We start from the raw sequence: 54720 nt of genomic DNA, 5'->3' as shown, positions 1-54720 counted from the left end.
TGCGCGGCTGCGATGACCCAGGCGATGTCGATGGCGACCAGCACGATCGCCATGGTCAGCGTCAGCTCGACCCAGCCGACGACGCTCACCGAGGCCAGATCGATGATGGTCGGCAACAGCGCCAGATAGAACATCATGATCTTGGGATTGCCGAGCGTCACGGCCATGCCGGCGAAGAACAGCTTTGCCGGAGAATCCTCACGCGGCATCTCGCCGTCGCGCACCGCCACAGGGGCCGTCCACATCTTCCATGCAAGGTAAGCAAGATAGGCCACGCCCGCCCATTTCACGATGACGAAGGCGAGATGAAAGCTCTGCGCCACGACGGCGAGCCCGAACACCGCCAGCGACAGCCAGATCGCCTCGCCGATCCACATTGCGGCCAGGAAGGGCAGCACGTCGCGAAAACCCTTCGAGATCACCCGCGCGACAAGTGCCGCAACGCTGGGACCGGGCGAGCCGGCGGCGACCAGCAATGCGCCTGCGAAGATGAGAAGGGATGTAGGTTCCATGGATGATCCTCCGGGCAAGGCGTCGGAGAATATGCCGATTGCGGATGGGTGCAAGCGGATGCTGCCCGCTGGAGACCGGCACGCTCCTATGGCATCATAACTTAACCATCGTTGGGAAACGAAATGCACGAACGGACGCTCATACACGAGATATGGCTTGATCCGACGTCGGACGGCCAGTTTCTTCCCGGCTTATGCCAAGCTGGCCCAGTCGGTGATGATTTCAGACGACGGCTGGAACCGGAGGCGAAATTTGCCGGAACAATCGAAGGCTTTTCGCACTTCGATGTCATGTCCAAATATTACAAATCGAACGGGTGGGGAGAATACAGGACTGAATTCAAGAAGGATTACGAACCATTTCCCGAGGAATGGGTTCGAATTCAGCAGAGATTTCTTGCGTCTCAGACGCAGGATGTTCCCGGAGAGTAAACCCACCGGGAACATAATGAAGGAAGCTTAAGCAGCCCCTGCCGTCTTTGACGACTTCTCGAAGCGCTTGCGCTCGTTCGGGTCGAGATAGAGCTTGCGCAGGCGGATGGTCTTCGGCGTCACTTCGACCAGCTCGTCGTCCTGGATCCAGGCCAGAGCACGCTCCAGCGTCATGCGGATCGGCGGCGTCAGCTTGACGGCCTCATCCTTGCCGGCGGCGCGGATGTTGGTCAGCTTCTTGCCCTTCAGCACGTTGACCTCAAGGTCGTTGTCGCGGCTGTGGATGCCGATGATCATGCCCTGATAGACCTTGACGCCGGCTTCGATGACCATCGGGCCGCGATCCTCAAGGTTCCACATGGCAAACGCCACCGACTCGCCCTGATCGTTGGAGATCAGCACGCCGTTGGTGCGGCCGGGCAACTCGCCCTTGTAAGGCTCGTAAGCGTGGAACAGCCGGTTCATCACCGCCGTGCCGCGCGTGTCGGTGAGCAGTTCCGACTGGTAGCCGATCAGGCCGCGCGTCGGCGCGTGGAAGACGATGCGCTGGCGGTTGCCGCCGGAGGGGCGCAGTTCGACCATTTCGGCCTTGCGCTCCGACATCTTCTGAACGACGACGCCGGCATGTTCTTCATCGACGTCGATGACGACTTCTTCGACCGGCTCCAGCAATTCGCCGTTTTCGCCCGTCTGCATGACGACGCGCGGACGCGACACGGCAAGCTCAAAACCTTCGCGGCGCATCGTCTCGATCAGAACGGCCAGCTGCAATTCGCCGCGGCCGGAGACGAAATAGGAGTCCTTGTCCGCCGATTCCTCGATCTTGAGCGCGACATTGCCTTCCGCTTCGCGCAGGAGCCGGTCGCGGATGACGCGGCTGGTCACCTTGTCGCCTTCGGTGCCGGCAAGCGGGCTGTCATTGACGATGAACGACATGGTGACGGTCGGCGGATCGATCGGCTGGGCATGCAGCGGCTCGGTCACGGCCGGATCGCAGAATGTGTCGGCGACGGTGCCCTTGGACAGGCCGGCAATGGCTACGATGTCCCCTGCCTGCGCCTCGTCGATCGGCTGGCGCTCAAGCCCGCGAAAAGCAAGGATCTTCGAGACGCGCCCGGTCTCCACGACCGTCCCGTCATTGTGCAGCACCTTGACCGGCTGGTTCGACTTCAATGTACCAGACTCGATGCGCCCGGTGATGATGCGGCCGAGAAACGGATTGGCTTCGAGCAGCGTGCCGATCATGCGGAACGGGCCCGGGTGAACGGTCGGCGCGGGCACATGCTTGAGGATCAGGTCGAACAGCGGCGCCAGGCCCTGGTCTTTCGGTCCCTCCGGGTTTTCCGACACCCAGCCGTCGCGGCCCGAACCGTAGAGGATCGGGAAATCGAGCTGCTCGTCGGTGGCGTCGAGTGCGGCGAAGAGATCGAACACCTCATTGACGACCTCGACATGGCGCGCGTCGGGGCGGTCGATCTTGTTGATGACGACGATCGGCCTAAGGCCGACCTTCAGCGCCTTGCCGACGACGAACTTGGTCTGCGGCATCGGGCCTTCGGCAGCATCGACCAGAACGATGGCCGAATCCACCATCGACAGGATGCGTTCCACCTCGCCGCCGAAATCGGCGTGGCCCGGTGTATCGACGATGTTGACGCGCGTGTCCTTCCAGTCGACCGAGGTCGCCTTGGCAAGGATGGTGATGCCGCGTTCCTTTTCGAGATCGTTCGAATCCATCGCGCGTTCGGCAACGCGCTGGTTTTCTCGGAACGAGCCAGCCTGTTTGAGAAGCTGGTCGACAAGGGTTGTCTTCCCATGGTCGACGTGCGCGATGATCGCGATGTTGCGAAGTTTCATGTTTTCACTCGGGAGGGTTGCGGGCACAGCCTGGCGACGCGCCGCGTTTCATTTGCGCGCGCTCTTACATGGTTTTTCGCAATTGCGAAAGGGGGACGGCGCAGGGCAGCCATGCAAGGCGCCGTTTCGTGGCGTTTTCCAGCCCGGATAACCGCGAATTGACCGGAAGAGACGGCAGGCGCTTATTGACTGTGAAGCGCGCAGCCTTAAACCCTGTCTACGAGGTGAGGAGCGAAACGACAGCATATGGCCGCACCGCAATTATCGCAGGCCCCAGCAAGAAGACTGTTCTCCGACAGGAATTTGCGGACGGCGCGGCTCGTCTCCGGCATGGTGCTGATGACATTCGTCACCATGCACCTGCTCAACCATGCGCTGCTGCTGGTGTCGCTGTCGGCCGCCGAGACGATGCGGCCGTGGTTTCTGATGATCTGGCGCAATCCGCTGGGCACCGTCGCACTTTATGGCGCGGTGTCGGTCCATCTCGCGCTGGCGCTGCTGTCCCTCTACCGCAAGCGCGGGCTCATCATGCCGATGCGCGAGATATTCCAGATCGTTCTCGGCTTCGCCATTCCGCTGCTGATTGCCGAGCATGTCATCGGAACGCGGGTTTTCCACACGCTGACCGGCGTCGAGGACAGTTACCGCTATGTCCTGCGATCGCTCTGGGTTGCCTCTCCCGTAGGCGGGGTGAGGCAGTCCGTCGCCACGATCGTGATATGGATACATGGCTGCCTCGGCCTCTATTTCTGGCTGCGTTACCGCCATTGGTACCCGCGGGTCGCCCCTTGGCTGCTGATTATTGCAGTACTTGTTCCCGTTCTGGCGCTGCTCGGTTTCGTCGAGGGCGGCAGGACCATCGCTTCGATCGGGGCAACGCCGCCGCCAATCAACGCGCCGGTCATCGCCGCCGACAAGCAGATCAAGGAAATGCTGATCCGAAGCGTTTATCTCGGCTTCGGCGGCCTGCTCGCCGGCGTGTTCGCGCTGCGGGCGCTACGGGCCTACCGGGAAAGACGCAATCTCATAGAAGTCCGCTATTCCGACGGTCATGTCGTTCGCGTTGCCCGGGGATACAGCGTTCTGGAAGCAAGCCGTGTCGGCGGCATCCCGCATTATGCGGTCTGCGGTGGCAAGGGACGCTGCTCGACCTGCCGGATCAAGGTTTCCGAGGGTCTGGAAAATCTGCCGTCGCCCAATTCAGTCGAGCAGGCAACTCTCAAGCGGCTGGGGGCCGATCCGGATGTGCGGCTGGCCTGCCAGCTGCGCCCGACCGGAAATGTCAGCGTGACGCCGCTGCTGGTGCCCGACCGCAATCGCCTGCTCCTGCCCGGACAGCCGGTGATACCCGGCCGCGAAAGGGAGGTCGCGGTGCTGTTCTGCGATATCCGCAATTTCACCGGCCTTGCCGACCATCGCCTGCCCTTCGACATCGTCTTCCTGCTCAACCGCTATTTCGCCATGGTCGGAAAAGCCGTCGAACAGGCCGGCGGCAGGATGGACAAGTTCATCGGCGACGGCGCCATGGCCCTGTTCGGCGTCGACACCACCAATGTCGAGGCGTGCCGGCAGGCGCTTGCCGCCGCAGCTGCCATCATCAGGGACCTCGAGCAGCTCAATGACGATCTGGCCGGCGAGATAAGCTCACCGCTCCGGGTCGCGATCGGCATCCACGCCGGCCCCGCGATCGTCGGCGCGATGGGCTACCGCGATGTCATGGGCGTGACGGCGGTCGGCGACACCGTCAATATCGCCAGCCGGCTGGAACTGGCGGCCAAGGAGTTCAACGCCACGGTCGTCGTCTCCGAAACGGTCGTCCAACTGTCCGGGCTCGACCTGTCGGGCTTCGATATCCACGACATCGATATTCGCGGCCGCGCGTTGCCGCTCAAGGTGCGCGTCGTGCCGCGGGGCGCGACGCTTCCCATCGTTGCGCAGAAGCCTGCAGCCGACGCCGCGTAGTCACGAGATAGACGGCCGGGCGGGATACGCCCGGCCATCAGGAAGTTGCGAAATCAGGCCGCTCGAACCGGATCGAGCGTCATCTTGTAGAGTTCGTTGTCGTCCCGATCCATCAGCCGCACGGTCAGTTGCTCGCTGGCGCCGTCGATATCGACCAGTCCGAAGAACTGCAGACCAGCCGATGGCGGCAGGTTCTGGCCCTGCTCGGCGCTCGGTGCTTTGATGAATTTCAGCTCGGGGCCGAAAGTCATGTCGAGGTCGTTCGGCCCGAAAGTGCCGGAATGGAGCGGGCCGGAAACGAACTCCCAGAACGGGCTGAAGTCCTGGAACTGCGCCTTGTCCGGGTTGTAGTAGTGGGCGGCCGTATAGTGCACATCCGCGGTCAGCCACACCGTGTTGTCGATGCCGGCATTCTTGATGAAGCGCAGGAGATCGGCGATTTCCAGTTCGCGGCCCTTGGCCGGGCCGTTGTCACCATTGGAAACGGCTTCGGCGCCCTTCTTGTCCTTGCCATTGTCCCAGACGACCACGCCCAGCGGCATATCGGCGGCGATCACCTTCCAGGTCGCCTTCGAATTGGCCAGTTCACGCTTCAGCCAGCGGATCTGCTCTTCGCCAAGGATGCGGGCCTCCGGCGTCAGCGTATCCAGCATCGACTCGGCCTCGCCGTTCGGACCTCGATAGGAGCGCATGTCGAGGAAGAACACGTCGACCAGCGGCCCATAGGCTATCTTGCGATAGACACGGCCGGGTTCTGCCGGCGTGAAGCGGATCGGCGTCATCTCGTGGAAGGCGCGGCCGGCGCGGGCCGACAGCAGCGCGATCGACTTTTCCGTATAGCGGTCGTCCGCCATCAGGTTCTTCGAGCTTGACCAATTGTTGGTGACCTCGTGGTCGTCCCACTGGAAGAAGGTCGGGCAGATGGCGTTCAGCGCCAGAACGTTTTTATCGAGAAGGTTGTATTTCCACTGGCCGCGATATTCGTCCAGCGTCTCGGCGACCTTGCGCTTCTCGTCGATCAGCACCGTGTTCTTCCACTTGGTGCCGTCCTTGAGATCGACCTCGTCGGTCATCGCGCCGTCGGCATAGATGGTGTCGCCGGAATGCAGGAAGAAATCGGGCGTGTGCTTTGCCATGGTGGCGTAGGTCTTCATACCGGTCTCGTCGATGCCCCAGCCCTGGCCGGCGGTATCGCCCGACCAGGCAAAGCGGATGTTGCGCCTGGAGGCCGGTGCGGTGCGGAAGCGCCCGACGATCGGCTCGGACACGGTATTGATGTCGGCAAGGTCAGCCGCCGTCATACGATAGAATATGTCCTGATCGGAAGCGAGATCGGTAAGCAGCCGCTTCACCGTCAGATCGCCATCCGGCAGGGTGTTGAGCGGCGCAAGCCTGGTGGCATTGGCGAAATTTTCGGTCGAGGACACCTCGAACATCACGCGCGCCGGGCGATCGGTGCGCGTCCACACCATGCCGGAAGTCGCGTCGACATCGCCCGACTGGACGCCATGCGTGAAGCTCGGCCGTGCATTGGCGCGGGAATAGAAGGGCATGGCGAGGCCCGAGGCGCTGACGATGCCGGCGGCACCTGCCGACGCGACGAAGGCGCGCCGGGAAAGGCGAGCGAACTTGTTCATGGCTGTCTCCTGGATGGCGTGAACATTCGGGAGACAGCCATCGCCCCTGCATGTTGCAGGGCGATTGCGGTTTGATGAATTTTCGATGACGGTTCAGCGATTGTCCGCCGTCGAAAGTGCTGCTCAGATCAGCCCACGCTTCTCCATCATCGCGTCGGGCGTCGGCATCTTGCCGCGGAAGGCCGTGTAGAGCTCTTCAGGATCGGCCGAACCGCCGGCGGCGTAGATGTATTTGCGCAGCCGCTCGGCCATGGCCGGGTCGAAGGCATTGCCGGTTTCCTCGAATGCGGCGAAGGCGTCGGCATCGAGCACTTCCGACCACATGTAGGAATAATAGCCGGCCGAATAGCCCTCACCGGAAAACACGTGCTGGAAATGCGGCGTGCGGTGACGCATGACGATCGCATCAGGCATATGCAGCTTTTTCAGCGTCTCGGCCTCGAAGGCGAGCGGATTTTCCGGCGCATCGGGCCGCGCGTGATAAGCCATGTCGACGAGCGCCGAAGATGTGAACTCGACGGTGTTGAAGCCGGCCCCGAAGGTCCGTGCCGCCAGCATCTTGTCGAGCAGCGCCTTCGGCATCGGCTTGCCGGTCTTGTAGTGCAGCGCGTGTTTTTCCAGAACCTCCGGCACGGTCAGCCAGTGCTCATAAAGCTGCGACGGCAGTTCGACGAAATCGCGCGAAACCGAGGTTCCCGCGACCGACGGCCATGTCACGTCCGTCAGCATGCCATGCAGGGCGTGGCCGAATTCGTGGAACAGCGTCTTTGCCTCGTCGAGCGACAGAAGGGCGGGTTCGCCTTCCGCCGGCTTGGCGAAGTTCATGATGTTGTAGATGATCGGTGTCGAGCCCTTGCCGAGCTTGTAGCCCGATTGCAGCGCGCTCATCCACGCGCCCGAGCGCTTCGACGGGCGGGCGAAGTAGTCGGCCAGGAACAGGCCACGGAAACTGCCATTGGCGTTGCGCACTTCGAAGACACGCGCATCCGGATGCCAGGCCGGGATGCCCTGCCGTTCAACGAAAGTGACGCCGAACAGGCGTGTGGCCACATCGAAACAGGCCTCGATGACACGCTCAAGCTGCAGATATGGCTTCAGCTCGGCTTCGTCGAAGGCATATTTCTCGGCGCGCAGCTTCTCCTGATAGTGGCGCCAATCCCAGGCTGCCAGCTTCTCGTTGCTGCCCTCGGCAGCGGCGAGGCGCTGCAGATCGATCTCGTCTGCGGCAGCCTTTTCGCGAGCCTTGTCCCAAACCGGCTCCAGCAGCGACATGACTGCGGCCGGCGTCTTTGCCATCGTGTCATCGAGCTTCAGCGCCGCAAAGCTTTCATAGCCGACGAGCTTCGCCTTTTCGGCGCGCAGCTCCAGCGTCCTCTTCACCACCGCGCCATTGTCGGTCGCGCCGCCGTTCTGGCCGCGCATGGTGAAGGCACGGAACGCCTTTTCGCGCAGGTCGCGGCGCTGCGAGAATGTCGTGAAGGGCTCGTAGATCGAGCGCGACAGCGTAACCGCATAGCGCCCTTTCTGGCCGCGCGATTCGGCCGCCTGTGCCATGGCGCTTTTCACGAATTCGGGCAGGCCGGCGAGATCGCCCTCGTCAAGGAACAGCACCCAGTCGCGCTCGTCGGCCAGCACGTTCTGGCCGAATTTCGCACCGAGCGAGGCTAGCTCTTCATTGATCGAAGCAAGCCGCTTCTTGCCATCGGCATAGAGCTTGGCGCCGGCGCGGACAAAGCCTTTCCAGCTGCGCTCCAGCACCCGCAGCGTCTCGGGGTCCAGGTTGAGAGATGCACGGCGCTCATAGAGATCGTCGATGCGCGCAAACAGCTTCTCGTTCATCGAGATCGCCGAGAAATGCCGCGCCATCTTCGGCGAGATATCGCGTTCCAGCGCCTGGATGTCGTCATTGGTGTGAGCGCCGGCCCGGCACCAGAAGATCGAGGAGACGCGGTCGAGCGCATCGCCGGCAAGTTCCAGCGCCTTCAACGTATTGTCGACCGTCGGCCGGTCCTCGCTGTTTGCGATCACATCGATTTCTGCCGCATGAACTTTCAGCGCCGCATCGAAAACGGGTCCGAAATCGCCATCGCCGATACGAGAGAAGTCCGGCAGGCCGAGCGGCCCGTTCCAAAGCGTGAGGGCACTGTTCTCAAGATCGATGGCGGCGGCTTCGGAAGACATGGCTGCCCTTTCATAAGTTCAAAGAGATCGCGTCGATGAATATGGCGAACCCGACCGATGTAGGGCGGACCATCTTTTCGCGCAACTCTTGACGTGCCCTCGGCCACTTAATAAGACAAACTTATAATAAGGTGAGCTTAGCATATTCATGCCCTACAGACCCGATCCCGACAGCTTCGGCTTCCTCGTCACCGACGTGGCGAGACTGATCCGCTCCGAAATGGACCGGCGCATCGGTCTGGCAGGTCTCGGCCTCACCGCCAGCGAGGCGCGCACGCTGACGCATGCGGCCCGTGCCGGCGCCGTTCGCCAGAACGTGCTGGCCGAGCGCATGGGCGTCGAGGCCATGACCTTGAGCGGTGCACTCGATCGCCTGGAGGCGCGCGGCCTGGTCGAAAGGCGCCCCGATCCGACCGATCGCCGCGCCAAGCTCGTCCACCTCACGGAAAAGACCGACGAGATACTTTCCCGGATTGCACCGATAAGTGCCGGTATTCGCGCCGACGTTTCGCTCGGCATCGACCCGGACGACTGGAAGCGCCTGATCGATATGCTGAAGACCACGCGTGCCAATCTTCAGGCTATCAAATCCGAAGTGTCCGGCGAAGAGAGCGACGCGGCATGAACATGCAGCCTCCCCTCGCGTCTGCTCCGGTGATGAGCGAGCGTCGCACCGCGCTGATCGGCGCGCTGATGGTCGCCATAGGCCCGGTTTCGATGGCTCTGTTCACTCCTGCCATGCCAGAGATCGTCAATGCTTTTGGTACCACGGAAGCGGCGGTCAAGATGACGATGTCGCTCTATTTCGGTGGCTTCGCATTCGCTCAACTGGTTTGCGGTCCGCTGTCTGACGCTTTCGGTCGCCGCCCGGTTACCATTGCCTTCATGGCAATCTATCTCGCCGGCAGCATTTTCGCGCTTCTGTCCCCGACCATCGAACTGCTGATCGCCGCGCGCTTCCTGCAAGGCATCGGAGCGGCAGTCGGCGTTGCGGTGTCGCGCGCCTTGGTGCGCGATCTTTTCACCCATGAGCGCTCGGCGCGCATCATGAATCTCATTGGCATCATCCTGGCCATCGGACCCGCCTTCGCACCGACGCTCGGCGGCTTCACGATGGAGTTCTTCGGCTGGCACGCGATCTTTCTGCTGATGGTCGCGATGGGCATCGTCATCGTGCTCGTCACAATATTCGCCATGCGCGAAACGGTGATGCGAGACACATCGCGGCTTCGCCCTGTCCAGATCGTTCGCTCTTACGGCTCGCTTTTCAAGAACCAGTATTTCATGCTGTCGAGCCTCACCATCGCGGGAACCTCAGGCGCGCTCTATGCTCAGGCGACGATGCTGCCCTTCATCATGATGGAACGTGTCGGCCTCACGCCGACGGAGTTCGGTGTCGGCATGTTGATCCAGTCACTGAGCTATCTCTTCGGATCGCTCGTGCTGCGTGCTTTTCTTGGCCGCTTCGGCGCGTTCCGCATGGTGCCGATCGGCCTTGTCTTCGTCGGCGTTGCCAGCCTGGCGACCGCGTTGATCCTGCGCCTTATGGAACCGTCCTTCATGGATGTCATGGGGCCGGTTGGCCTCTATGCCTTCGGTATCGCCTTCGTCACGCCGGCGATGAGCACTGCCGCCATGGCGCCCTTCCCGCAGAATGCGGGTGCCGCCTCCGCCATGATGGGCTTCCTGCAGATGGGTTTCGGCCTGCTCGGTGGCGCCTGTGCCGCATTGATCGGCGACCCGGCAATTGCCATGGCCACGATCGTTCCCGTGATGGGCCTTACAGCAATCCTGTCATGGACTTTCTGGCAGCGTCTGCCGGAGCCCGCGCTTCTCGCCAAGCACCGCCACTAAGTCTCAGTAGGCTTCGCAATTCTCGGCAAGACGCATCTGGACATTTTTCGCAATGCGCTCACCTGAAATCGCGAATGTCTCACGCATGAGCACGTGATTGGCCGGGAAATCGTAGCAGGCGAGAACCGTCGTCACGCCGCCCTTGGTGCCTTCGACCCTGTGGCGGACCACGAGGCCGTGGGCAGCCTCCCGCCATTCGTCCAGCGAAGCGAGGAATTCGGGCTTGGACTGTACCACACCAAGGTCGAGCAGTTGCATCTCGGTATCTTCGGCAAGCAGGCTGGAAAGCGCATCCTCGTCAACAGCGACAAGCGCCGCGTACCAACGCTCCACCACCGCCTCATCGGCGAATACGGGAAGGCCGGGAAAAAGCAGGACCGTGGCCAGAAACGTTGCCGTCAGATGCTTGCCTGTCATCCTGTCCTCCGCTCTATCGCCCTGATGAGAGGTGGAAGGATCTCACTCGGCTTCCGGCCGCTCGAAATCGCCGGTTTCGCTGTTCATCACCCAGAGTTCGCCGGTGGAAATGTCGAACCAGGCGCCATGCAGCGTGAGCCTTCCCTTGCCCTCGAGGATTTTCACGCATGGGAAGGTCCGGAGATTGGCAATCGAATAGCGGATCGATATCCGTTCCAGCGAAGTTTGCCGCTCGGCCGCCGTCATCATCGTATTGCTCGAAACGGACTCCGCGGCGGGCGCCAGCAGGCTCATCCACCGTCCGATGAAATCGCCCGGCGAAAGCGGCAGCGCATCGGAATCGAGTGCCGCCTTGATGCCGCCGCAACGGCCGTGGCCCATGACCACGATGTTCTTGACCTTCAGCGCCTGCACCGCGAATTCCAGCGCTGCAGAGGTAGAATGATATTCGCCGTCAGGCGCATAGGGTGGCACCAGATTGGCGACGTTGCGCAGCACGAACAGTTCGCCCGGACCGGCATCGAAGATGATTTCAGGCGCCGAGCGCGAGTCGCAACAGGCAATGACGAGCGTTTCGGGCGTCTGGCCGTCGCGGGCAAGATCGCGATAACGGCTGGTCTCCGTCTGGAAGCGACCGCTCATGAAATTGCGGTAACCGGCGAGCAGCTTTTCGGGAAGATGCGTCATGCCAGACGCATTAGCGATAACGCGGGATGCGATCAACGTGAATCATCGCGTCATACCCAAATGGCCACAAGGATGCCGTGGTCGTCGTGACCGGGCGGATCAGGAAAGGAGATGGCTTCGCCGCGCGCAAAGCGTTCGGCAACCAGCATCACTGCGGCCGCATCGAGAAAATCGTCCTCGGCAGCGCCGCGCGGCGGTACTCGATCGAGAAAGGCGCGTGGCAGGTCGTGGCGAACCAGAAGCGTCTTGCGCTCTTCCATGCCTGCGGGATTGACGCGACCCTTGATCTTCTTGGGCAACGCCATCGCCTGCCGCCCGTTCAATTGCCAGAACGCCACCTCGGGATGAGACTCGACAATTCTGCTTCGTAACGCGGGCCGCGCGATCAGCAACCCGTCCAGCTCTCGTATCTTGGAGAAAATACCGAAGGCCTGGATGGAAACGCCGCGCGGCGGATCGGATGTTTCCCGCGCCACAGCGCTTGCCCGGGCGTGCGCCCCGTACCAGGCTTCAAGCGTGGTGAAATCGGCGGTGTCGGCATAGAGGGCAGCCCGCGACGGGATGGAAAATACGCTCGACTGCCGTTGGCCGAGCAGCGGCCGCACCAGCGTCTCCGGCCCACGTCCACCTCTGGCGGAAAAGGCCGGCAGGCCGATCGGCATATCGACCGCAATTGCAGCGTCAGCAGGAAACGCCTCAAGCAAATCCGTGAATGCCTTGAAGACAGCAGCCTCGGGCTCACCACTGGCGCGAAGCGAAACGGCTACCCAGCCGGCCTTGCAGCCATCGGCGCCGACAACCGTCCGGGCTGCAGGCGAGTTGCTCAAGCCCGGCGGCCCCTGCCGGGATGCATCAGATGGCGAAGCTGCACCATCGCCATGGGGTGCGACAGGCTCTGTGCGTCTGTCTCAAGCTGCAGCTCGTCGCCGCCGCGCTTGGCCGTCCGCGCCAGGATTTCGAACACTGCAGCCGTGGTCGATTGCAGCGCCTTTTCCACCGGCTGGCCGCCAAGCAGCCGCGCCAGGAAAACGGCAGCGGTGAGATCGCCGAGACCGTTGGGCGGCCGCTCGATAATGCGATGCTCTGCCAGCAGCGCAGCATTGGGCGTCAGCAGCAGATTGCCGGTGCTGCCGGCCATCATCGCCGGTGCCGAGGTCACCAGCATCATCTCGGGACCGACCTGCTGGGCTGCAGCCGTCACTGATTTGATGTCTTCCAGCTTGGTGCCGGTCAGCCATTCCAGCTCGTAGCGGTTGGGCGTCGCGATATCAGCGATCGGCAGCAGCACGTCGCGCAAGGCGATCGCCAGCGCCTCAGGCACGTAAAGCCCGCCGAGATCGCCCATCACCGGGTCGCAAATATAGGTCGCTTGCGGGTTTTTGGCGCGCACCGCCTCGACCAGCGAGGCTACAGCCTTCGCCTGCTCTGCATTGCCGAGATAACCTGACAGCACGCCGGTGACTTCGCCCAGCCACGGCGCGCGTTCCAGGTCCCTCATCAGCGCGGAAAACTGTTCCGGCTCCGGCACGATCCTTGTCGCGCGGCCATGGCCGGGATGCCAGGGCAGTATCACGGTCGGCACCGCCCATACGGGATAGCCAAGCGTTTCCAGCGCGAAGACGGCGGCGCGGTTTCCCACCGAACCGCGCACGACATGGCTGGAAATGACGATGACGGCGCGCGGCGCGTCGGCAGTTTCGGAATTCATGAAATCAAGCGCCCCGCACCAGAAACATTACCAGCCAGGCCAGAAGCCCGACGCAGATCACCAACCCGAGCACACGGCCGATGCGCGTGCCGAGATGGTCGACCCAATCCTTTTCATCGACGTCTGCAGCCGAGACGTGATCGCGGGCGCGTTTGACCGTACGCGAAACCAGCGACGAACCGCTGCTGTCGGCCTCGCGCGCAATACGATCGAGAATGCGCCGTGATTCGGCGCTACTGTCCTTGTCCCGGTCTGCCACGTTCCAAATCCTTGTTCCCGCAGAGTCTACCGCGTTCGCATGTCCAATCACAGTCCGGAAGCCGCCTGACATCACGGTTGTTAAGCACCTGGGTTCACAACCCGTTTCCTTATGCGGTGATTGTGATACTTCTTGCGCGTCCGATCATGATCCAGGGGATATTCCATGTTCGCCCAGCGCCTTATGCCATTTCCAACCATCCGCATGCTTCCCGCATTCCTGTTGATGGCGATCGCATTGCCGTTTCTGGCCGGCTGCGGCTACAACACCATCCCCACGAATGAGGAAAAGGCCAAGGCGGCCTGGAGCGAGGTGCTGAACCAGTACCAGCGCCGTGCCGACCTGATCCCGAATCTCGTCGAGACTGTGAAGGGCTATGCCTCTCATGAAAAGGACGTGCTCGAAGGCGTCGTCGAGGCGCGCGCCAAGGCAACGCAAATGACGCTGCCGCCCGAAGCGCTGAACGATCCGGCAAAATTCAAGGCCTTCCAGGACAGCCAATCCGGCCTGACCAGCGCCCTGTCGCGGCTGCTTGCCGTGGTCGAAAACTATCCCGACCTGAAGGCCAACCAGAACTTCCTCGCTTTGCAGGCACAGCTTGAAGGCACCGAGAACCGCATCGCGGTTGCCCGCCGCGACTACATCGAGGCCGTGCGTGTCTACAACACGACGCTGAAGACCTTCCCGTCCCTCATCTGGGCCAAGCTGTGGTTCACCAACAACCAGCCCTTCCAGAACTTCACCGTGCCGGACGACAAGATCGAAGTGCCGGCGGTCAAGTTCAACTGAGGCCAAGAGCGGCCGAGGCAGCCAGGACTGTGTATTCGTTTGATCCGAGGCAGCGATGATTGACGCCGGCGCCAAATGGCAACGCGCTCTTCCGGCTCGCATGGGCCGGCAGGCGCATTTCCTTGTCGGCCTGCTCTTTGCGCTTCTGGCTTTCTGTGCCGTTACCCAGGCCGCCGAGCTGCCGGCCCTGACGGGCCGCGTTGTCGACAGCGCCGGCATGATGAGCCCGGCTGAGCGCGTCGCCCTTGAACAGAAGCTTGCCGCCTTCGAGCAGAAGTCGTCCGACCAGATCGTCGTTGCCACCATTCCCAGCCTCAACGGCGAGGAGATCGAGCCCTACGCCAACCGGCTGTTCCGCGCCTGGGGGCTGGGCCAGGCCGGCGAAAACAACGGCGTGCTGCTGCTCGTCGCCCAGGCCGACCGCAAGATGCGCATCGAAGTCGGCTATGGACTTGAAGGCACGCTGACCGACCTGCACTCGAAACTCATCATCGAAAACACCATGGTTCCGGCCTTCCGCGCCGGAGATTTTTCCGGCGGTATTTCTGGCGCTGTCGACGACATCACCATGGTTCTCGAAGGCAACGCTGCCGAACTCGAAGCCCGCGCCAAGCGCAACCAGAGCGATGATTCCGAGCCGGTCGACATCGCGCTGGTGATTTTCCTGCTGATCTGGGGAACGTTGTTCTTCGGCGGCTTTGCCATAAACATCCTGCCGCCGATGCTCGGCACCAAGATCGGACCCGGCCGCTACAGATGGCTCGGCATGGATTTCAACTATGGCACCGGTTCGGGCAGGTCGTCGCGCGGCGGCTGGACTTCGGGCGGAGGAGGCTGGTCATCCGGTGGCGGTGGCGGCGGCTGGTCGTCGGGCGGCGGCGGTTTTTCCGGTGGCGGCGGCTCGTCCGGCGGCGGCGGATCGTCGGGGAGCTGGTAGATGCGGACGCCGGTACAAACCATGAGCCCCGAAGACCACGCCCGCATCGCCGAAGCGATTCGCGCCGCCGAAAAGGATACGGCCGGCGAAATCTACTGCGTCGTCGCACGCTCCAGCGACAGCTATTTCTTTCCGGCCGGCTTCATGATCCTCGCCACCATCCTGGTCCTCAGCCTCGCCGTTGCGTTCGGGCTCGAATATTGGTGGGTCAGCGTTCGCGCGCCGGTTTTCGTCGCGGCCCAATTGCTTGCAGCCGCAAGCGCGCTGATCCTGCTGTGGCTGGTGCCGTCGGCGCGGATTCTGCTGGTGCCGCGCGGCCTCCGCTACCGTCGCGCCCATGACAATGCCTCAAAGCAATTCCTTGCCCGCAATGTCCATCTGACCACAGAACGGACCGGCGTTCTGATCTTCGTTTCGCTGGCCGAGCGCTATGCCGCGGTCGTCGCCGACGCCGGCATCAACCAGCATGTGCCGCAGGAAGCATGGGACGACGTCATCCGCGAACTCACGGAGCATGCCAGGCAGGACAGGCTGCCCGATGGTTTCGTGCGGGCAATCGCAACGGTGGGCGGCATGCTGGCCACCCATTTCCCGATCAGCACCGACGACGTCAACGAACTCGACGACCACCTGGTCGAGATCTGAAAATCTGTCAGGAGCTTGTGAAAAGCGGGCCATCGGCGATCATCGCTTGCTTGCCATGACCACAGATCAGCGGCTATGGTTAACGAACCATGAAGACGCTGAGCATAGACATTCGGAAGGCCGAACCGCACGACGCAGATGACATCGCCGATGTCCATCATGCCGCGTGGAACGGCGCCTATGCCGGCATCATCCCGCACCGGGCCCTGAACGCGATGATCAACCGCCGCGGCAGCGCGTGGTGGGGCAATGCGATTCGCCGCGCCGCGACCGTTCTGGTGGTCGAGATCGGCGGCAAGGTTGCCGGCTATGCGACGGTCGGACGCAACCGCGCCCGCGACCTGCCGCAGCAGGGCGAGATCTACGAACTCTATCTGCGCCCCGAATATCAGGGCGTCGGCCTGGGCAGCCGGCTGTTTGCCGCGGCCCGTGAAAAACTCGCAGACCATGGCCTGAAGGGCATGGTGGTCTGGGCGCTGGAAGACAACGCCAACGCGGTGGCTTTCTATGCCGGCGCCGGCGGCCGCGATGTCGCCGAGGGCGTTGAAGTTTTCGACCAGAAGGCATTGCGCAAGGTCGCCTTCGTCTGGGACTGACCGGGTCCGAAAGATTCTGTCACACAAAGAGATGTTTGGCGCAGTTGCGCGCAGCGCGCCGGCCCGCTATTCGGTGCGCCGAAACGGAGATTTTCCCACCATGCGCATCGAAGCGATTTCCACGGGCAACAACCCACCTGAAGACGTCAACGTCATCATCGAGGTTCCGGTCGGCGGCGAGCCGATCAAATACGAGATGGACAAGGAATCCGGCACGCTGTTCGTCGACCGCTTCCTGCACACGCCGATGCGCTATCCCGGCAATTACGGCTTCGTCCCGCACACTCTGTCGGGCGACGGCGATCCGATCGACGTTCTGGTCTGCAACACGCGCGCTCTGTTTCCGGGCTGCGTCATCAATGTGCGCCCTATCGGCGTGCTGGTGATGGAAGACAATGCCGGCGAAGACGAGAAGATCATCGCGGTGCCGATGCCGAAACTGACGCGGCGCTACGAAAACGTATTCGAATACAACCAGCTGCCCGAGATCACGCTGCAGCAGGTCCAGCACTTCTTCGAGCACTACAAGGATCTGGAGCCCGGCAAGTGGGTCAAGATCGGCGGCTGGCACGATTCCGCCCGCGCCAAGCAGATGATCTCCGAAGCCGTCGAGCGCGGCAAGGCGTCGAAGGCCTAAGCCTAGTCGACATCGCTTGAAACCAGCCCGCGCCGATTCTATCGGGGCGGGCTTTTTCGTGGTGCGCCTGATCGACGGTGGCGGACGCAGTTACTGTTCCGGTTCCTCCTGCCGGGTGAATTCGGGCAGCGGCACCTCGCCGCTGACCTGAACCCGCTCGTCAGCACCGCAGGCGAAGTCGCGTGCCTGCTCGTCGGCAATCCTTCGCGCCATGTCGTTCGCGGTCGGATTGCCGCTCGCAACCACCAGCCCGACGGCGCAGCTCTTGCCGTCGGTCAACTGCGCCACCCGCGACACCACAAGCACCTCGATTTTCTTTTCCGGGTCTTCCGGATCGCTGACGAGGCGTCGATGGATCGCGGCAAAGGGGATCGCCGTGTCACCCTTGGTCTCGACACGCCATTCGATTTTCGGGCCGACCGAATTGAAGGCGGCGAAACTTTCCCACACCGGCGCCATGTCGCCGGGCGGCGGGAAACCGTAGAAAGCGGATTGGCGTGCATCGTCGTCATAGAGGAGCACCGGGAAGCCGCGGTAACCGGGACAGACGAAATTGGCCCATTGGCCATCGCCTTCGGCAGCCACGGCCACCGTCGCGCAGTCCTTGCCGATGTCGAGATCGGTATAGGCACTCGAAATCTCGTCGGCAAAGGCCGATTGGCAGAAGCCAGCAAGCATCAGGCCGAGAAGCAATGGTTTCAAGGCGAAATCCTCCGGTTGCAGCACGCGCGATGCTAACCCGAACCGCCCTGTCCCGCCAGTTCCTCCAGCCTGCGCACAAGCAGTGCCGGATCGCCCATCACACGAACCATTTTCAGCCGCGAGGTGCCGCCGGCAACGACCGAGACGTCGCCCCGCGCTACGCCGAGGACCGGGCCGAGAAGCTTTTCAAGCGCTGCATTGGCGGCACCCTTTTCCGGCACGGCGCGCACGCGGGCATTGAGATACGACCGTTCATCCGCGCCCGCCGCAACGCCCTCGATGGCATCCCGGGAAGAGCGCGGCGTCAGCCGGACAAAGACATCCACGCCATGCTCATGCGCCCGGAAGAAGCCGGCCATGAAATCCTACGAGAGCAGGATCGGCGCGATGGTGGTCAGAATGAACTGCCGCAGGAAAAAGATGAGCAGAAGGACGATGATCGGCGAGATATCGATGCCGCCGAGGTCCGGCAGGATGCGGCGTATGGGCGCCAGCACCGGCTCGGTAGCCTTGAACAGAAAGCTTCCGATCGCCCCGACGAACTGGTTGCGGGAATTGACCACGTTGAACGCATAGAGCCATGAGAAGATGGCCGAACCGATGAGGATCCACCAGTAGATGTCCAGCGCCAGGACCAGGGTCTGAATGAGGGCGAGCATGCCGTTCTCCATTGAAGTTCCGACATGTAACGACTGCACGCCGGTGCGGCAAGGCCCGGCGCTCTACGTCGCAGCCCGGCTATCCGCCCGCCGATGTGCTTGCTTGACATGGCGGGCTGCGAAACCATAAATATCGCCAGCCGTTGGACGGGGCTGTAGCTCAGCTGGGAGAGCGCGTCGTTCGCAATGACGAGGTCAGGAGTTCGATCCTCCTCAGCTCCACCAACGGGCAAATACTAAGGAGATGTAAATTCGTCCCCACGCGTTGCCCCTACATCTTCCAATATCCTCTAAACTGCCGCCACCGGTGTTTGCGTGGCCTTCAGTCGGAGCACCTGATCCACGTGGGCATCAAGAGCTCGGAGCCGTCGCAGACGAACCGGTTGCTGGCCGGTCCACGGCTCGGTTAGATGCTCGATAGCGGGACCATAAGGCCCATTGTAGACCACCTCCACCTGCTCCTGCTCGTATCGCAGCCAGAGGGCAATCAGCCAGTCAGCCCGCTCGTCCGAATGCGTGAAGACGAAGCTGTCGCCTCGTCCTGTCGCTTTGATTTGGACGGTACGGCCATCCTTAGTTCGCGCATCCACCCCCTTTAAACCACGCCTCTCGACGATGGCCAGATCGAATAACTCTGCTGCAATCGCTTCTCCAAGGTCGCCGACCAAGTTCCCATCGAGCGTGAACCGCAGCCCAGTTTGTCCGTAGCGCCTTCTCAAATCGTTGCGGGCGTGGATCAAGGGTCGCACTTCGACCGGCAAGCTATAGATCGACATGTCTCCTCCAAAGAGATGATTTGACCACCGTCCTGCAAGAACTCTTGCGTACCATGCGCGAGTAAGGCGCTCCCCTTGACGAGGAGCGCCGACGATAAGCCTGCGACGTTCGCCTACTGGTTCGGCACGCCCTTTTCCCAGCCATCCCAATCTTCGATGATCGAATGGGCGACCTTGGCGCCGACACGATAGGCATTGGCCGTGGCAGGACCGAAGCCGCCGGACTTGGCTGACAATGATTGTGCGGCGGTCTGGTTGGGCGCTTCGCGGTCGAAATTGGAAGCGGTTCGTAGCAGGGCTATGCGATCGAAGTTCAAAAGCCCGGCATCGGCGGCACGGCGCAAGGCGGTGAGCGAGGCATTGTCCTCCATCTGCGTCGTGCAATAGTTTGCCTTGCCATCCGTCATCATGGTGGACCACGCGCCCATTCCTTCGGCTATCTTCGAACCGTGCCAATAGGTGTCGATCGACACAGTGTCGCAAATGCTGACAGCCGGAGCCGCGTTGCCGGGCGCTGATGGGTAGGACGCCCTGTAGGCTTTCGCATCGTCGTTGTCGGCCAACTCAACGTCCTTGCTCAGTGCGAAAGCTTTCTGCAGCAATGCCTCATCGAGCTGATAGACCTCGGTGCCGGCGGCCCATTTCGGCTTTTCGCCCGGCTTGCTCGCGCCCAGCGCGACGATGCCGCTCGGCCAATCCGCCGCGATCTGGCGCGGGTCGATGTCGTGGCGAAGCCCGCCGTCGATGGCGTAGCGTGCCCAGTGGGCCGAGCCCAGCGTGCCTTCTTCCGGGTCGACGCCAGCGATGCCGGCGATCAGGATATAGGTCTGCTTGAGATCGAAAAGGTTGCTATAGACCAGCGCCGACACCGAGCTGGCGGCGTTGGCGTAGCCCATGGCCGTGGTCATCACGCAAAGGCCTTTCTCGTCGCAGGCCACCTCGGGATACTCCTTGGACAACCCCGGGACCGCTATTTTCCGGTCGAGCTTCTCGCCTTCCAGCCAGGGCTTCGTTTCGCCGCCGAACATGGTGATGACCAGAACCTTTGGCGTCATCGTCTCCGCCTGGGCCTGCGGCGTCGCGCTTAAAAGCGCGGCAACGGCAGCGAGCGATGAGGCGGCGGGTAACATTTTCAGCATTATGCGAGATTCCTTGGTGCGATGGAGAAGCGCTGCGTTCAGCACGGCAACCATGGGAGAAATTATTTTTCCGGGCAAGAAAACACTGAGCCGCGCTCCGATTGTCTGTGGATTGCCGGGTCAATTAAAGAGCGATGCAGAAGGCCGGGAAAAGGCCCTGGCCGCTAGAATCACAATCGAAAATCGCGCTCGCTAAAATTCAGCCGTTCGGACTGGTCGCGGTTCGAGGGAGTTAGATCACTCCAAGCTCCCTCGACACGGGTCGGACTTTATGAAGGCAACCAGGCGCTCCAGTTGCGGTCGGCCCGCTCGAATTCTGCCCGCAAAGCCCTGCGCATCGCGGCAACATCCGCGGCGGTCGCCTGAGCGGGCTGTCCGGCGACGGCAGGTGCCGCGCCAGGGCGAACCGGAGCCCCTGCCATCTGCCTCGCGGCCACCGGCAGTGCCGCAGCGCGAGGCCGGGCAGCGGCGCGCGCACGCGTCAGTGTTGTTGCGTCGATGGTCGCATTGCCCGCCCATATCTGCGCTGCCGTGCCGACTGCATAGAGAGCACCACCTAAACCGAGATCGCTTTGATAGACGCGGCCGGCGCGCTCCCAATGCATGGTGCCGGAGCGGGTCAGGTGGGCGGCAAGGCTGCGGGCCATCGACACACCGGCATCGCTCCAGTTCTGGAGATGTGGCCGATCGCCGGCCGGGCCGCGATAGGCGCCGACCTCATTGCTGGTCCCGACCGTACGCAAAGCATCCCAGAATTTCAGCTCCTGTTCGGCCGACACGCGGTGCATCTGGCCGAGCCAGTGGCCTTCGTTTTCCACCACGGTGCCATCGCTGCGCAGCCAGCGCAGGCCGGCAAAACCGATGTCGGCGGCCATGCCGAAATTATGATTGCTTTCGCCCGGACCCGCATTTGTCACACCGCGGCCGCTGGTGAACAGTTCATACTGCTCCTGGAAGCTGCGACGACCGCCTTGCGGGCAGACGCCGATCGCGATGCCGTGGACGGCGTGCATGCGGTTGATCAGCCTGTTGACCTTCACGCGAAACGCCGGTGCGAAAGTGTAGGTCGCGGCATTCGTTATCTTGGCGTCCCGCTGCTGGGCACTCGCTTCCAGATAGACGGTCCTGCCCGACGGCAGCACCCTCAAGCCCTGGAATGCCTGAGGCACCGCGTCCGCCAGACGCCGCCACGCCGCATCATTGGGCTGGATCACGCCTCTGACTGCCGCTGCCGGCGTCTGCGGCTCGACATTCTGGTCGATCTTGAACTGCCGGATCGCAGCAATGGTGCCGGCCCCGCAGGCGCCATCATAGGAGGTCAGGTATGGCCCTCTCCCGGCCGGCTGCTGGACCTTCATCAGCATGACCTGAATGAGTGCTACATCAGAACCGGTATTCGTGCCGCCGTCGCCGACGGACCCAGCAATTGCCTGCATTTTGAACCTCCTCGATCGGTCGAATTATTCGTGACAGGTGAAATCCAGCGTGGCGTCGGCAGAAGCCGTTGGAGCTTCCTGGGCCACCAATTCCGCTTTGAGTGCGATGGGCGTGCAGCCGGTATCGGCCAGCCAGAAGCCCACATAGGTGTCCTTGTTGCCCGCCGCCGTGGGTGGAACATCGACGGCGCTGTCCAGCAAGGCACCGCCTGATGGCGACGTTTCCGTCTGCCCTTCGCTCGCGAGCTCGACGGCGAGAAGCCTTACCTTGGCGCCAGCCGGCAGGGGCGGCTCGGCGGTGATGTGAACCGTGACGAATGTCGACGTGGAAGCGTTCTCCCCCATCACGACATTGCCGAGTTCGGGACCGTCCGGCCCCAGGACATTCTCGGACAATTGCCCCGTCGTGCTGCCGAAGAGCCGGGCCTCGATCGTCAGGCGCGGGGCTGCATCGTCGGCCCATGCCGCGGTTCCGACGAGAAGAGATGCCGCAAGGCCGGCGAAACAGCCCAACGAAAATTTCAGCATGAAAATTGTCTCCGAATCCTCGCCACGAAACGATAGTTTCCCTGGGCCGGAAAGGCCGGCAGGCATGCCCGTCCCGACATCAGCCGATGTCGGCCTGGCTCAGCCAAGCTGCCAGCGATCTCGCGTGCTTCTGAAGATTGATCGACATGTTCTGCCTCCTCCGGAACAAGATAGGTCTTGTTCTGCCAATGGCTGTGTCACCAGGCGGGGGCAGTCCTGGAGTCCTACAAAGCGCATACCAAAAACCGTCCGGCCCGACAATCGCACAAATTGCAACACAACATATCCATAGCCGGCGGTTGTATCGGAAACAGACGTTAACCGCCCCGGATCACATCCCCATGACAGTCAGCAGGACGCGCAGCGGGCCCTGGGAAAGCGCAGAAAAACGCCATTTGCAGGCCGTCATGGCGTGAATTTCAGCACACCCTAGAATTACAACCAGAAATCAAGTTATGATGACCTCGGTGCTTCTGAGTCCTATTGCACTCATCGAGGCACCGGGAGGACTGAGGCATGGCCGTAGTGCTTGTACTCGTTCTTGTTGTCGTAGGTTCGGTGGTGTTTCACCTCGTGAGCCCATGGTGGTGGACGCCCATCGCTTCAAACTGGAACTATATCGACAACACCATCATCATCACCTTCTGGATCACCGGCGTGGTCTTTGCCGCCGTCGTCCTGTTCATGGCCTATTGCGTCTGGCGCTTCCGCCACAAGGAAGGGCAGAAGGCGCATTACGAGCCCGAGAACAAGCGGCTCGAATGGTGGCTCACCGTCATCACCGGCTTCGGCGTCGCCGCAATGCTGGTGCCCGGCCTGTTCGTCTGGCACCGCTTCGTCACCGTTCCGGCAGACGCGACCGAGGTGGAAGTGCTCGGCCAGCAATGGCAATGGAGTTTCCGGCTGCCCGGCAAGGACGGCAAGCTCGGCCTCGCCGAGACGAGCCTTGTTACGTCCGATAATCCACTTGGGCTGAAGACCGACGATCCCAACGGCCAGGACGACGTGATCGTGCAGGCCGCCGACCTGCATCTGCCGATCGGCAAGCCGGTGAAGATGCTTTTGCGCTCGATCGACGTGCTGCACGATTTCTACGTGCCGGAGTTCCGCGCCAAGATGGACATGATCCCCGGCTCGGTCACCTATTTCTGGTTCACGCCGACCCGCACCGGAAGCTTCGAAGTGCTCTGCGCCGAGCTTTGCGGCCAGGGGCATCCCTTCATGCGCGGCGTCGTCATGGTCGACACCGAGGAAGATTATACGGCATGGCTCGGCCAGCAGCAGACGTTCGCGCAGCTGACGCCGCCGCAACAGACGAGTTCAGTGGAACCCGCCAGCCACTGATCGGGGAGGCTTCTAGGCGGATTGGGTGACGACGGCATTCGAACAACCGGATGCCGCCGAACAGGAACAAGGAGGTGTTCCTATGGTCGATGTCACGCCTGGCTCGGTCGGTCCAATACCGCCGGCCGAAGTCGCGGAGATGGAACTCTATCATCCGCACAGCTGGTGGACGAAATACGTCTTCTCGCAGGACGCCAAGGTCATTGCCATTCAGTATTCGTGCACGGCGCTGGCGATCGGCCTCGTCGCGCTCGTGCTGTCCTGGCTGATGCGGCTCCAGCTCGGCTTTCCCGGCACCTTCGACTTCATCACCCCCGAAGCCTACTACCAGTTCATCACCATGCACGGCATGATCATGGTGATCTATTTGCTCACCGCACTTTTTCTCGGCGGTTTCGGCAACTACCTGATCCCGCTGATGGTCGGCGCGCGCGACATGGTCTTCCCCTATGTCAACATGCTGAGCTACTGGATCTACCTGCTCGCCGTCCTGCTGCTGGTCGCGGGCTTCTTCGCCCCCGGCGGCCCGACCGGCGCCGGCTGGACGCTCTATCCGCCACAGGCCGTCATGGCCGGCACGCCCGGCGGCGAGGACTGGGGCATTATCGTGATGCTTTCCTCGCTCATCCTGTTCATCATCGGCTTCACCATGGGCGGCCTCAACTATGTCGTGACCGTCCTGCAGGGCCGCACGCGCGGCATGACGCTGATGCGCATGCCGCTGACCGTCTGGGGCATCTTCACCGCCACCGTGATGGCGCTGCTGGCCTTCCCGGCGCTATTCGTCGCTTGCGTCATGATGCTGCTCGACCGTGTTCTCGGCACCAGCTTCTTCATGCCGGCAATCGTCGAGATGGGCGAGCAGCTGCAGCACTCAGGCGGCAGCCCGATCCTGTTCCAGCATTTGTTCTGGTTCTTCGGCCACCCCGAAGTCTACATCGTCGCGCTACCGGCCTTCGGCATCGTCTCCGACCTGATCAGCACCCATGCCCGCAAGAACATTTTTGGCTACCGCATGATGGTCTGGGCCATCGTCGGCATCGGCGCGCTGAGCTTCGTGGTCTGGGCGCACCATATGTATGTCTCGGGCATGCACCCCTATTTCGGCTTCTTCTTCGCCACCACCACGCTGATCATCGCCATCCCCACGGCCATCAAGGTCTACAACTGGGTGCTGACGCTGTGGCGCGGCGATATCCACCTGACCATCCCGATGCTGTTTGCGCTGGGCTTCATCGTCACCTTCGTCAATGGCGGGCTGACCGGCCTGTTCCTGGGCAATGTCGTGGTCGACGTGCCTCTGTCGGACACCATGTTCGTGGTTGCCCATTTCCACATGGTCATGGGCGTGGCGCCAATCATGGTGATCTTCGGCGCGATCTATCACTGGTACCCGAAGGTCACCGGCCGCATGCTCAACCACGCCATGGGCATGTTCCATTTCTGGGTCACCTTCGTCGGCGCATACCTGATCTTCTTCCCCATGCACTATCTCGGCCTGATGGGCGTCCCGCGCCGCTACAACGAGCTGAGCGACATGGGGCTGATTGGCGAATCGGCGCACCAGCTGAATGCCTTCATCAGCATCATGGCCTTCATCGTCGGCTTCGCGCAGCTGGTGTTCCTGTTCAACCTGATCTGGAGTGTCCGCAACGGCAAGGAGGCCGGCGGCAACCCATGGCGGGCCACCACGCTCGAATGGCAGACGGCTCATACCCCGCCGACCCATGGCAATTTCGGCAAGGAACTGCCGGTGGTCTATCGCTGGGCCTATGATTACAGTGTGCCAGGGGCACCGCAGGACTTCATTCCGCAGAACGAGCCGGGTTCATTCGGCCCCTCAAGGGAGCCGGCATGAGCGTCATCCTGGTCTTCCTGGCCGTTATCGTCGGCATCTCCGGCTGGTGGCTGTCGCATCAGCGGCTGATGTCCAAGCCATGGCTTGAAGAGGGTTCGGTCAGCGCATTTCCCGGCACGGAATCCGGCTCGATGCCGGCGGCAAAGCTCGGCCTCGGCGTTTTCCTCGCTGTCGTCGGCGCATTGTTTTCGCTGTTCACCAGCGCCTATTTCATGCGCATGGGACTGTCCGACTGGCGGCCCATGCCGGTGCCGAAGCTGCTGTGGCTGAACACCGGCATGCTGGTGCTGAGCAGCGTGGCGCTGCAATGCGCGTTGATAGCCGCCCGCCGCAAGGACATAAGGATGGTTCGGCTAGGCCTCATCACGGGCGGCCTGACGGCATTTGCCTTCCTGATTGGCCAGTTTCAGGCGTGGCGCGATCTCGTCGCCGACGGCTACTATTTGTCGAGCAACCCGGCCAACAGTTTTTTCTACCTGATCACCGGCATGCATGGTTTGCATATCCTGGGTGGCCTGTTCGGATTGGGTCGCACGACCGCCAAGGCATGGAGCGACGCGCCGAACGACCGGCAGCGCCTGAGCCTGAGCGTCGAGCTGTGCGCCATGTACTGGCACTTCCTGCTGTTCGTCTGGCTCGCTATCTTCGTGCTTCTCGCGGGATGGGCCGCCAACTTCATCGACATTTGCCGCCAATTGCTGAGCTAGGGCCATGGCAGAAACAACAGTGACGCACATCGACACGACAAGGCAGCGGCCGGAAGGCTGGCAGGGCATCGCGGCCGACTGGGCTTCCGATCAGCGGGCGTTCAAGAACGTCTCCTGGGGGAAGGCCATGATGTGGATCTTCCTGCTCTCCGACACCTTCATCTTCGGCTGCTTCCTGCTCTCCTACATGACCGCGCGCATGTCCACGCGGGTGCCGTGGCCGAACCCGAGCGAAGTGTTCGCGCTGAACATCGGCGGCACCGAGGTTCCGCTGATCCTGATCGCGATCATGACTTTCGTGCTGATCTCATCCAGCGGCACCATGGCGATGGCGGTGAATTTCGGCTACCGCCACGACCGCCGCAAGACGGCGATCCTCATGCTCCTGACCGCAGCCCTTGGCGCTACCTTCGTCGGCATGCAGGCATTCGAATGGACCAAGCTGATCACCGAAGGCGTCCGTCCCTGGGGCAACCCGTGGGGGGCTGCGCAATTCGGCTCGACCTTCTTCATGATCACCGGCTTCCACGGCACCCACGTCACCATCGGCGTGATCTTCCTGATCATAACGGCGCGAAAGGTCTGGCGCGGCGACTACGACACCGCCCGAAAGGGCTTTTTCACCAGCCGCAAGGGCAACTACGAGAGCGTCGAGATCATGGGGCTCTACTGGCACTTCGTCGATCTGGTCTGGGTGTTCATCTTCGCATTTTTCTATCTCTGGTGAGGACGAGACATGGCTGAAGCAACCGCACACGGCCAAGGACAGCACGGGCTGCACGCCGTACACACGCATGACGCAACGGCAGTGCCGGCCGACGCGCATCAGGAACACCCGATCAAGCTCTATCTAGTGGTCTGGGCCTGGCTGTTCATCCTCAGCGCCTGCTCCTACATGGTCGATTATTTCGGCGTCCACGGCTATCTCAGATGGACGCTGATCCTGATCTTCATGATGCTGAAGGCCGGCCTCATCGTCGCCGTCTTCATGCACATGGCCTGGGAGCGCCTGGCTCTCGCCTACGCGATCATATTGCCGCCGGTGCTGGTGCTGGTGTTCACGCTGATGATGGTGTTCGAAGCCGACTACACGCTTTTCACCCGCTTGGTCTATTTCGGAAACAGCCCGTAGATCGTCGAGACGGCGGCCCCGCCATAGGCGAGGCCGCAAGCGCTTATCAGATCACCCGGCGAAGAAAGCAAAACGGATCACGAACAGTGCCGCGACGATCCAGGTTGCCGGGTGCACCTCGCCCGGGCGGCCGGACAGCGTCTTCAGCACGGCGTAGCTGATGAAGCCGAAGGCCAGACCGTTGGCGATCGAATAGGTAAAGGGCATCATCAGCGCGGTAAGGGCCGCCGGTGCTGCTTCCGTCACGTCTTCCCACTTGATCTCGACCAGCTCGCGCATCATCAGACAGGCGACGTAGAGAAGTGCGGGCGCCGTCGCATAGGCAGGCACCGAGCCGGCCAGCGGCGAGAAGAACAGCGCTGCCAGGAACAGCAGTGCAATAACCAGCGCCGTCAAGCCGGTGCGCCCGCCTGCCTGCACGCCGGAGGCGCTTTCGACATAGGCCGTGGTGCTCGACGTACCGAGCAGCGAGCCGGCGACGATGGCCGTGCTGTCGGCCAGAAGCGCCCGGCCAAGCCGGTTCGGCTTTCCCGGCTCGATCAGGCCGGCGCGCTTGGCAACGCCGATCAGCGTGCCAGTAGCGTCGAAGACTTCGACCAGCACGAAGACCAGGATGACATGTACCAGGCCGGTATGCAGCGCGCCCATGATGTCTAGTTGCAGGAAGGTCGGCAGCAGGCTGGGCGGCGCGGAAACCACGCCGTTGAACTGGCTGACGCCAAGCAGCATCGACAGCACGGTGACGACCAGAATGCCGATCAGGATCGCGCCGCGCACTTTCAGGGCGTCCAGCGCCGCGATGATGAAGAAGCCGAGAATGGCAAGCAGCGGCCCGGTCTTGGTGATGTCGCCAAGCGTCACGAAAGTCGCGTCGCTGGCCGCCACGATGCCGGAGTTCTTCAGCGCGATGATCGCCAGGAACAGGCCGATACCGGCAGCGATGGCGCTACGCATCGATTGCGGAATGCCGGCAATCAGCCAGCTTCGTATCCCGCTAACGGTCAGGAGCAGGAAGATGACGCCGGAGATGAACACCGCGCCCAGCGCCTGCTGCCAGGAAAAGCCCATGGCGCCGACGACGGTGAAGGCGAAGAAGGCGTTGAGCCCCATGCCCGGCGCCATGCCGATCGGCCATTTGGCGACAAACGCCATGACCAGCGTGCCAAGTGCTGCCGCAAGACAGGTCGCCACGAAAACGGCGTTGCGATCCATGCCCGTCGACGACAGGATCTCGGGATTGACGAAGATGATGTAGGACATCGTCAGGAACGTCGTGATGCCTGCGATCACTTCGGTCCGGACCGAAGTCCCGTTTTCCTTCAGGTTGAACAGTCTTTCCAGCACGCTTCCCTCCCAGGAATTTTGATCGGGCCAGCGAGAGTTTCAAAGGCGCAACAGGCGCCTTCTCGCTCCTCGACTTTCGCTGGTCCCTGTCGATCAGGCGCAAGGCACATGCCGTGCCTGCGCAAAACGACGGCACCTTCTGCCTGTTGGTTTGCCGGCACAAGGCCCGAATATCCCCGTCTGAAGCGAAGCTGTTTATGAAATTTGTTGAATGAAGACCTGGAAACCCGAGGGACAATTCGCGTGAAAGCGCAGGCAAAGGGAACTCATTGCGGGCTTGAGTCTTATTGACATGAATAAAGCCGGAAGCCCGCCATGTACAAGTTTTTCAACGTGCTGCTTACCTTTGCCGTACCGAACTGGATGCGAGATTGGCCTGCCGAGCCCGCCGATTTCTCGCCACTGAAAAGAGGCGCCAAGCGATGAGAATTCTTTTCCTGCTGCTCGCCGGCTACGCCGTTCATCGCATCATCGAGGAAAATCGGCCAACCGCACCCTTCCAGCGGCTTCGGCCACCAGGCCCTCCGCTGATGCCGGATTCAAGCTGGGGTTCCTAGTTTGAAACCGCTTCAGTTCGCTCTGTGTCTGGCGATCTGCGCGCTCGTCGGAACGGTCATCGGCATGATGATCGGCAAGCCGGAATCCGGTTTTGCCACTGGGTTGGCCGCAGGGGCGGCGATCGCCAGCGTCTTCATCATGCTCGATGACAAGACGACCTGACCTGCCAACAGGAATGCGCTTTTAGCTCAAGATAAAAAATACTGGGCCAGCCGTGAATATCGCGCATGCCGCTGGAAACTGGTCTATGGTGCGCTCCGCATAAAACGGCGCAAACACCATCTACGCGTGCGCCACTGGCCGAAATTCCTGATGACCTCGCAAGCAGATCCCGTCCCCTACCAACGTTACGCCGCCTTTCGCCACAGCGCCTTCCTGCGCTTCTGGGCGGCCCGTTTCCTCGCCACATTCGCCACCCAGATCATCTCCGTGGCGGTCGGCTGGCAGATCTATGACCTGACCCGCGATCCCTTCGATCTCGGCCTTGTCGGCGTCATCCAGTTTGCGCCATCCCTGCTTCTGGTGCTCGTCACCGGCGTCGTCGCCGACCGGTTCGGCCGCCGCCTGATCATGGGGCTTTCGGCCTTTCTGGAAGCGATATGCGCACTGGCCCTGCTGCTGCTCAGCTGGCACGGCCTTGTCAGCCCGGCGCCTGTATTCATGGTGCTTGCCGTGTTTGGCGTGGCCCGCGCCTTCTTCGGCCCCGCCTCCGCCTCGCTGGTCGCCAATCTCGTGCCGCAGGAGGATTTCGCCAACGCTGTAGCCTGGAACTCCTCGGCATGGCAGACGGCCACAATCGTCGGTCCGGTCGCCGGCGGCCTGCTCTACGGCCTGTCGGCCGAGGCCGCCTATGGCATAGCTGCCGTCTTCATGCTGGCCAGCGGCTTCCTGGTGCTCAGCATCCCCAAGCCGGCGCAAAGAACCGAAACAGACAGGCCGTCGCTCGAAACGCTCTTCGCCGGCTTCCGCTACATCTGGAGCGAAAAGGTCGTGCTCGGCGCGATCTCGCTCGATCTGTTCGCCGTGCTGCTTTCGGGCGCTGCGGCACTGCTGCCGGTCTATGCCCGCGACATTCTCGATCTCGGCCCCTGGGGCCTCGGCCTGCTGCGCGCAGCACCCGGCATCGGCGCGCTCAGCGTCGCCGTATGGCTCGCCGGCCATCCCATCCGCGACCACGCCGGCCTCCTGATGTTCATCTTTGTTGCGCTCTTCGGCGTCTTCACCGTCGTGTTCGGCCTGTCGACCATCACATGGCTGTCTATCGTGGCCTTGGCCATACTCGGCGCCACCGACATGATCAGCGTCTATGTCCGCGAAACGCTGATCCAGCTATGGACGCCCGACCATGTCCGCGGACGCGTCAACGCCGTCAACATGGTCTTCGTCGGCGCCTCCAACGAACTCGGCGAGTTCCGCGCCGGCACGATGGCCGCGCTCATCGGCACGGTGCCGGCAGTGGTGTTCGGCGGCGTCGGCGCAGTCGCGGTTGCCGGCATATGGGCGTTTCTGTTTCCAGAACTGCGCAAGATCCGCCATCTCGGTGGGAGGCATTGACGCGATCGATTAGCCCTGCACAGGCTTGCCGAAGATCGTCTGCAAAAATTCCATCAGCCATCGCTTGAGGTGCATGTCCCAGATCATCCGGCCACCGAGATGGTCGCGGCCGGGCTGGGCGCCGGGAAGCTCGAAACGATGCGCGCCGCGCACCACCCAGCGATGCATCATCACCCGGGTCAGTTCGGCATGAAACTGGATGCCCCAGGCGTTCTCGCCATAGCGGAAGGCCTGGTTTGGATAGGTCTCAGAGGTGGCAAGCAGAGTGGCGCCTGACGGCAGCGAAAAGCCCTCGCGATGGAACTGATAGACCATTTCCGGCCAGTGCATCAGGCTCTTGCCGGCTTCCGTTGCCTTCAGCGGATACCAGCCGATCTCGACCAGCCCCTCGCCGTGACCCTCGACCTTGCCGCCGAGGTGATTGACCAGCATCTGCGCGCCAAGGCAGATGCCGAGGAAGGGACGATTTTCCTTTAGCGGAACGGACAGCCAGTCGGTCTCGCGCCTGACGAAATCGTCCTCATCATTGGCGCTCATCGGCCCGCCGAAAACCACAGTGCCTGCGTGACCATCCAGCGTCTCAGGCAAGGCATCACCCAGCGGCGGCCGCCTTATGTCGAGGTCGAAACCGTTTTCCAGAAGAACATGACCGACACGTCCAGCGCTGGAACTTTCCTGATGCAGGACGACGAGTATCTGAGGCCGTTGGCGTGGCGGCATGAATCCGATCAAAACCCTCTATTCATCCGAAGAACCGCCTTTCGCATCCGGCATGCTGCGTGCAACCGCCTGCCGCATGGCGATGCGGTCGCGCCGATCGACTCCGATCAGTTCGGCGACACGCCAGAGCGTGTTGTCTTCCAGTTCATGAAGCTCACCGTCGGCATAGACGATCTCCCACATCAGCCGGATGAAATCGATCCGTGCCGGCTCATCGAGATGCCGCTTCAACACGCTGGTGAAGGCATAGAGGTCGACCGCTTCGTTGTCGGCCTTTTCGCCGGCCGCCACGAGCGCGGCAAGCTCACTGCCAGTCACGCCATAGGCTTCGGAAAGAAGTTGCTTGAGCCGCTCCCATTCCACGTCCTGGCGAACGCCGTCGGCATCCATGGCGTGATAGAGAAGGGCTGCCGCAGCCACGCGCGGATCGTCCTCGCGTGCAGCAGCGGCACCGGGCATACCGCCCGGCAGATCCTTCAGAAACGACAATACGCGCTCGAACATGCTGCTGTCCTTGGCCATGGGAGAAAGCTATCCTTCCTCCGCCGCGAATGTCCACTCACGGCAGGGACAACTTTCCGTAAAACTTGTTGGCACAGCCGGTTTTGACTGCGCTGATCAAGTGTATCGCGATTCAAGCCGTCACGGCGTGAACCGCGTCACACTCAGAACAAACGGAAACGACGCTGGGTTTGTTCCGCGGTCTCGTCCGGCTCGACACCGGGATCGTCCGGCAGGCGCGGCAGTTGCTCTTCGTCAAGCTCCTGCACGCCGTCGACATCAGGCGCAACTATGGCTGCGGAAGACTTGCCCAAATCGGCGCTCTTCTCGTCATGCACCCCAGCCAGTTTGGCCTTTCTCTCAGCCTTCGGCTTCGCCTCCACCGGAATACTGCCGTCAGGGGCATCCGCAGCGCTAGCCACCGGTTCCGGCACCAGATCGACGACATCTTCCACGTCGGAAACCGGCATTTCGGGTGCCGCGATCGACGGCCTCGCACCGACCGGCTCGTCCTGCTCGATCATCTGGCCGAGCCGTTCCATCGGCACGCGCCATTCGAAGGCGTCAAGCCTGCCAGTGACCGGCGAGGCCGGCGCCCAATGCTCCGAGACAAAACCGTCTGCTACCCAGGCAGGATCGCGCGGCGCGCGCACGGCCTTCGACAGAAGCTGACGCACCTTGCCCTGGTCGCCTGTCTCGGCTTCCTCGATATCGGCAAGCACTAGATAGGCGCCCTCGCGCGGCTGCATGCGGATCGCGGCCTCGGCTTCCTCACGCGCCAGCCGGTATTCACCGGCATCAAGTGCAGCACGCGCCACGGCGAGTGATGATTCGGGATGATTCTGCTTCAGCGATTGCAGTTTCTTCGCCCGCGCCAGCCGGTCGAGCACGGCGTCGCCCGGACGGGCATGAACGTAAAGCTCGGCGATTTCCGGATGCGGCTCGGCCTTCCAGGCGGTTTCGAGCAGCTTCGAACCCTTGCGGATATCGTCTTGCCGGAACAGCACCTTGGCGGCAACAAGCGCTGCCGGCGCGAAATCAGGTCGCAGGCGGTTGGCCTCGATTGCCGCAGCCTTGGCACCGGCCAGGTCCGTGTCGAGGATCGACATCGCCTTGGCCGTCAGCAGAACGGAGCGACGGCGATTGGCATCAGCCGGCTCGACCCGCCGTGTCGACTTCTGCGCATCGACAAGCTTCAGGGCATCGTCCCAGTCGCCGCGCTCGACCTTCTCCTCGATGGTCGAATCCGCCGCCCAGGTAAGCTGCGGCGCAATGTCGGCAGCCCGCCCGGCATAGTGCCGCGCCACCGCCTTGTCGCCGAGGCGCTCGGCCTCGAGATAGAGGCCGCGCAGGCCAAGCAGCCGCATCTCGGGATCGTCGAGCATTGCCTCGAACTTACCGCGCGCTGCCTCGTGATCGCCTTCCAGCAGCGAGGTCTGCGCATCCAGCAGATGGATCAGCGGCTCCTGGTCGGAGCGGATCAGCTTGGCTGCCTGCTTGTTCATCTTGCGCGCCAGCGCGCCGTCGCCGGCGCCCGCGGCAATCATGCCCGTCGACAGCGCCTGATAACCGCGATCCCGCTGGCGCACCCGGAAATAGCGCGCGATCGTATAGGGGCTGTTCCAGATCGATTTGGTCAGCCACCACAGGATCATCACCGCCGCGACGATCGCCGTCACCGCGACAGCCGCCACCATCAGGCTCACGCCGTACTGGTAGCCGTTGAAGGTGACGATCATGTCGCCGGGGCGATCGGCTAGCCAGGCAAAGCCCAACCCCAGCGCGAAAACGACGACGAGGAAAAAGAGGATACGGATCATCGGTCTGTTCCTGTCCTCACGCTTTCATCGCGCTGGCAACCGCCTGATCGACCAGTTTCTGTGCTTCTACCCGCGCACGCAGCTTTTCGGCAAAGGCGCTGCCAGCCGTCTTGGCGGCTTCCGGCAAAGTGTCATATTCGGCAAGCGCCTTGTCCAGCTCGCCTGACTTCAGCGCGAATTCCATGCGCGCCACCGTTTCCGGCACGCCCGTGCCCTCGACCGGGCCGACCGGCCGCACCGAGACCAGCGATTCGGCACTTGCCATGAGGCGCGAGGCAAAGCTTGCCTGCTCATCGATGGGCTTGGCCACCGCAAGCATCGCCTTCACGGCGGCTTCGGTTTCGCCGGTGATTTCGGTGCTCGACGGCACGCCCTTTTCGGCAAACGGACGCAGGCCGGCGATCTCGGGTGCATCAGGCGAGATAGCGGCGAACGTCTCGAGCTCGGCCTGGAACGGCGCGCCACGGTCCAGCGCCGCCTTCAGTGCGGTCGCGGCAATCGCCAGCGCCACCTTCGGCTGTCCCGCCTGCGCCTCGACCTTTCCGGAAAGGTCCGTCACCTTCTGTTCGACCGCGGACAGCCGGCCATCGCTGGCCGTCACCGCATCGCTGGCGGTCTTGGCCAGCGTCTCGACGCCGGCGACGCGCTCGCCGATGGCCGTCAGGTCGCTTGCCGCCGCCTGACTGCTGCCCTGCTCGCGCAGCGATGCGATCGACGCCTCGAGTTCCTTGATCCGGCCGTCCAGCGCCTGAACGGCACTATCGTCCCCGCCAGCCGCGGGTGCGGCCTGCTGCAGATTGGCAAGATCGGTCTTGGCCTGATTGACCGACTGGGTCAGCGCATCGACGCGGCCGGTCAGTTCGACATCCGGCCCGCCGGCATTGTCCTTCAGCGAGGCGATTTCCTGGCGAACCTGCGTTATCTCGGATTGGAGCGAGCCCACCGCAGCACTATCGGAGGCGGGCGATGGTAAAAGGCCGGCATATTGCAGCGCCCCCGCGCCCGCCAGCGCGATCAACCCGCCGACGATGCCAGCGGCCAGCGGCGGAAACCCGCTGCGGCGCTGTTCCGGCTGGGTATAGACCGGCTTTTCCGGCTGTGCGGGTTGTGAGGTCTCTTCCTTCATGTCGCTAGTGCCAGCCTCGGCCGGCTTCGGCTCCTGTGCCGAAAAATCATAGTCGAACCCCTCGCGCGCCGGCTTGGCCTCGGCCTGATCCTGCTCGGGTCCCAATGCGGAGCTGGCCGGAGCCTCGGCAGGCGTGTCGACCAGGGTGAAATTCTGCCCGTCGGGCTGAGTGGCTTCCGGCGTGTCGGCTTGTGCCTCGACCGCCGATTCGGCTGCCTGAGCCTCCGCCTCCTTGATGCGCGAAACGGCGCCCGGCTCCAGCTCGATCGTCATCGGTTCCCGATGCGTCTTCGAATGCCGGGTCTTCGGCGTCTTGACCATGAGAGAACTCCGCAATGATTGTCGTTATCAATAATCCCGCAACGCGGGAGGCAGCAAAAAGATCAGTACCACACCAGCATGACGTGAAAAGGGGCCGGGTGATGGCGCATTCAACGGGCGGCCTTCAGCAACGACAACAATGCATCCTCCGTCGGCTCGGCCGCCATCGAAATCCGGTCCTTTTCCGCCGTGTTCAGGGAAGCCGCGACACGATCGGACAGACAAAAATAGCGCGCCTTCTCGAAAAGGGAACGCACCCCGGGTTGCGCGGCGAGGCCGGAGAAGGCTTCCGCCACTTTCGCCGAATAAAGCAGAACCGCGTCGATTTGACCGCCTGCCAGCACCGAGGCGACAGCTTCCGCCGGATAGTCGATCCTGCGCGTGTCGTAGGTCTCCGTCACGAAAACCTGCAATTCCGATTCGGCTACGCGGCGTTCGAAAAGATCGAGCCGGACACGGCCCGTCAGATAGAGGATTTTGGAACCCGCCGGCAGTTCGGCCACGATCTTGTCCGCAAGGCCCGCCGCGTCGCCGGAACCTTCAATGACGCTGGCAAAACCGGCTTCCCGCGCGGCCTTCGCCGTTTTCCTGCCAACCGCGAACAAGCGCAGGCCTGCCAGAGATGCAATCAGATCGTCTGAAGCATGGCGTATCGCGTTGGCGCTGGTGACGGCAACCGCGTCGATATCGTGCGGGATCGCGTCATCGACCGGCAGAGCCAGCGTTTCCGATAGCGGCAGAACAACAGGCGAAAATCCCGCCTCTTCAAGCCGGCGTGCGGTGGCCGACGCGCCGGGTTCCGGCCGTGTCACCAGCACTCGGGGCCTCATTCAGCTCCAACCCTCGAAAAAGCGCGTTCCGGCGCGTGCTCGAACGTCTTCACCCGCGTCGAGGCCGATTTGCACCGCGTCCGCCACCTTGCCCTCACGCCGCACCTCATGCGACTCGGTTCCGTCGGGCGAAAGGATGACGCCGCTGAACAACAGGCGATCGCCCTCTATCACCGCATGGCCGGCGATTGGCGTGCGGCAGGAACCGTCGAGCACCGCGAGATAGGCCCGCTCGCAGGCCAGCGCATGGCCCGTCGGCGCATCATGAATGGCGGCAAGAAGCTTGCGCACCTCGGTATCGCTGGACCGATGTTCGATGCCAATCGCACCCTGACCCGGCGCGGGCGGGAATTCTTCGAGCGGCATCAGGTGGGTGATGACGCTTTCCAGACCAAGCCGCCGCAACCCTGCATTGGCGAGGATGGTGCCGGCGGCAATGCCTTCTTCCAGCTTGCGCAACCGAGTCTGCACATTGCCGCGAAACATCACCACGCTCAAGTCGGGCCGCATGCGCTTTATCAGCGCCTGCCGCCGCAGCGACGAGGAGCCGACGGTTGCGCCGTGCGGCAATTCCATGATCGACGGCGCGAGCTTGCCGATGAAGGCGTCGCGCGGGTCTTCACGCGGCAGGAAGGTCGAGACTTCCAGTCCGTCAGGCAGCACGGTCGCCATGTCCTTTGAGGAATGCACGGCGATGTCGATGCGCCCGTCATACAGCGCGTCCTCGAGTTCCTTGGTGAACAGCCCCTTGCCGCCGACTTCGGAAAGCGGCCGGTCCTGGATGCGGTCGCCGCTGGTCGAAAGCGGCACGATCTCGAAGGCGTCTTCGGGAAGGCTGTGCGCCGCAACCAGCCGCGCGCGCGTTTCCACGGCTTGCGCCAGCGCCAGCGGGCTGCCGCGAGTTCCGATTTTCAACGCTCTTGTTTGCATGACGCTCGGTCCGTGATACCCACCCGGCGAATGGGGTTTTCGCCCCGCATCTCCTATCGGGGAAATCACGGTCGGGCAATGCAACGAAATGACGCCATGATCCGCGTGCTCGGCATCGAAACGAGCTGCGACGAGACAGCGGCCAGCGTGGTCGGCCTGCGCGAGGGCGCGGCCCCCGAGATCCTGTCGAATGTCGTGCTCAGCCAGATCGAGGAGCACGCGGCCTTCGGCGGCGTCGTGCCGGAAATCGCCGCGCGCGCCCATGTCGAGGCACTGGACGGCATCATCGAGGCAGCCCTTGCCGATTCGGACGTGACGCTTTCGGAAATCGACGCCATCGCCGCCACCGCCGGCCCCGGCCTCGTCGGCGGGCTGATCGTCGGCCTGATGACGGCCAAGGCAATCGCTGCCGCCACCGGCAAGCCGCTGATCGCGGTCAATCATCTCGAAGGCCATGCGCTGACTGCGCGCCTCACCGACGGGCTCGACTTTCCCTATCTGCTGCTGCTCGTTTCCGGCGGCCACACCCAGATCGTGCTGGTGCGCGGCGTCGGCGACTATCAGCGCTGGGCGACGACCATAGACGACGCACTCGGCGAAGCCTTCGACAAGACCGCCAAGATGCTCGGCCTGCCCTATCCCGGCGGCCCGAATGTTGAAAAGACGGCGGCCAATGGTGATGCAAAGCGCTTTGCTTTCCCCCGACCGATGAAGGGCGAGACCCGCCCGGATTTCTCCTTCTCCGGTCTCAAGACCGCAGTGCGGCAGGCGGCAACGGCAATCGCCCCGCTCAGCGAGCAGGATGTCGCCGATATCTGCGCATCGTTCCAGGCAGCCGTTTCGGATGCGCTTGGCGACCGCGTCCGCCGCAGCCTCGTGCGCTTCCGCGAAGAATATCCTGACGTAAAGACGCCAGCGCTGGTCGTCGCCGGCGGTGTCGCAGCCAATCGCGAGATTCGCTCGACGCTTGAGACATTGTGCTCCGGGCACGGCTTCAGCTTCATCGCGCCGCCCCATGTGCTGTGTACCGACAATGCCGCGATGATCGCCTGGGCCGGCATCGAGCGCATCCGCGCCGGGCTGGTCGAGCCGGGCGCGATGGATTTCGTGCCGCGTTCGCGCTGGCCGCTCGACAGCATTTCCGCGCCCATGATCGGCTCGGGCCGGCGGGGAGCCAAGGCATGAGCAATTATCGCATCACAGTGCTGGGCGGCGGCGCCTGGGGCACAGCCCTTGCGCTGACCATGGCCCGCGCCGGCAATTCGGTGCGCCTCTGGGCGCGTGACGAGGCGATGGTGGCGGCGATCGGAAAGGGTGAGAACCCGCGCTATCTCCCAGGCATCCGCCTCGACCCGGCGCTGGAGGCGACCACTGACCTCAATGCCGCGCTGGAGGGCGTGGACTGCGTGCTCGTCGTCACCCCGGCGCAGGTGCTGCGCGCAGTGCTCGGCGAGGTGGGGACAAAAATCCCGGCGCATGTGCCGCTGGTTCTCTGCGCCAAGGGCATCGAAAGCACCACAGGCACACTTCTGTCGCAGATCGCCGGCGAAATCCTGCCGCAAAACCCGGTCGCTGCCCTGTCCGGCCCGAGCTTCGCCGCAGATGTCGCGCGCGGCCTGCCGACAGCCGTCGTGGTAGCGGCGCAGGACGAGGCGCGGGCCGCAGCGCTCGCATTGCGCTTTTCCACCGACAGCTTCCGCTGTTATTCGACCGGTGATCTTGTCGGCGTCGAGATCGGCGGCGCGCTGAAGAACGTGTTTGCCATTGCCGCAGGCGCCGTCACTGGCGCCGGTCTCGGCGCCAGCGCGCAGGCCGCCATGGTCACGCGCGGCTTCGTCGAACTGCGCCGCATCGGTGCCGCCTTCGGCGCCGAGCCCGAGACGCTGATGGGCCTTTCAGGCCTCGGCGACCTGCTTTTGTCCTCCGCATCGGCGCAGTCGCGCAATTTCGCCTATGGGCTGGCGCTGGGACGCAGCGAACCGCTCGGTGGCCGCCCGCTTGCCGAAGGCGTCGCCACCGCCGGTATCGCTGCCCGGATCGCGAGGGAGCGTGGCGTCGAAGCGCCTATCATCACCGCCGTCGCCGGCATCCTTGCCGGCGCCATCACCATCCAGGAAGCGGTCTCGGCGCTGATGTCGCGGCCGCTGCGCCATGAAGCCGAATAGAAACGGGAGCTGAAAACATGCTGTTTGCGTTCATCTGCAAGGACAAGCCGGGCCATCTGCAACTGCGCCTCGACACGCGCCCCGAGCACGTCGCTTTCCTCAATGGCCTCAACGACGCCGGCACGCTGAAATTCGCCGGCCCGTTCCTCGACGATGACGGCAAACCCTGCGGCAGCCTCGTCGTTGTCGAAGCTACCGACAAGGCGGCGGCAACGGAGATTTCGGGCAACGATCCTTTCGCCAAAGCCGGCCTGTTCGAAAGCGTCGAGGTACAGCCCTGGAACTGGGTCTTCAACAACCCGGCGAGCGCCTGAACCACAAGAGGCGGTGAGCGCCTGAGGCGCGAACAGGGAACAAAAGACAAGAGGCGGTGAGTGCCTAAGGCACGACAGGGGAGTCAAAAGATGAATTACTGGCTGTTCAAATCCGAGCCGTTCAAATTCTCCTTCGACATGCTGAAGGCGAAGGGCAAGGAAGGCACGCAATGGGACGGCGTGCGCAATTATCTGGCCCGCAACAACATGCGCGCCATGCAGATCGGCGATCTCGGCTTCTTCTACCATTCCAACGAGGGGCTGGAGGTTGTCGGCATCGCCGAGGTCTGCGCGCTGGCTCATCACGACACCACGACCGAAGACCCGCGCTGGGAATGCGTCGACATCCGCGCCGTGCGCGATGTGCCCAAGCCGGTGACGCTGGTCGATGTGAAGGCCAATCCCAAGCTTGAGAAAATGGCGCTCGTCACCTCCATGCGACTGTCGGTGCAGCCGGTGACAGCTGACGAATGGCGCGAAGTCTGCCGCATGGCCGGCCTTGACCCCGCACCGTGACGTCAACGGAGGCCGAAACCTTCATCCGCGCCAACACGGCGCTGATGGCCCCGCCGCATGTGCCGGAGGTTCTGCTTCATCTTGCCGACGAGGCGCATGACCTCTGGCTGAAGACGGAAGAGGAACTCGCCGAGATCGGCCTGCCGCCGCCCTTCTGGGCCTTCGCCTGGGCCGGCGGGCAAGGGCTGGCGCGCTATATTCTCGACCATCCCGAGACGGTACGCGGAAAACGCGTGCTCGATTTCGCCTCCGGCTCCGGTCTCGTCGCCATCGCGGCCATGAAAGCCGGCGCGAGCGCCGTAAACGCCGCCGACATCGACCCTTTCTGCGAAACCGCCATCAGGCTCAATACGCAAGCCAATGGCGTTTCCGCCGCATTTTCAGGCAAGGACCTCGTCAATGAGGATGACGGCTGGGACGTCATCCTCGCCGGCGACGTCTTCTACGAAAAACCCTTCGCCGACCGGCTGATCCCATGGTTCTCGCAACTCAGCCGGCGCGGGGCTGAAATCCTCATCGGCGATCCCGGCCGAGCCTATCTGCCGAAGGAGCGCATGCAGGCGCTTGCTATCTATCAGGTGCCGGTCACGCGCGCTCTGGAAGACGCCGAGGTCAAGCGCACCACGGTCTGGCGCTACGCTTGACGGCGTTTGCACTCGGGCGTTCAATCCGCGCAATCATCGGCTGGTGGGGCGTACAGCTTCCGGCGTGAGCGGCGTGTTGGCGGCCTCCTCAAGCACCCATTCGCGAAAAGTCCTGATCAGCGGGTCGTCCGCCGCTTCCAGAGGCGTGACGATATAGTAGGCAAACTGCGGCGGCCCATCGATCGACAGCGCGAAGGGTTTTACCAGCCGGCCGGCTGCGAGATCATCCGCTACCATCCAGGCATCGCCGAGCGCGATGCCGTGACCGTCGATTGCCGCCTGTATAGCCGGCCCCGTTTCGGCGAAATGCAGGCCCGGGCTGTCATCGAAATCCTGGATGCCGGCAGCCAGCATCCACATGCGCCAGTCCGGCCAGGTGACGCCGAGACCGCTCCATGAAACGTGGATCAGCCGGCATTTCAACAGGTCGCGCGGCTCCGTCAGAGGCCCCTTGGCTTCAAGCAGGGCCGGGCTGCACACCGGGATGATCGAATGCTCGAACATCCGATCGGCCCGTGCGCCGGGATACTGGCCGCGCCCCCAGCGAAAGGCGACGTCGATGTCGTCCCGGGTGAAATCGCGCAGGCTCGTCGAAACGTCGAGCCTTATGTCGACATCGGGCCATTGCTGCATGAACTTTTCCAGGCGCGGCACCAGCCATTTGGCGGCGATCGATGTCGATGCGCTGACCCGCAGCCGCATATTCGACCGTATCTTCTGCACGCGCACCGCCGCGCGCGTCAGGCCGGTAAGCGCTTCGGTGACGGCTGTGTGGAGGATCTCGCCAGCCTGCGTCAGCTCCATCATCCGGCTTGTGCGCAGGAACAGGGCAATGCCCAGCTGTTCCTCGAATTCCTTGATCTGATGGCTGACCGCAGCCGGCGTCAGCCCCAGCTCGGCCGCGGCCCTGCTGAAATTGAGATGCCGGCCGGCCGCCTCCAGCGTTTTCAGCGCACGTATTCCCGGGAGATGACCAGCCATGATCGATCTTCAAATGAAATTATCAGATACGGTGAAAACTACTCGTTTTCGCAATTTTTTCAATTCGCTATCATAGCAAAATCGAAAAGAGTTCAAATCCTTCTTGAAGGGATAGTACCATGGCCTACTGTGTTGACGATACGGGTTTCACGCGCTCGGCCCGGCCGACCGCGTTGCTCCGCACCAATATCGGTGCCGTGCTTCGCAAATGGCTGACCCGCCGCCAAGCTTTCAACGACCTGAAGCTGCTTACGCCTCGTCACCTTCAGGATATCGGCGTCGACCGGCATGACATTGCCGCGACCATCGACCGCGAACTGAGCCGGCTGCCGCGCGACGAGTTCCGCTCACGCGGGTGGTAGATTTGTACAGCGCACTGGGATTCACGCCATGGCGGCCTGCGAATGGCGGCTCGTCCTGACGTGAATCTCGATGCGGCTAGCGCACCACTTTCAGCACGATCCGATCCGACAGATACGGCAGCAGCCGTGCCATCACCTTTGCCGTCACCGCCACGCAGCCCTGCGTCGGCGTGAAACCCGGCCGCGCCAGATGGAAAAAGATGGCGCTGCCACGCCCGCGCAGGCGCGGCGAAATATTCCAGTCGAGCACCAGGCAGGCATCGTAGAGCCTGTCGTCGCGCAGCATATGCTCGTGGCTGGCCGCGTAAGGCAGCCTGACGGGCCGATTGTAGTTGCGGTCCTCCGGCACCTCGCACCAGCCAAGCGCCGAATCGATCGGCGTCATCTTCAGCCGCGTAAGCCGCCCCTGAAAATGATCCTTCCGGAAATAGCCTGACAGGATGCGCATCGCCGCCAGCGGCGTCCCGCCATCGCCCTCGCGCTTGCTGGCGGTTATGCCGCCGCGCCCCAACGCACAGGAAAACACCGTGCCGCCGGCATTCAACAACCCTTGCGAAGGGTGCCCGGGGCGTGCGCGAACCACCAAGGTTTTGATCCCATGTCGGTTTTTTGCGCCTGCCCCATTGCGCTCACGTTTTTTGGAGTATGATCGCATCGGTAAGCAAATCACCGTGACTGCCTGTTCTGGGGATCAGGTTCCGCATAAACGATCACTGGTCAACAGAATTATACATTTCAAAACAACGGATTGATCCATGACCTCCCGTACCATCCTGATTGTCGACGATGACGAAGACCTGCGCACGACCCTTGTCGAGCAACTTTCGCTCTACGAGGAATTCGACGTGCTGCAGGAAGCCACTGCCGCCAAGGGCGTATCGGTTGCACGCGGCGGCCTGATCGATCTCCTGATCATGGATGTCGGCCTGCCCGACATGGATGGCCGCGAGGCCGTCAAGCTGCTGCGCAAGGGCGGCTACAAGGCGCCGATCATCATGCTGACCGGGCACGACACCGATTCCGACACGATCCTCGGGCTCGAAGCCGGCGCCAACGACTATGTGACGAAGCCCTTCCGCTTCGCCGTCCTGCTCGCCCGCATCCGCGCGCAGCTGCGCCAGCATGAGCAAAGTGAGGACGCAACCTTTTCGGTTGGTCCCTATACGTTCAAACCCAGCCAGAAACTGCTTCTCGACCAGCGCGGCGCCAAGGTGCGCCTGACCGAAAAGGAGGCGTCCATCATCAAATATCTCTACCGTGCAGACCAGAAAGTCGTTACCCGCGACGTCCTCCTGGAGGAGGTCTGGGGCTATAATTCGGGTGTCACCACGCACACGCTGGAAACCCATGTCTATCGCCTGCGCCAGAAGATAGAGCGCGATCCTTCCAATGCTGAAATTCTTGTGACAGAAAGCGGCGGATACAAGCTGGTTCCCTGACCGGTTTGCGGTCGGGGGGCCGCACGAACGGGAGGACTGACCAGGCCAGGAATTCGGGGACGCAATGGCGCTGGATGATGACATCCGCATTCTGTCCGGCGTGGGGCTTTTCGAGGGCTTCAGCCAGGAACAGTTGCGCCTGCTCGCCTTCGGGGCAGAACCGATGCGGCTGCCGGCGGAACGCAAGCTGTTTCTGGAGGAGGACGAGGCCGATTCGGCCTATATCGTCGTCAAGGGCAGCATCGTCCTGTTTCGCGAAGACGATCCCAAGCGCACGCCGATCGCGGTCGCCAAGCCGGGCTCCATACTCGGCGAGCTGGCACTGATCGCCGACACCAGGCGCCTGACCAGTGCGGCCGCAGCCACCGATTCGGAAGTGCTTCGGCTGAACCGCAAGATGTTCCACCGCATCCTCGGGGAATATCCCGACCTCGCCGTCGCGCTTCATCAGCGCATCGTCGACGAGCTTCAGGCCCTCATCCGCCGCATCGAGGAAGTAGCACCTCGGCTCCTGCCCTAGGGCGAAACGCAAGAGCGGGTCGAGATATCCCTAGTCGAGATCGAATCGCGCAATAACCGGCACATGGTCCGAAGGACGGTCCCAGCCGCGCGCGTCGCGCAGGATCTCGTAGCCGCCGAAGCTCGGAACCAGATTGGACGAAGACCAGACATGGTCGAGACGGCGGCCGCGGTCGGAGGTTTCCCAGTCCTGGGCGCGGTAGCTCCACCACGTGTAAATCTTCTGCTCGTCAGGCACGTTGAGCCGCATCAGGTCGACCCAGTCGCCGGCCTTGCGCATCGCCTCGAAATTTTCCGTCTCGACCGGCGTGTGGCTGACTACTTTCAGCAGTTGCTTGTGCGACCAGACATCGTGCTCCAGCGGCGCGATGTTGAGATCGCCAACCAGCACAGACGCCGAATTGTCGTCATGGTCGGCGCGGATGGCATTCATCTCGGCGACGAAGTCGAGCTTGTGGCGGAATTTCGGATTGATCTCAGGATCGGGCTCGTCGCCGCCGGCCGGAACGTAGAAATTATGCACCGTAAGCTGCTTGCCGCCGGCATTCACCCGCACCGAAAGATGCCGGCAATCGCCCTTCTGGCAGAACTCGCGCTTCTCGACGATTTCGAGCGGCCGCCGCGCCACCGTCGCGACGCCGTGATAGCCCTTCTGGCCGCTGATCGCGATATGCTCGTAGCCGAGCTTGCGGAAGGCCGCCGACGGAAACTGGTCGTCCGGGCACTTCGTTTCCTGCAGGCACAGCACGTCGGGTGCGTTTTCAAGGAGGAGGCGCTCCACCAGCGGCATGCGCAGCCGCACGGAATTGATGTTCCAGGTGGCAATCGAGAAAGGCATTGGGGAAATCCGGCACTTGCGAAAAAGAAGCCCGGAAAGTGGCAGCGCAAGGCATCAATTACAAGGTCGAGCGCAGCCTCAACTCAGGCTGCGAACCCTGTCCACAGTTAAAGCGCAGGCAGCGCCTAGCCTAACGGTTGTTTTTCTTCTTGTTGACGTCGAGATTGCGCTTGTAGTCGATCTTGAACAGGTCCTGATCGAACTTCACGCCCTGCTTGACGTTGAAAATCATCACCGTCGTGTCCTTGCCCTGCGCGTCCTTGATCGTCCATTGGCGCAGCTCGTAGGATTTCGGATCGAACATCATGGTGATGGTCGAGTTGCCGAACACCGATTTGTCGGCAAGCTGGATCGTGGTGAGGTCGTCCTCTTCCTTGACGCTCCTGACCTTGTTGCCGGAGAGATCGATGCGCTCGTCGAGTAAAAGCTTCAGCGGCGTCTTCGACAGCGGGTAAAGATCGACCGTGTTCATCTTCCTGTTGTCGAGCACGACCGACTGGCCGTCCGAGACCACCTGGAAGCGCGAAGCACCGTCATAGTCGAAGCGGATCTTGCCCGGACGCTCGATAAAGAACTTGCCGCCGGTCTGCTCGCCACGCGGGCCGAACTGCACGAACTCGCCGGTCATGGTGCGGACACTGGCAAAATGATCGGCGATCTTCTGCGCGGCGTCCGTCGGGGCTGCCTGTGCCGCCGCAACCATGTCGAAGCCCGGCATCACCTGGAGCCCGACCACGCCGAAAGCCGCAACCGCCAGGCCAAGGAAGCCCCGGCGGGCCATTTGCAGTCGTGGGGTCGGGGTCGAAGCGTTTTTGTTCATGCGGGTCATCACTCTCGAATGCGTCAAATGAGCTTTGATCTATAGGCCTTTACTTGGGCTGAAGTTTGTCGCCGGCAAGGGGCAAACCATCACGCCTGCGTCATTTTAGACCCCTTTTTACGCTCACACCCAGGGAGTGTTGAGATTCAAATCAGGACGAGTCGAAAATGGTGGTTTTCGGGGTCGCCACAGGCGACGAGCGGAATGGACATTTGGGTCCACGAGCACCGGAAGCGCAGAAAATTACCATTTGCAGGCCGTCATGGTTTGAATATCGGCACTCCCTAGAACTTGTCGTCTTCGGTCGGCACCAGAATCTCGCGCTTACCGGCGTGGTTCGCCGGTCCGACAATGCCTTCCTGCTCCATCTTCTCGATGATCGAGGCGGCGCGGTTGTAGCCGATGCCGAGGCGGCGCTGGATGTAGCTGGTCGAGGCCTTGCCGTCGCGCAGCACGACCGCGACAGCCTGATCGTAAGGATCGTCGGAATCCTCGAAATTGCCGCCGCCACCGCCGCCCTTACCGGACGGCGCGTCGTCGTCATCCTCGCCGTCGTCCTCGGTGATGGCGTCGAGATATTCCGGCACGCCCTGCAGCTTGAGATGGCCGACGATCTTCTCGACCTCGTCGTCCGAGACGAACGGTCCGTGGACGCGCTGGATGCGCCCGCCGCCGGCCATGTAGAGCATGTCGCCCATGCCGAGCAGCTGCTCGGCGCCCTGCTCGCCCAGAATGGTGCGGCTGTCGATCTTCGACGTCACCTGGAAGGAGATACGGGTCGGGAAGTTGGCCTTGATCGTGCCGGTGATGACGTCGACCGAAGGACGCTGCGTCGCCATGATGACGTGGATGCCGGCGGCACGCGCCATCTGCGCCAGACGCTGCACCGCGCCTTCGATATCCTTGCCGGCGACCATCATCAGGTCGGCCATCTCGTCGATGATGACGACGATATAGGGCAGCGGCTCGAGGTCGAGGTTCTCCGTCTCGTAGATGGCCTCGCCGGTCTGACGGTCGAAGCCGGTCTGCACCGTGCGCGAAATGCGCTCGCCCTTCTTCTCCGCCTGCGCAACGCGGGCGTTGAAGCCGTCGATATTGCGCACGCCGACCTTGGACATCTTGCGGTAGCGGTCTTCCATCTCCCGCACCGTCCATTTGAGCGCCACGACCGCCTTCTTCGGGTCGGTCACGACAGGCGTCAGCAGATGCGGGATACCGTCATAAACCGACAGTTCGAGCATCTTCGGATCGATCATGATCAGACGGCATTCCTGCGGCGTCATGCGGTAGAGCAGCGACAGGATCATCGTGTTGATGGCGACAGACTTGCCCGAGCCGGTGGTGCCGGCGACGAGAACGTGCGGCATCTTGGCGATATCGACGATGACGGCTTCGCCGTTGATGGTCTTGCCGAGCGCCAGCGCCAGCTTGGCCTTGGTCGTCTCGAAATCGCGGCTCGCCATGATTTCGCGCAGATAGACGGTCTCGCGCTTGGCATTGGGCAATTCGATGCCGATGGCGTTGCGGCCGGGAACCACTGCGACGCGGGCAGCGATCGCGCTCATCGAGCGGGCGATGTCGTCGGCAAGGCCGATGACGCGCGACGACTTGATGCCGGGTGCAGGCTCCAGCTCATAGAGCGTGACGACCGGGCCGGGCCTCACATGGATGATCTCGCCCTTGACGCCAAAATCTTCCAGCACGCCTTCGAGCAGGCGCGCATTCTGCTCCAGCGCATCCTTCGACAGAGTGGCGTCGCGCACGACATTCTTCGGCTCGGTCAGGAAGTGCAGCGACGGCATTTCGAAGCTGTTCGAACCGATCAGCGACGTCTGCGCCTCACGCTGCACCCTTGCACCGGGGACGGGGCGCGGCGCAGGCGCTTCAACACGGGCCGATGGTGCAGGTGTCCGGAAATTCTGGACCTGGGCTGCAGGCGAACGCGGCTCTGCCGTCTCGCCCGGCATGAAGTCGAGATCGTCTTCCGCTTCGACATCGTCGTCGAGTTCGTTGTGCGGAACGCGTCCGTCGGACACCATGGCGGCGAAGAATTCCGGTTCGACCCGCGCCCTGCCCTTGGCGCTGACCTTCGCCTCGGCCTGCTCGGCGAATTCGACGCGCTCGGCAGCACGGCGCCAGGCGCTTTCGGGGCGCACCTCGACGTCGCGATATTCGTCATGTTCCTTGCGGCGCGCAGCCCGGCGGCGCAGGAAGGCGCGGAACGACAGCCACCAATGGGTGATCGCGCCCAGCGCCAATATGCCTTCGTCCTCGTCGTCATCATCGAAGGACGACGACAGATCCTGCTCGCGCATGTCCTTTTCGTCGGGATCGACAACGGCAAAGCCGTTGGGGCGCGAAATCAGTCCCGAGCCGAAGGCGAAGAGCCACAACGCCGGTCCTGCCAGAACCACGGCGATCAGGCTTGCCACCCAGCCGGTCGGATAACCGCCGGTGACCATGCCCGGAACCTTCAGCACCATGTCGCCGAAGACGCCGCCAAGCCCGGTCGGCAATGGCCATGTCGCGGGTGGCGTGGTGCAGCCGGCAATGGCTGCAAACAAAAGCGAAGCGCCGAACCAGGCCAGCGCACGACGCGGCATGCGGTCGACACCGCGCGCGGTCGCCAGGAAAAAGCCCCAGATCACCGCCGGAACGAGGGCAGCGACCGAGGACAATCCATAGAACTGCATCGCCAGATCGGAAAACACCGCGCCCGGATAACCCATCGCGTTGGTGATCGGGTTGTCGGTGGCATGGCTGAAGCTCGGATCGGCGACATTCCACGTGCCAAGGCTGGCCAGCGCGAAGGCAACCGCTGCGAAGCACGCAAGGCCGGTTATGCGACCCACCTGCCGGCGGGCAAACGCCTGCAGGCCGTGTCCCGAATCGGTCAGCGCGAGTTGTGTGGCTGAGCGCATGCCTCTTTCCCCGTCCAAAAATGGTGTTGCCTTGGCACGAACGCGCCTTGGGCAGAGTCGGGGATCAGATTATCGGGGGGAAGGTTAAGGCCGCATTAACCATGCAGCACTTCGCAGAAAATGAAACAGCCCTCGCCTACCGTTTTTCGGCGGCGTCCTTTTCGGCGTCGCGAAAAAAGTCCATCGCCGTCATGAAGCGCTCAAGGTCGCCGCCGAGATGGAACTTCGCCGCGACCCGGCCGAGCGGGATGAAAACCCGGAAGAAATGAAGCAGCCTCGAAAGCGCGTCCAGCGTAAGCTTCGGGACAGAGGCCTTGTAGGCCTGCAGCGCCAGCGTCGGCGTCTCCGCTTGCCGGGCACGATAAGTGATCTGGAAAAAGAGCAGCCAGACGTCGCGCGCCTGCGCGTCAGCCAATGGCATCGCTGCTTCCGGTTCCTCCTCAAAGTCGAGAAAGCCGAATCGTCCGTCGTCGTCGACGACGAAATCGCGCGGATGTGGACGGCCGTGGCAAAGGCCGGCCGCATGCACCTCGCCCAGAGCCTTGGCTGCATCTATCAGGAGACCGTCATGGGCAGTCAGGTCTCCGGCCTTTCGAAGCGTCAGCATTTGCGACTGCAACGTCTCGCCCATGTCAGACAGGGCCAGAACATCGCCACGTTGATAGAAGACTTCCGGCGCCCGAAAGCCGGCAGCGCGAAATGCATCTATCTTGCGCCGTTCGCGCGTCGCCTTGCCTTCCGGCGTCGCGGCTGGCGTGGCTCTCAGGAAGTGTGGATACATCAGCGGCGAGACCAGCGCATGCAGGCGCTTGCCCCAGGCCGTTGGTTCGGCACCGAGATGCTTGAACCAGACACGCTGGCCCCTGACCGCCGTGACATGAAGCCTCGGAGGCTTCGGTGCCTCGGCGATGCGCGCAACTGCGCTGATCATCGCCGGATCGGCCTGCATCATCATGTCCGGTGAATGCTTCGACAATATGGGGCCTGCCTTGCCGCAACTGATTTGTGTCGTCAGCCGCTCAAGATAGGCAGCTTTCATTAGCTGTCTATATAACGGAGTGATTTTTTTCGTGAAGTGAACGTCTGAAAACCACCCCCTGTTGCAGTTCGGGCGCACTCGGCGATCACGTTTGCTGGCGGCCAAAAAAAGAGGCCCGGACGAACCGGGCCTCAAAGGCGTGACCAGCTCCTTCAAACCGGTCACGACGGGATTTTCGAGCAACTCCAGGAAAAATGTGAACGGTTTTCCGTTCGGAATTGCGTAAAGGCCAGTCCCGGCGACGGCATGCGCCGCCGGGTTGGAAGCTTACGAGTGGTAGGCCACTTCGCCGTGCGAGGTGAGGTCGAGGCCCTGCGATTCGGCTTCGACGGTCGGACGCAGCCCGACGATCACATCGACGATCTTGTAGAGGATGGCAGAGCCGACACCACACCAGACGATGGTGACGAGGACAGCCTTGATCTGCACCCAGACCTGCGCGCCCATGGTCACGCCGTCGGCATAGCCGATGCCACCCAGCGCCGACGAGGCGAAGATGCCGGTGCCGATGGCGCCGACGATGCCGCCAATGCCGTGCACGCCGAACACGTCGAGCGAGTCGTCATAGCCGGCCTTGATCTTCACGACGGTGACGAAATAGTAGCAGATGATGCTGGCGATGGCGCCGAGCACGATCGCGCCGATCGGGCCGACGATGCCGGCGGCGGGCGTGACGGCAACCAGGCCGGCGATCATGCCGGAGGCAGCACCAAGCATCGAGGCCTTCTTGCGGGCCAGCGATTCCACCGCCACCCAGGCGATGATTGCGCCGGCGGTTGCAGTGAAGGTGTTGATCATCGCAAGGGCTGCACCACCGGTGGCTTCAAGGTTGGAGCCGGCGTTGAAGCCGAACCAGCCTACCCACAGGATCGAGGCACCGACCATGGTCAGCGTCATCGAGTGCGGAGCCATGTTGTCGCGGCCGTAGCCGTTACGCTTGCCGACCAGAATCGCACCGACCAATGCGGCGATACCGGCATTGATGTGAACGACCGTGCCGCCGGCGAAGTCGAGAGCGCCCCAGTTGAAGATCATGCCGCTCGAATCCCAGACCATATGGGCGATCGGGAAGTAGACGAAGGTGACCCACAGCGCCACGAACAGGATCACGGCCGAGAACTTGATGCGTTCGGCAAACGCGCCAACGATCAGGGCCGGCGTGATGCAGGCGAAGGTCATCTGGAAGCAGATGAAGACCAGCTCGGGGATGACGACGCCATCCGAGAAGGTCGCCGCCGTGCTCTCAGGCGTGACGCCCGACAGGAACAGCTTGCCGAGACCGCCCCAATACGGGCTGGTGCCGCCACCGAAGGCGAAGGAGTAGCCGTAGACGACCCAGATGATGATGACGACAGCGACGATCATCGTGCACTGCATGAGAACGGAAAGCATGTTCTTGGTGCGCACGAGGCCGCCATAGAACAGGGCCAGGCCCGGCAGGGCCATGAACAGGACGAGGATGGTCGAGATCATCATCCAGGTCGTGTCGCCCTTGTCGGGCACGGGAACGGCGGGCGCAGCAGCCGCAGCAGCATCTACGGCAGCCGGCGCGGTTTCCTGGGCGAAGGCTGCGAGCGTGCCAAGTGCGCCGAGGGCAAGCGTGCCCAGAAGCGCGGTTTCGGCCGCCTTCTTCAAGGTGGTGGGAATATTCATTGAAATCTCCATGAGAATACGATTGGCCCGCTCAAAGCGCGTCGGTGTCGGTTTCGCCGGTGCGGATGCGTACCGCCTGGTCGATGCCGAAGACGAAAATCTTTCCGTCGCCGATCTGCCCGGTCTTTGCCGCGCTCGAAATCGCCTCGACGGCCTTCTCGACCATGTCGGCGGCCACGGCCACTTCGATCTTCACTTTCGGCAGGAAGCTGACCGCGTATTCGGCTCCGCGATAGATTTCCGTATGCCCCTTCTGACGCCCGTAGCCTTTGACTTCGGTGACGGTCAGGCCCTGGATGCCGACGGCGGTGAGCGCTTCGCGCACCTCGTCGAGCTTGAACGGCTTGATGATTGCCATCACGATTTTCATAAGGTTTTTACCCCTTGCTTATGCGGGAACCCGCGATTGCATGACTTCGCCGGGTTGCCGAGAGCAGCCGGAGAGTGATCAGGGTAAATCAAGCTCCGTGCCAGTTCGCAGAACCGTCACTAAAGCGTTGTAAATCAATGGGTTTATGTTGCAGTGCAGTATGGGCGACCGCCTGAACGACCATTCAACTGCCTATAAATTGGGCAATTTTTAGATTTTGCACATTCCGCAGGCTATCGTCTCACGCGGATAAGGCCTTCCTGCGCCACCGAGGCGATCAGCGTACCGTCCTGTCCATAAAGTGTACCGCGGGTGAAGCCCCGGGCACCGATCGTCGAGGGGCTGTCCTGCGTATAGAGCAGCCACCCGTCGAGTGGATGCTGCCTGTGGAACCACATGGCGTGGTCGAGGCTCGCCGCCTGGATGTCGCGATCGAAGACAGCGCGTCCATGGGCGAAGGTGGAGGTGTCGAGCAACGTCATATCCGACAGATAGGCAAGCACCGCGGCCTGCGTGGCGCGATCAGCAGGCACGGGTCCAGTGGTGCGGATCCAGATGTTCTGCTCCGGGTCCAGCTTTTCGCGGCTGGTATAGTGCTTCAGCATCACCGGCTTCATTTCCACCGGCCTGTCGCGCTCCCAATAGCGGCGAATGCCCTCCGGCACCGTATCGCCGAACTCCTTGATCAGGTCGTTCTGGGTGCCGAGCGTGTCGGGAGCCGGCACGCCGAGCGGCATCGGCACCTGATGCTCCAACCCCGGCTCGTCAAGCTGGAACGAGGCTTCCAGCGAAAAGATGGCATGGCCGTGCTGGATGGCGACGACGCGCCGCGTGGTGAAACTCTTGCCGTCGCGGATGCGGTCGACTTCATAAATGATCGGAACCTGCGTATCGCCTGGACGCATGAAATAACCGTGCAGCGAATGCACATGCCGGTCGGGCGCGACCGTGCGCTGCGCCGCGACCAGCGCCTGCGCGATGGTCTGCCCGCCGAACACGCGCTGCCAGTCGAGTTTGGGGCTGCGACCACGATACAGGTTGTGTTCGAGCTTCTCGAGGTCGAGAATGGCAAGAAGTTCCTGCATGGCAGCCGACATTGTTTCGAACCCTTTTCGAAGCGAAGGAATTGGCACGGTTTCCAACAGGAACATTCGCCGAAGTCAAGGCGAAGCGAAAGTGACGGAGGATAGAGCGATGGCTGGAAACGCAGGCACAAACCGCAAGGAACTGACGGTCGACGTGCTGATTGCGGGTGCGGGCTATGTCGGCCTTGCGGCTGCCGTCTCGATGAAGCAGGCGCGCCCCAATCTCGCCATCGCCGTGGTCGACGCCGCACCCGAAGGCGTTTGGCAGCGCGACACCCGCGCCTCGGCAATCGCCGCCGCGGCCTGCCGCATGCTCGGCCGCCTCGGCTGCTGGGACGAGATCCTGCCGCAGGCACAGCCGATCACCGACATGATCGTCACCGATTCGCGCACTGCTGATCCCGTTCGCCCGGTCTACCTGACCTTCGACGGCGAAGTCGCGCCCGGTGAGCCTTTCGCCCACATGGTCGCCAACAAGGTGCTGAACGGCGCGCTGCGCCGCCGCGCCGGCGAGCTGGGCATCGACATCATCGAAGGCGTCGCCGTCAGCTCCTTCGAGGCCGGTGTTGCCGGCATCGCCATCCATCTTGCCGACGGCACCTCGCTGGGCGCGCGCCTGCTGGTTGCCGCCGACGGCGTCAATTCGCGCCTGCGCGACATGGCCGGCATCAAGACGGTGAAATGGGAATACGGCCAGTCCGGCATCGTCTGCACCATCGCCCATGAGCGCCCGCACAATGGCCGCGCCGAGGAACATTTCCTGCCGGCCGGCCCCTTCGCCATCCTGCCGCTGACCGGCAACCGCTCTTCGATCGTCTGGACCGAGCGCACCGCCGATGCCGAACGGCTGGTCGCCAGCGACGAACTCGTCTTCGAAAGCGAGCTGGAACAGCGCTTCGGCCTGAAGCTCGGCGAGTTGCGCGTAGAGGGCAAGCCGCGCGCCTGGCCGCTCGGCCTCACCCTTGCCCGCGCCTTCGTCGCACCACGCTTCGCGCTCGCAGGCGATGCTGCCCACGGCATCCACCCCATCGCCGGCCAGGGCCTCAATCTCGGCTTCAAGGATTCGGCAGCCCTTGCCGAAACCATTGTCGAGGCCGATCGGCTCGGCCAGGATATCGGCGCGCTTGACGTGCTCCAGCGCTACGAGCGTTGGCGCCGTTTCGACACGGTGCAGATGGGCGTCACCACCGACGTGCTGAACCGACTATTCTCCAATGATTTCGGCCCGCTGCGCGCAGCCCGCGACATCGGCCTCGGCCTCGTCGATCGCATGCCGCGCATGAAATCGTTCTTCATACGGCAGGCATCGGGCCTGACCGGCGACACGCCCCGGCTGCTAAGAGGCGAGTCGATCTGAAAGCAATTCCAGGAAAAGTGTGCAGCGGTTTTCCGTCCGGAATTGCGTCCAAGGACCGATCAGTGGATCTCGAAGCCGAGCTTCTGGCGCAGGCGTCGCACGCGCTGATCATGGGCCAACGAGCGCTCGCCTGACGCCCGCGCGACACCGTCGACCATCGCGACCAGTTGTTCGCGCTCATCCACGTCGAGACGTTCGCGCAAGAACGGCGCAAGCTTGTCAATGACGAGATTTGCGCCATCGATCTGCGAAGCGGCCCATTTGCCGTAGATGACGGCCTCATCGGTTTTCTTCGCATCGGCAATGCCGGAAACGGCCTCCCGGATTGCGGTTTCATGCTCCGGCGTCAACGGCGTATCTTCCGACACGACCGCCGTGATCAGCGTCGCCGCCGCCACGACGGGATCGTCGATCGCCGTGAGCGGCGAAAGCCCTGCCTGCTTGCGCAGCTTCTTGCGTCGCACCGAGCCCCGCACGCGGCCAACTGCGTCGGCAACTTCGCTTGCCGCCTCGCTCATATATTTGGGGGCTGTCCTAGGAGATTTGTTCTCTTAGGATGGCATGATGCGGTTAAAGCACTCGAAACTCACGATAATTCAGAC

General features: G+C 62.6%; 60 protein-coding genes and 1 tRNA gene (1 of these 61 only partly in view). 28 read left to right on the top strand and 33 right to left on the bottom strand.

The window, feature by feature from the left end:
• Positions 1 to 512 carry the 5' portion of a LysE family translocator gene (locus WBQ96_RS10030; RefSeq protein ID WP_336550194.1) on the bottom strand. The gene continues 100 nt to the left of window position 1, outside the view, so only the first 512 of its 612 coding nucleotides appear in the window; it begins with the start codon at positions 510 to 512; its stop codon lies off the left edge, out of view.
• 123 nt (positions 513 to 635) lie between these two features.
• Between WBQ96_RS10030 and WBQ96_RS10025 the strand changes: the two genes are divergently transcribed.
• Positions 636 to 944, top strand: coding sequence for a hypothetical protein (locus WBQ96_RS10025; protein ID WP_336550195.1), 309 nt, complete (start codon positions 636 to 638; stop codon positions 942 to 944).
• Positions 945 to 971: 27 nt separating this feature from the next.
• Here the strand turns inward: WBQ96_RS10025 and typA are convergent, their stop codons facing one another.
• Entirely contained in the window at positions 972 to 2801 is a 1830-nt protein-coding gene (gene typA / locus WBQ96_RS10020; RefSeq protein WP_165118132.1) for a translational GTPase TypA, read from the bottom strand.
• 246 nt (positions 2802 to 3047) lie between these two features.
• Between typA and WBQ96_RS10015 the strand changes: the two genes are divergently transcribed.
• A complete protein-coding gene (locus WBQ96_RS10015; RefSeq protein WP_336550198.1) occupies positions 3048 to 4763 on the top strand; it encodes an adenylate/guanylate cyclase domain-containing protein in 1716 nt (571 codons plus the stop codon).
• Positions 4764 to 4816: 53 nt separating this feature from the next.
• Here the strand turns inward: WBQ96_RS10015 and WBQ96_RS10010 are convergent, their stop codons facing one another.
• A complete protein-coding gene (locus tag WBQ96_RS10010) occupies positions 4817 to 6400 on the bottom strand; it encodes an alkaline phosphatase D family protein (protein WP_336550200.1) in 1584 nt (527 codons plus the stop codon).
• A gap of 123 nt (positions 6401 to 6523) precedes the next feature.
• Entirely contained in the window at positions 6524 to 8581 is a 2058-nt protein-coding gene (locus WBQ96_RS10005) for a M3 family metallopeptidase (protein ID WP_336550201.1), read from the bottom strand.
• Positions 8582 to 8729: 148 nt separating this feature from the next.
• Here WBQ96_RS10005 and WBQ96_RS10000 point away from each other — a divergent pair, with 148 nt between their 5' ends.
• Together WBQ96_RS10000 and WBQ96_RS09995 are read left to right on the top strand one after the other, a co-directional pair.
• Entirely contained in the window at positions 8730 to 9206 is a 477-nt protein-coding gene (locus tag WBQ96_RS10000; protein WP_336550203.1) for a MarR family winged helix-turn-helix transcriptional regulator, read from the top strand.
• On the top strand, positions 9203 to 10435 hold the full coding sequence (locus WBQ96_RS09995) for a multidrug effflux MFS transporter (protein WP_336550204.1): 1233 nt from the start codon (positions 9203 to 9205) through the stop codon (positions 10433 to 10435). The genes WBQ96_RS10000 and WBQ96_RS09995 overlap by 4 nt, the downstream gene beginning before the upstream one ends.
• 3 nt (positions 10436 to 10438) lie before the next feature.
• Here WBQ96_RS09995 and WBQ96_RS09990 read toward each other — a convergent pair whose 3' ends face one another.
• The 5 genes from WBQ96_RS09990 to WBQ96_RS09970 are packed head-to-tail and all read right to left on the bottom strand — an operon-like array spanning position 10439 to position 13506.
• Positions 10439 to 10852, bottom strand: a complete 414-nt coding sequence (locus WBQ96_RS09990) for a nuclear transport factor 2 family protein (protein ID WP_336550205.1) — start codon at positions 10850 to 10852, stop codon at positions 10439 to 10441.
• Between the two features lie 42 nt (positions 10853 to 10894).
• The gene (locus WBQ96_RS09985) at positions 10895 to 11539 is read right to left on the bottom strand and encodes a carbonic anhydrase (RefSeq protein ID WP_336550207.1); all 645 of its coding nucleotides are present in this window, start codon (positions 11537 to 11539) and stop codon (positions 10895 to 10897) included.
• Positions 11540 to 11589: 50 nt separating this feature from the next.
• A complete protein-coding gene (locus WBQ96_RS09980) occupies positions 11590 to 12366 on the bottom strand; it encodes a DUF429 domain-containing protein (protein ID WP_336550209.1) in 777 nt (258 codons plus the stop codon).
• Positions 12363 to 13247 carry a pyridoxal kinase PdxY gene (pdxY, locus tag WBQ96_RS09975; protein WP_336550211.1) on the bottom strand — a complete coding sequence of 295 codons (885 nt, stop codon included), beginning with the start codon at positions 13245 to 13247 and terminating at the stop codon, positions 12363 to 12365. Before pdxY ends, WBQ96_RS09980 begins: the two co-directional genes overlap by 4 nt.
• Before the next feature lie 4 nt (positions 13248 to 13251).
• Positions 13252 to 13506 carry a hypothetical protein gene (locus tag WBQ96_RS09970; protein ID WP_165118112.1) on the bottom strand — a complete coding sequence of 85 codons (255 nt, stop codon included), beginning with the start codon at positions 13504 to 13506 and terminating at the stop codon, positions 13252 to 13254.
• 165 nt (positions 13507 to 13671) lie between these two features.
• On the opposite strand from WBQ96_RS09970, the gene WBQ96_RS09965 reads away from it, so the two are divergent.
• From WBQ96_RS09965 to ppa, 5 genes are all read left to right on the top strand, one after another.
• On the top strand, positions 13672 to 14295 hold the full coding sequence (locus WBQ96_RS09965; RefSeq protein ID WP_336550214.1) for a LemA family protein: 624 nt from the start codon (positions 13672 to 13674) through the stop codon (positions 14293 to 14295).
• 100 nt (positions 14296 to 14395) lie between these two features.
• Positions 14396 to 15232, top strand: coding sequence for a TPM domain-containing protein (locus WBQ96_RS09960; RefSeq protein WP_336550303.1), 837 nt, complete (start codon positions 14396 to 14398; stop codon positions 15230 to 15232).
• The gene (locus WBQ96_RS09955; protein ID WP_336550216.1) at positions 15233 to 15877 is read left to right on the top strand and encodes a TPM domain-containing protein; all 645 of its coding nucleotides are present in this window, start codon (positions 15233 to 15235) and stop codon (positions 15875 to 15877) included.
• Between the two features lie 89 nt (positions 15878 to 15966).
• Complete coding sequence (locus WBQ96_RS09950; RefSeq protein WP_336550218.1) at positions 15967 to 16473, top strand: GNAT family N-acetyltransferase; 507 nt, start codon at positions 15967 to 15969, stop codon at positions 16471 to 16473.
• Positions 16474 to 16573: 100 nt separating this feature from the next.
• Positions 16574 to 17110 (top strand): inorganic diphosphatase, encoded by a 537-nt coding sequence (gene ppa / locus WBQ96_RS09945; RefSeq protein WP_336550219.1) that lies wholly within the window; start codon positions 16574 to 16576, stop codon positions 17108 to 17110.
• Positions 17111 to 17200: 90 nt separating this feature from the next.
• Here the strand turns inward: ppa and WBQ96_RS09940 are convergent, their stop codons facing one another.
• Genes WBQ96_RS09940 through WBQ96_RS09930 form a run of 3 tightly spaced genes read right to left on the bottom strand, consistent with a single transcriptional unit; the run spans position 17201 to position 18471 of the window.
• On the bottom strand, positions 17201 to 17812 hold the full coding sequence (locus WBQ96_RS09940; protein ID WP_336550220.1) for a hypothetical protein: 612 nt from the start codon (positions 17810 to 17812) through the stop codon (positions 17201 to 17203).
• A 32-nt stretch (positions 17813 to 17844) separates the two neighbouring features.
• Positions 17845 to 18171: a DUF167 family protein gene (locus tag WBQ96_RS09935; RefSeq protein WP_336550222.1), complete on the bottom strand. Its 327-nt coding sequence runs from the start codon at positions 18169 to 18171 to the stop codon at positions 17845 to 17847.
• 6 nt (positions 18172 to 18177) lie between these two features.
• Positions 18178 to 18471, bottom strand: coding sequence for a YggT family protein (locus tag WBQ96_RS09930; protein WP_165118100.1), 294 nt, complete (start codon positions 18469 to 18471; stop codon positions 18178 to 18180).
• Positions 18472 to 18620: 149 nt separating this feature from the next.
• Between WBQ96_RS09930 and WBQ96_RS09925 the strand changes: the two genes are divergently transcribed.
• Positions 18621 to 18696: transfer RNA gene (locus WBQ96_RS09925), tRNA-Ala, on the top strand.
• Between the two features lie 65 nt (positions 18697 to 18761).
• Here WBQ96_RS09925 and WBQ96_RS09920 read toward each other — a convergent pair.
• Entirely contained in the window at positions 18762 to 19247 is a 486-nt protein-coding gene (locus WBQ96_RS09920) for a DUF6998 domain-containing protein (RefSeq protein WP_336550223.1), read from the bottom strand.
• A 113-nt stretch (positions 19248 to 19360) separates the two neighbouring features.
• The gene (locus tag WBQ96_RS09915; RefSeq protein ID WP_442920820.1) at positions 19361 to 20389 is read right to left on the bottom strand and encodes a purine-nucleoside phosphorylase; all 1029 of its coding nucleotides are present in this window, start codon (positions 20387 to 20389) and stop codon (positions 19361 to 19363) included.
• Here WBQ96_RS09915 and WBQ96_RS09910 point away from each other — a divergent pair.
• Positions 20280 to 20582: a hypothetical protein gene (locus tag WBQ96_RS09910; RefSeq protein WP_337035894.1), complete on the top strand. Its 303-nt coding sequence runs from the start codon at positions 20280 to 20282 to the stop codon at positions 20580 to 20582. The genes WBQ96_RS09915 and WBQ96_RS09910 overlap by 110 nt on opposite strands.
• A gap of 73 nt (positions 20583 to 20655) precedes the next feature.
• On the opposite strand, the gene WBQ96_RS09905 is transcribed toward WBQ96_RS09910, so the two are convergent.
• Both WBQ96_RS09905 and WBQ96_RS09900 read right to left on the bottom strand, forming a co-directional pair.
• Complete coding sequence (locus WBQ96_RS09905; protein ID WP_336550225.1) at positions 20656 to 21822, bottom strand: hypothetical protein; 1167 nt, start codon at positions 21820 to 21822, stop codon at positions 20656 to 20658.
• Between the two features lie 24 nt (positions 21823 to 21846).
• Positions 21847 to 22350, bottom strand: a complete 504-nt coding sequence (locus WBQ96_RS09900) for a hypothetical protein (protein WP_336550227.1) — start codon at positions 22348 to 22350, stop codon at positions 21847 to 21849.
• Positions 22351 to 22866: 516 nt separating this feature from the next.
• On the opposite strand from WBQ96_RS09900, the gene coxB reads away from it, so the two are divergent.
• The 5 genes from coxB to WBQ96_RS09875 all read left to right on the top strand — a co-directional run bounded on the left by coxB (position 22867) and on the right by WBQ96_RS09875 (position 27391).
• Entirely contained in the window at positions 22867 to 23694 is an 828-nt protein-coding gene (coxB, locus tag WBQ96_RS09895; RefSeq protein WP_336550229.1) for a cytochrome c oxidase subunit II, read from the top strand.
• A gap of 82 nt (positions 23695 to 23776) precedes the next feature.
• Positions 23777 to 25552, top strand: a complete 1776-nt coding sequence (gene ctaD, locus WBQ96_RS09890; protein WP_336550231.1) for a cytochrome c oxidase subunit I — start codon at positions 23777 to 23779, stop codon at positions 25550 to 25552.
• Complete coding sequence (locus tag WBQ96_RS09885; RefSeq protein WP_165118090.1) at positions 25549 to 26259, top strand: cytochrome c oxidase subunit 3; 711 nt, start codon at positions 25549 to 25551, stop codon at positions 26257 to 26259. Before ctaD ends, WBQ96_RS09885 begins: the two co-directional genes overlap by 4 nt.
• 4 nt (positions 26260 to 26263) lie before the next feature.
• Positions 26264 to 26986 carry a heme-copper oxidase subunit III family protein gene (locus tag WBQ96_RS09880; RefSeq protein ID WP_336550235.1) on the top strand — a complete coding sequence of 241 codons (723 nt, stop codon included), beginning with the start codon at positions 26264 to 26266 and terminating at the stop codon, positions 26984 to 26986.
• Positions 26987 to 26995: 9 nt separating this feature from the next.
• Positions 26996 to 27391, top strand: coding sequence for a cytochrome C oxidase subunit IV family protein (locus WBQ96_RS09875; protein WP_336550237.1), 396 nt, complete (start codon positions 26996 to 26998; stop codon positions 27389 to 27391).
• Between the two features lie 51 nt (positions 27392 to 27442).
• Here the strand turns inward: WBQ96_RS09875 and WBQ96_RS09870 are convergent, their stop codons facing one another.
• A complete protein-coding gene (locus tag WBQ96_RS09870) occupies positions 27443 to 28735 on the bottom strand; it encodes an NCS2 family permease (protein WP_165118084.1) in 1293 nt (430 codons plus the stop codon).
• Positions 28736 to 29157: 422 nt separating this feature from the next.
• On the opposite strand from WBQ96_RS09870, the gene WBQ96_RS09865 reads away from it, so the two are divergent.
• From WBQ96_RS09865 to WBQ96_RS09855, 3 genes are all read left to right on the top strand, one after another.
• A complete protein-coding gene (locus WBQ96_RS09865; protein ID WP_281353975.1) occupies positions 29158 to 29292 on the top strand; it encodes a hypothetical protein in 135 nt (44 codons plus the stop codon).
• A gap of 1 nt (position 29293) precedes the next feature.
• Positions 29294 to 29455: a hypothetical protein gene (locus WBQ96_RS09860; RefSeq protein ID WP_165118082.1), complete on the top strand. Its 162-nt coding sequence runs from the start codon at positions 29294 to 29296 to the stop codon at positions 29453 to 29455.
• Between the two features lie 150 nt (positions 29456 to 29605).
• The gene (locus WBQ96_RS09855) at positions 29606 to 30847 is read left to right on the top strand and encodes an MFS transporter (RefSeq protein WP_165118080.1); all 1242 of its coding nucleotides are present in this window, start codon (positions 29606 to 29608) and stop codon (positions 30845 to 30847) included.
• Between the two features lie 9 nt (positions 30848 to 30856).
• Here WBQ96_RS09855 and WBQ96_RS09850 read toward each other — a convergent pair whose 3' ends face one another.
• The 6 genes from WBQ96_RS09850 to hemC all read right to left on the bottom strand — a co-directional run bounded on the left by WBQ96_RS09850 (position 30857) and on the right by hemC (position 37095).
• Positions 30857 to 31567 carry a glutamine amidotransferase gene (locus tag WBQ96_RS09850; protein ID WP_165118078.1) on the bottom strand — a complete coding sequence of 237 codons (711 nt, stop codon included), beginning with the start codon at positions 31565 to 31567 and terminating at the stop codon, positions 30857 to 30859.
• Positions 31568 to 31585: 18 nt separating this feature from the next.
• Positions 31586 to 32071 (bottom strand): tellurite resistance TerB family protein, encoded by a 486-nt coding sequence (locus WBQ96_RS09845; protein WP_336550308.1) that lies wholly within the window; start codon positions 32069 to 32071, stop codon positions 31586 to 31588.
• A 161-nt stretch (positions 32072 to 32232) separates the two neighbouring features.
• Complete coding sequence (locus tag WBQ96_RS09840; protein ID WP_336550246.1) at positions 32233 to 33888, bottom strand: heme biosynthesis protein HemY; 1656 nt, start codon at positions 33886 to 33888, stop codon at positions 32233 to 32235.
• 16 nt (positions 33889 to 33904) lie between these two features.
• Positions 33905 to 35335, bottom strand: a complete 1431-nt coding sequence (locus WBQ96_RS09835) for a COG4223 family protein (protein WP_336550247.1) — start codon at positions 35333 to 35335, stop codon at positions 33905 to 33907.
• A gap of 110 nt (positions 35336 to 35445) precedes the next feature.
• A complete protein-coding gene (locus WBQ96_RS09830) occupies positions 35446 to 36165 on the bottom strand; it encodes a uroporphyrinogen-III synthase (protein ID WP_337035885.1) in 720 nt (239 codons plus the stop codon).
• On the bottom strand, positions 36166 to 37095 hold the full coding sequence (hemC, locus tag WBQ96_RS09825; protein ID WP_336550251.1) for a hydroxymethylbilane synthase: 930 nt from the start codon (positions 37093 to 37095) through the stop codon (positions 36166 to 36168).
• A 99-nt stretch (positions 37096 to 37194) separates the two neighbouring features.
• On the opposite strand from hemC, the gene tsaD reads away from it, so the two are divergent.
• From tsaD to WBQ96_RS09800, 5 genes are all read left to right on the top strand, one after another.
• Positions 37195 to 38280, top strand: a complete 1086-nt coding sequence (gene tsaD / locus WBQ96_RS09820; RefSeq protein ID WP_336550310.1) for a tRNA (adenosine(37)-N6)-threonylcarbamoyltransferase complex transferase subunit TsaD — start codon at positions 37195 to 37197, stop codon at positions 38278 to 38280.
• Positions 38277 to 39260, top strand: a complete 984-nt coding sequence (locus WBQ96_RS09815; protein ID WP_336550253.1) for an NAD(P)H-dependent glycerol-3-phosphate dehydrogenase — start codon at positions 38277 to 38279, stop codon at positions 39258 to 39260. The genes tsaD and WBQ96_RS09815 overlap by 4 nt, the downstream gene beginning before the upstream one ends.
• Positions 39261 to 39277: 17 nt before the next feature.
• A complete protein-coding gene (locus WBQ96_RS09810; RefSeq protein WP_165118066.1) occupies positions 39278 to 39574 on the top strand; it encodes a YciI-like protein in 297 nt (98 codons plus the stop codon).
• Positions 39575 to 39664: 90 nt separating this feature from the next.
• Entirely contained in the window at positions 39665 to 40090 is a 426-nt protein-coding gene (locus tag WBQ96_RS09805) for an EVE domain-containing protein (protein WP_336550256.1), read from the top strand.
• A 44-nt stretch (positions 40091 to 40134) separates the two neighbouring features.
• Entirely contained in the window at positions 40135 to 40734 is a 600-nt protein-coding gene (locus WBQ96_RS09800; protein ID WP_336550311.1) for a class I SAM-dependent methyltransferase, read from the top strand.
• A 33-nt stretch (positions 40735 to 40767) separates the two neighbouring features.
• Here WBQ96_RS09800 and gcvA read toward each other — a convergent pair whose 3' ends face one another.
• Complete coding sequence (gene gcvA, locus WBQ96_RS09795) at positions 40768 to 41715, bottom strand: transcriptional regulator GcvA (protein WP_336550257.1); 948 nt, start codon at positions 41713 to 41715, stop codon at positions 40768 to 40770.
• Positions 41716 to 41834: 119 nt separating this feature from the next.
• Between gcvA and WBQ96_RS09790 the strand changes: the two genes are divergently transcribed.
• The gene (locus tag WBQ96_RS09790; RefSeq protein WP_336550259.1) at positions 41835 to 42077 is read left to right on the top strand and encodes a DUF1127 domain-containing protein; all 243 of its coding nucleotides are present in this window, start codon (positions 41835 to 41837) and stop codon (positions 42075 to 42077) included.
• Between the two features lie 76 nt (positions 42078 to 42153).
• Here the strand turns inward: WBQ96_RS09790 and WBQ96_RS09785 are convergent, their stop codons facing one another.
• On the bottom strand, positions 42154 to 42747 hold the full coding sequence (locus WBQ96_RS09785; protein WP_336550261.1) for a L,D-transpeptidase family protein: 594 nt from the start codon (positions 42745 to 42747) through the stop codon (positions 42154 to 42156).
• A gap of 85 nt (positions 42748 to 42832) precedes the next feature.
• Between WBQ96_RS09785 and WBQ96_RS09780 the strand changes: the two genes are divergently transcribed.
• Positions 42833 to 43516 carry a response regulator transcription factor gene (locus tag WBQ96_RS09780; RefSeq protein ID WP_091908808.1) on the top strand — a complete coding sequence of 228 codons (684 nt, stop codon included), beginning with the start codon at positions 42833 to 42835 and terminating at the stop codon, positions 43514 to 43516.
• Between the two features lie 64 nt (positions 43517 to 43580).
• Positions 43581 to 44036 (top strand): cyclic nucleotide-binding domain-containing protein, encoded by a 456-nt coding sequence (locus WBQ96_RS09775; RefSeq protein WP_336550264.1) that lies wholly within the window; start codon positions 43581 to 43583, stop codon positions 44034 to 44036.
• 30 nt (positions 44037 to 44066) lie between these two features.
• Here WBQ96_RS09775 and WBQ96_RS09770 read toward each other — a convergent pair whose 3' ends face one another.
• The 7 genes from WBQ96_RS09770 to WBQ96_RS09740 all read right to left on the bottom strand — a co-directional run bounded on the left by WBQ96_RS09770 (position 44067) and on the right by WBQ96_RS09740 (position 52773).
• Complete coding sequence (locus WBQ96_RS09770; RefSeq protein ID WP_336550265.1) at positions 44067 to 44873, bottom strand: exodeoxyribonuclease III; 807 nt, start codon at positions 44871 to 44873, stop codon at positions 44067 to 44069.
• Between the two features lie 130 nt (positions 44874 to 45003).
• Positions 45004 to 45702 carry an outer membrane lipoprotein carrier protein LolA gene (locus WBQ96_RS09765; RefSeq protein ID WP_442920816.1) on the bottom strand — a complete coding sequence of 233 codons (699 nt, stop codon included), beginning with the start codon at positions 45700 to 45702 and terminating at the stop codon, positions 45004 to 45006.
• Positions 45703 to 45977: 275 nt separating this feature from the next.
• Positions 45978 to 48614 (bottom strand): DNA translocase FtsK, encoded by a 2637-nt coding sequence (locus WBQ96_RS09760; protein WP_336550266.1) that lies wholly within the window; start codon positions 48612 to 48614, stop codon positions 45978 to 45980.
• Positions 48615 to 48750: 136 nt separating this feature from the next.
• The gene (locus tag WBQ96_RS09755; RefSeq protein WP_336550267.1) at positions 48751 to 49590 is read right to left on the bottom strand and encodes a serine/threonine protein phosphatase; all 840 of its coding nucleotides are present in this window, start codon (positions 49588 to 49590) and stop codon (positions 48751 to 48753) included.
• 330 nt (positions 49591 to 49920) lie between these two features.
• Entirely contained in the window at positions 49921 to 51306 is a 1386-nt protein-coding gene (locus tag WBQ96_RS09750) for an ammonium transporter (RefSeq protein WP_336550269.1), read from the bottom strand.
• Positions 51307 to 51337: 31 nt separating this feature from the next.
• Complete coding sequence (locus WBQ96_RS09745) at positions 51338 to 51676, bottom strand: P-II family nitrogen regulator (RefSeq protein ID WP_091908789.1); 339 nt, start codon at positions 51674 to 51676, stop codon at positions 51338 to 51340.
• Between the two features lie 233 nt (positions 51677 to 51909).
• A complete protein-coding gene (locus WBQ96_RS09740) occupies positions 51910 to 52773 on the bottom strand; it encodes an acyl-CoA thioesterase (protein WP_336550273.1) in 864 nt (287 codons plus the stop codon).
• 97 nt (positions 52774 to 52870) lie between these two features.
• Between WBQ96_RS09740 and WBQ96_RS09735 the strand changes: the two genes are divergently transcribed.
• Entirely contained in the window at positions 52871 to 54118 is a 1248-nt protein-coding gene (locus WBQ96_RS09735; protein WP_336550275.1) for a ubiquinone biosynthesis hydroxylase, read from the top strand.
• A 59-nt stretch (positions 54119 to 54177) separates the two neighbouring features.
• On the opposite strand, the gene WBQ96_RS09730 is transcribed toward WBQ96_RS09735, so the two are convergent.
• The gene (locus WBQ96_RS09730) at positions 54178 to 54636 is read right to left on the bottom strand and encodes a hypothetical protein (RefSeq protein WP_336550277.1); all 459 of its coding nucleotides are present in this window, start codon (positions 54634 to 54636) and stop codon (positions 54178 to 54180) included.
• Positions 54637 to 54720: the final 84 nt, after the last annotated feature.

This window comes from Mesorhizobium sp. CCNWLY176 (assembly GCF_037153935.1).
Lineage (GTDB): Bacteria > Pseudomonadota > Alphaproteobacteria > Rhizobiales > Rhizobiaceae > Mesorhizobium_M > Mesorhizobium_M zhangyense.
This window is presented reverse-complemented; position numbering and strand designations above follow the sequence as displayed.

Excerpts from the sequence above, each read along its gene's own strand:
- WBQ96_RS10025 (WP_336550195.1), top strand. The coding sequence starts at position 636 with ATGCACGAACGGACGCTCATACACGAGATATGGCTTGATCCGACGTCG.
- typA (WP_165118132.1), bottom strand. The coding sequence starts at position 2,801 with ATGAAACTTCGCAACATCGCGATCATCGCGCACGTCGACCATGGGAAG.
- WBQ96_RS10015 (WP_336550198.1), top strand. The coding sequence starts at position 3,048 with ATGGCCGCACCGCAATTATCGCAGGCCCCAGCAAGAAGACTGTTCTCC.
- WBQ96_RS10010 (WP_336550200.1), bottom strand. The coding sequence starts at position 6,400 with ATGAACAAGTTCGCTCGCCTTTCCCGGCGCGCCTTCGTCGCGTCGGCA.
- WBQ96_RS10005 (WP_336550201.1), bottom strand. The coding sequence starts at position 8,581 with ATGTCTTCCGAAGCCGCCGCCATCGATCTTGAGAACAGTGCCCTCACG.
- WBQ96_RS10000 (WP_336550203.1), top strand. The coding sequence starts at position 8,730 with ATGCCCTACAGACCCGATCCCGACAGCTTCGGCTTCCTCGTCACCGAC.
- WBQ96_RS09995 (WP_336550204.1), top strand. The coding sequence starts at position 9,203 with ATGAACATGCAGCCTCCCCTCGCGTCTGCTCCGGTGATGAGCGAGCGT.
- WBQ96_RS09990 (WP_336550205.1), bottom strand. The coding sequence starts at position 10,852 with ATGACAGGCAAGCATCTGACGGCAACGTTTCTGGCCACGGTCCTGCTT.
- WBQ96_RS09985 (WP_336550207.1), bottom strand. The coding sequence starts at position 11,539 with ATGACGCATCTTCCCGAAAAGCTGCTCGCCGGTTACCGCAATTTCATG.
- pdxY (WP_336550211.1), bottom strand. The coding sequence starts at position 13,247 with ATGAATTCCGAAACTGCCGACGCGCCGCGCGCCGTCATCGTCATTTCC.
- WBQ96_RS09965 (WP_336550214.1), top strand. The coding sequence starts at position 13,672 with ATGTTCGCCCAGCGCCTTATGCCATTTCCAACCATCCGCATGCTTCCC.
- WBQ96_RS09960 (WP_336550303.1), top strand. The coding sequence starts at position 14,396 with ATGGGCCGGCAGGCGCATTTCCTTGTCGGCCTGCTCTTTGCGCTTCTG.
- WBQ96_RS09955 (WP_336550216.1), top strand. The coding sequence starts at position 15,233 with ATGCGGACGCCGGTACAAACCATGAGCCCCGAAGACCACGCCCGCATC.
- WBQ96_RS09950 (WP_336550218.1), top strand. The coding sequence starts at position 15,967 with ATGAAGACGCTGAGCATAGACATTCGGAAGGCCGAACCGCACGACGCA.
- ppa (WP_336550219.1), top strand. The coding sequence starts at position 16,574 with ATGCGCATCGAAGCGATTTCCACGGGCAACAACCCACCTGAAGACGTC.
- WBQ96_RS09935 (WP_336550222.1), bottom strand. The coding sequence starts at position 18,171 with ATGGCCGGCTTCTTCCGGGCGCATGAGCATGGCGTGGATGTCTTTGTC.
- WBQ96_RS09930 (WP_165118100.1), bottom strand. The coding sequence starts at position 18,471 with ATGCTCGCCCTCATTCAGACCCTGGTCCTGGCGCTGGACATCTACTGG.
- WBQ96_RS09920 (WP_336550223.1), bottom strand. The coding sequence starts at position 19,247 with ATGTCGATCTATAGCTTGCCGGTCGAAGTGCGACCCTTGATCCACGCC.
- WBQ96_RS09910 (WP_337035894.1), top strand. The coding sequence starts at position 20,280 with ATGACCAGAACCTTTGGCGTCATCGTCTCCGCCTGGGCCTGCGGCGTC.
- WBQ96_RS09905 (WP_336550225.1), bottom strand. The coding sequence starts at position 21,822 with ATGCAGGCAATTGCTGGGTCCGTCGGCGACGGCGGCACGAATACCGGT.
- WBQ96_RS09900 (WP_336550227.1), bottom strand. The coding sequence starts at position 22,350 with ATGCTGAAATTTTCGTTGGGCTGTTTCGCCGGCCTTGCGGCATCTCTT.
- coxB (WP_336550229.1), top strand. The coding sequence starts at position 22,867 with ATGGCCGTAGTGCTTGTACTCGTTCTTGTTGTCGTAGGTTCGGTGGTG.
- ctaD (WP_336550231.1), top strand. The coding sequence starts at position 23,777 with ATGGTCGATGTCACGCCTGGCTCGGTCGGTCCAATACCGCCGGCCGAA.
- WBQ96_RS09885 (WP_165118090.1), top strand. The coding sequence starts at position 25,549 with ATGAGCGTCATCCTGGTCTTCCTGGCCGTTATCGTCGGCATCTCCGGC.
- WBQ96_RS09880 (WP_336550235.1), top strand. The coding sequence starts at position 26,264 with ATGGCAGAAACAACAGTGACGCACATCGACACGACAAGGCAGCGGCCG.
- WBQ96_RS09875 (WP_336550237.1), top strand. The coding sequence starts at position 26,996 with ATGGCTGAAGCAACCGCACACGGCCAAGGACAGCACGGGCTGCACGCC.
- WBQ96_RS09865 (WP_281353975.1), top strand. The coding sequence starts at position 29,158 with ATGAGAATTCTTTTCCTGCTGCTCGCCGGCTACGCCGTTCATCGCATC.
- WBQ96_RS09855 (WP_165118080.1), top strand. The coding sequence starts at position 29,606 with ATGACCTCGCAAGCAGATCCCGTCCCCTACCAACGTTACGCCGCCTTT.
- WBQ96_RS09850 (WP_165118078.1), bottom strand. The coding sequence starts at position 31,567 with ATGCCGCCACGCCAACGGCCTCAGATACTCGTCGTCCTGCATCAGGAA.
- WBQ96_RS09845 (WP_336550308.1), bottom strand. The coding sequence starts at position 32,071 with ATGTTCGAGCGCGTATTGTCGTTTCTGAAGGATCTGCCGGGCGGTATG.
- WBQ96_RS09840 (WP_336550246.1), bottom strand. The coding sequence starts at position 33,888 with ATGATCCGTATCCTCTTTTTCCTCGTCGTCGTTTTCGCGCTGGGGTTG.
- WBQ96_RS09835 (WP_336550247.1), bottom strand. The coding sequence starts at position 35,335 with ATGGTCAAGACGCCGAAGACCCGGCATTCGAAGACGCATCGGGAACCG.
- WBQ96_RS09830 (WP_337035885.1), bottom strand. The coding sequence starts at position 36,165 with ATGAGGCCCCGAGTGCTGGTGACACGGCCGGAACCCGGCGCGTCGGCC.
- hemC (WP_336550251.1), bottom strand. The coding sequence starts at position 37,095 with ATGCAAACAAGAGCGTTGAAAATCGGAACTCGCGGCAGCCCGCTGGCG.
- WBQ96_RS09815 (WP_336550253.1), top strand. The coding sequence starts at position 38,277 with ATGAGCAATTATCGCATCACAGTGCTGGGCGGCGGCGCCTGGGGCACA.
- WBQ96_RS09810 (WP_165118066.1), top strand. The coding sequence starts at position 39,278 with ATGCTGTTTGCGTTCATCTGCAAGGACAAGCCGGGCCATCTGCAACTG.
- WBQ96_RS09805 (WP_336550256.1), top strand. The coding sequence starts at position 39,665 with ATGAATTACTGGCTGTTCAAATCCGAGCCGTTCAAATTCTCCTTCGAC.
- WBQ96_RS09800 (WP_336550311.1), top strand. The coding sequence starts at position 40,135 with ATGGCCCCGCCGCATGTGCCGGAGGTTCTGCTTCATCTTGCCGACGAG.
- gcvA (WP_336550257.1), bottom strand. The coding sequence starts at position 41,715 with ATGGCTGGTCATCTCCCGGGAATACGTGCGCTGAAAACGCTGGAGGCG.
- WBQ96_RS09790 (WP_336550259.1), top strand. The coding sequence starts at position 41,835 with ATGGCCTACTGTGTTGACGATACGGGTTTCACGCGCTCGGCCCGGCCG.
- WBQ96_RS09780 (WP_091908808.1), top strand. The coding sequence starts at position 42,833 with ATGACCTCCCGTACCATCCTGATTGTCGACGATGACGAAGACCTGCGC.
- WBQ96_RS09775 (WP_336550264.1), top strand. The coding sequence starts at position 43,581 with ATGGCGCTGGATGATGACATCCGCATTCTGTCCGGCGTGGGGCTTTTC.
- WBQ96_RS09770 (WP_336550265.1), bottom strand. The coding sequence starts at position 44,873 with ATGCCTTTCTCGATTGCCACCTGGAACATCAATTCCGTGCGGCTGCGC.
- WBQ96_RS09765 (WP_442920816.1), bottom strand. The coding sequence starts at position 45,702 with ATGACCCGCATGAACAAAAACGCTTCGACCCCGACCCCACGACTGCAA.
- WBQ96_RS09760 (WP_336550266.1), bottom strand. The coding sequence starts at position 48,614 with ATGCGCTCAGCCACACAACTCGCGCTGACCGATTCGGGACACGGCCTG.
- WBQ96_RS09750 (WP_336550269.1), bottom strand. The coding sequence starts at position 51,306 with ATGAATATTCCCACCACCTTGAAGAAGGCGGCCGAAACCGCGCTTCTG.
- WBQ96_RS09745 (WP_091908789.1), bottom strand. The coding sequence starts at position 51,676 with ATGAAAATCGTGATGGCAATCATCAAGCCGTTCAAGCTCGACGAGGTG.
- WBQ96_RS09740 (WP_336550273.1), bottom strand. The coding sequence starts at position 52,773 with ATGTCGGCTGCCATGCAGGAACTTCTTGCCATTCTCGACCTCGAGAAG.
- WBQ96_RS09735 (WP_336550275.1), top strand. The coding sequence starts at position 52,871 with ATGGCTGGAAACGCAGGCACAAACCGCAAGGAACTGACGGTCGACGTG.
- WBQ96_RS09730 (WP_336550277.1), bottom strand. The coding sequence starts at position 54,636 with ATGAGCGAGGCGGCAAGCGAAGTTGCCGACGCAGTTGGCCGCGTGCGG.